46 protein-coding genes and 2 pseudogenes (1 of these 48 running past the window's edge) are annotated in these 57,671 nt (G+C 38.4%); 33 read left to right on the top strand and 15 right to left on the bottom strand.

Going from position 1 to position 57,671, the window contains the following annotated elements; genetic code table 11:
• The 4 genes from A3GM_RS0109150 to lpxA all read left to right on the top strand — a co-directional run.
• A protein-coding gene (locus tag A3GM_RS0109150) for an efflux RND transporter periplasmic adaptor subunit (RefSeq protein ID WP_018363070.1) crosses the window boundary here: on the top strand, positions 1-598 show its final stretch. The gene continues 599 nt to the left of window position 1, outside the view; the window shows 598 of its 1,197 coding nt (coding positions 600-1,197); the start codon falls outside the window, past its left edge; the stop codon is at positions 596-598.
• Between the two features lie 149 nt (positions 599-747).
• Positions 748-3,972, top strand: a complete 3,225-nt coding sequence (locus tag A3GM_RS0109145; protein ID WP_018363069.1) for an efflux RND transporter permease subunit — start codon at positions 748-750, stop codon at positions 3,970-3,972.
• A gap of 13 nt (positions 3,973-3,985) precedes the next feature.
• A complete protein-coding gene (locus A3GM_RS0109140; protein ID WP_025830148.1) occupies positions 3,986-5,374 on the top strand; it encodes an efflux transporter outer membrane subunit in 1,389 nt (462 codons plus the stop codon).
• A gap of 30 nt (positions 5,375-5,404) precedes the next feature.
• On the top strand, positions 5,405-6,187 hold the full coding sequence (gene lpxA, locus A3GM_RS0109135; RefSeq protein WP_018363067.1) for an acyl-ACP--UDP-N-acetylglucosamine O-acyltransferase: 783 nt from the start codon (positions 5,405-5,407) through the stop codon (positions 6,185-6,187).
• A 578-nt stretch (positions 6,188-6,765) separates the two neighbouring features.
• On the opposite strand, the gene A3GM_RS0109125 is transcribed toward lpxA, so the two are convergent.
• Entirely contained in the window at positions 6,766-7,230 is a 465-nt protein-coding gene (locus tag A3GM_RS0109125) for a hypothetical protein (RefSeq protein WP_018363065.1), read from the bottom strand.
• A 187-nt stretch (positions 7,231-7,417) separates the two neighbouring features.
• Here A3GM_RS0109125 and A3GM_RS0109120 point away from each other — a divergent pair, with 187 nt between their 5' ends.
• The 6 genes from A3GM_RS0109120 (at position 7,418) to folK (ending at position 12,182) form a co-directional block, all read left to right on the top strand.
• The gene (locus tag A3GM_RS0109120) at positions 7,418-8,296 is read left to right on the top strand and encodes a cell division protein FtsX (RefSeq protein WP_018363064.1); all 879 of its coding nucleotides are present in this window, start codon (positions 7,418-7,420) and stop codon (positions 8,294-8,296) included.
• Between the two features lie 139 nt (positions 8,297-8,435).
• Positions 8,436-8,669: a DUF3098 domain-containing protein gene (locus A3GM_RS0109115; RefSeq protein ID WP_018363063.1), complete on the top strand. Its 234-nt coding sequence runs from the start codon at positions 8,436-8,438 to the stop codon at positions 8,667-8,669.
• A 137-nt stretch (positions 8,670-8,806) separates the two neighbouring features.
• The gene (locus A3GM_RS0109110) at positions 8,807-9,673 is read left to right on the top strand and encodes an undecaprenyl-diphosphate phosphatase (RefSeq protein WP_018363062.1); all 867 of its coding nucleotides are present in this window, start codon (positions 8,807-8,809) and stop codon (positions 9,671-9,673) included.
• Positions 9,674-10,381 (top strand): tRNA pseudouridine(55) synthase TruB, encoded by a 708-nt coding sequence (truB, locus tag A3GM_RS0109105; protein ID WP_018363061.1) that lies wholly within the window; start codon positions 9,674-9,676, stop codon positions 10,379-10,381.
• A gap of 164 nt (positions 10,382-10,545) precedes the next feature.
• Complete coding sequence (gene queA / locus A3GM_RS0109100; RefSeq protein ID WP_018363060.1) at positions 10,546-11,712, top strand: tRNA preQ1(34) S-adenosylmethionine ribosyltransferase-isomerase QueA; 1,167 nt, start codon at positions 10,546-10,548, stop codon at positions 11,710-11,712.
• Positions 11,712-12,182 (top strand): 2-amino-4-hydroxy-6-hydroxymethyldihydropteridine diphosphokinase, encoded by a 471-nt coding sequence (gene folK / locus A3GM_RS0109095; protein WP_018363059.1) that lies wholly within the window; start codon positions 11,712-11,714, stop codon positions 12,180-12,182. The genes queA and folK overlap by 1 nt, the downstream gene beginning before the upstream one ends.
• Positions 12,183-12,196: 14 nt before the next feature.
• On the opposite strand, the gene A3GM_RS0109090 is transcribed toward folK, so the two are convergent.
• On the bottom strand, positions 12,197-13,306 hold the full coding sequence (locus A3GM_RS0109090; RefSeq protein WP_018363058.1) for a 4Fe-4S binding protein: 1,110 nt from the start codon (positions 13,304-13,306) through the stop codon (positions 12,197-12,199).
• Positions 13,307-13,821: 515 nt separating this feature from the next.
• On the opposite strand from A3GM_RS0109090, the gene A3GM_RS0109085 reads away from it, so the two are divergent.
• The 4 genes from A3GM_RS0109085 (at position 13,822) to bcp (ending at position 21,967) form a co-directional block, all read left to right on the top strand.
• On the top strand, positions 13,822-19,407 hold the full coding sequence (locus A3GM_RS0109085) for an alpha-2-macroglobulin family protein (protein WP_018363057.1): 5,586 nt from the start codon (positions 13,822-13,824) through the stop codon (positions 19,405-19,407).
• A gap of 72 nt (positions 19,408-19,479) precedes the next feature.
• On the top strand, positions 19,480-20,544 hold the full coding sequence (locus A3GM_RS0109080) for a DUF1573 domain-containing protein (protein ID WP_018363056.1): 1,065 nt from the start codon (positions 19,480-19,482) through the stop codon (positions 20,542-20,544).
• Positions 20,541-21,422, top strand: coding sequence for a 4-hydroxy-3-methylbut-2-enyl diphosphate reductase (locus tag A3GM_RS0109075; protein WP_018363055.1), 882 nt, complete (start codon positions 20,541-20,543; stop codon positions 21,420-21,422). The genes A3GM_RS0109080 and A3GM_RS0109075 overlap by 4 nt, the downstream gene beginning before the upstream one ends.
• Positions 21,423-21,508: 86 nt before the next feature.
• A complete protein-coding gene (gene bcp, locus A3GM_RS0109070) occupies positions 21,509-21,967 on the top strand; it encodes a thioredoxin-dependent thiol peroxidase (RefSeq protein WP_018363054.1) in 459 nt (152 codons plus the stop codon).
• Positions 21,968-22,216: 249 nt separating this feature from the next.
• Here the strand turns inward: bcp and dnaA are convergent, their stop codons facing one another.
• The 5 genes and pseudogenes from dnaA to A3GM_RS11795 all read right to left on the bottom strand — a co-directional run.
• The gene (gene dnaA, locus A3GM_RS0109065) at positions 22,217-23,632 is read right to left on the bottom strand and encodes a chromosomal replication initiator protein DnaA (RefSeq protein WP_025830151.1); all 1,416 of its coding nucleotides are present in this window, start codon (positions 23,630-23,632) and stop codon (positions 22,217-22,219) included.
• Between the two features lie 201 nt (positions 23,633-23,833).
• The gene (locus A3GM_RS0109060) at positions 23,834-24,736 is read right to left on the bottom strand and encodes an MlaD family protein (protein ID WP_018363052.1); all 903 of its coding nucleotides are present in this window, start codon (positions 24,734-24,736) and stop codon (positions 23,834-23,836) included.
• A gap of 15 nt (positions 24,737-24,751) precedes the next feature.
• Positions 24,752-25,978 (bottom strand): N-acetylmuramoyl-L-alanine amidase family protein, encoded by a 1,227-nt coding sequence (locus tag A3GM_RS0109055; protein WP_018363051.1) that lies wholly within the window; start codon positions 25,976-25,978, stop codon positions 24,752-24,754.
• Between the two features lie 59 nt (positions 25,979-26,037).
• Positions 26,038-26,415, bottom strand: coding sequence for a dihydroneopterin aldolase (folB, locus tag A3GM_RS0109050; RefSeq protein ID WP_018363050.1), 378 nt, complete (start codon positions 26,413-26,415; stop codon positions 26,038-26,040).
• 24 nt (positions 26,416-26,439) lie between these two features.
• Positions 26,440-26,985 (bottom strand): annotated as a pseudogene (locus A3GM_RS11795) (ribonucleoside-diphosphate reductase); the annotation flags it as partial.
• 1,191 nt (positions 26,986-28,176) lie between these two features.
• On the opposite strand from A3GM_RS11795, the gene A3GM_RS0109040 reads away from it, so the two are divergent.
• Complete coding sequence (locus tag A3GM_RS0109040; RefSeq protein WP_018363048.1) at positions 28,177-28,941, top strand: nitroreductase family protein; 765 nt, start codon at positions 28,177-28,179, stop codon at positions 28,939-28,941.
• A gap of 15 nt (positions 28,942-28,956) precedes the next feature.
• Positions 28,957-29,640: a 5'-methylthioadenosine/adenosylhomocysteine nucleosidase gene (locus tag A3GM_RS0109035; RefSeq protein ID WP_018363047.1), complete on the top strand. Its 684-nt coding sequence runs from the start codon at positions 28,957-28,959 to the stop codon at positions 29,638-29,640.
• Between the two features lie 162 nt (positions 29,641-29,802).
• On the opposite strand, the gene A3GM_RS0109030 is transcribed toward A3GM_RS0109035, so the two are convergent.
• The 3 genes from A3GM_RS0109030 to clpB all read right to left on the bottom strand — a co-directional run bounded on the left by A3GM_RS0109030 (position 29,803) and on the right by clpB (position 35,530).
• Positions 29,803-31,278 carry an MBOAT family O-acyltransferase gene (locus A3GM_RS0109030; protein WP_018363046.1) on the bottom strand — a complete coding sequence of 492 codons (1,476 nt, stop codon included), beginning with the start codon at positions 31,276-31,278 and terminating at the stop codon, positions 29,803-29,805.
• Positions 31,275-32,666, bottom strand: coding sequence for an SGNH/GDSL hydrolase family protein (locus A3GM_RS0109025; RefSeq protein WP_018363045.1), 1,392 nt, complete (start codon positions 32,664-32,666; stop codon positions 31,275-31,277). The genes A3GM_RS0109030 and A3GM_RS0109025 overlap by 4 nt, the downstream gene beginning before the upstream one ends.
• 272 nt (positions 32,667-32,938) lie before the next feature.
• Positions 32,939-35,530: an ATP-dependent chaperone ClpB gene (gene clpB, locus A3GM_RS0109020; protein ID WP_018363044.1), complete on the bottom strand. Its 2,592-nt coding sequence runs from the start codon at positions 35,528-35,530 to the stop codon at positions 32,939-32,941.
• A gap of 533 nt (positions 35,531-36,063) precedes the next feature.
• Between clpB and A3GM_RS11690 the strand changes: the two genes are divergently transcribed.
• From A3GM_RS11690 to A3GM_RS0108955, 13 genes are all read left to right on the top strand, one after another.
• Positions 36,064-36,222 (top strand): hypothetical protein, encoded by a 159-nt coding sequence (locus tag A3GM_RS11690; protein ID WP_018363043.1) that lies wholly within the window; start codon positions 36,064-36,066, stop codon positions 36,220-36,222.
• Positions 36,223-36,323: 101 nt separating this feature from the next.
• Complete coding sequence (locus tag A3GM_RS0109010; protein ID WP_018363042.1) at positions 36,324-37,190, top strand: hypothetical protein; 867 nt, start codon at positions 36,324-36,326, stop codon at positions 37,188-37,190.
• 114 nt (positions 37,191-37,304) lie between these two features.
• Positions 37,305-37,655 carry an NADH-quinone oxidoreductase subunit A gene (locus A3GM_RS0109005; protein ID WP_009228711.1) on the top strand — a complete coding sequence of 117 codons (351 nt, stop codon included), beginning with the start codon at positions 37,305-37,307 and terminating at the stop codon, positions 37,653-37,655.
• Positions 37,646-38,278 carry an NADH-quinone oxidoreductase subunit B gene (locus A3GM_RS0109000; RefSeq protein WP_018363041.1) on the top strand — a complete coding sequence of 211 codons (633 nt, stop codon included), beginning with the start codon at positions 37,646-37,648 and terminating at the stop codon, positions 38,276-38,278. Before A3GM_RS0109005 ends, A3GM_RS0109000 begins: the two co-directional genes overlap by 10 nt.
• Positions 38,279-38,298: 20 nt before the next feature.
• On the top strand, positions 38,299-39,867 hold the full coding sequence (locus tag A3GM_RS0108995; protein ID WP_018363040.1) for an NADH-quinone oxidoreductase subunit D-related protein: 1,569 nt from the start codon (positions 38,299-38,301) through the stop codon (positions 39,865-39,867).
• A 2-nt stretch (positions 39,868-39,869) separates the two neighbouring features.
• A complete protein-coding gene (gene nuoH / locus A3GM_RS0108990) occupies positions 39,870-40,952 on the top strand; it encodes an NADH-quinone oxidoreductase subunit NuoH (protein ID WP_018363039.1) in 1,083 nt (360 codons plus the stop codon).
• Positions 40,953-40,964: 12 nt separating this feature from the next.
• Positions 40,965-41,576, top strand: a complete 612-nt coding sequence (locus tag A3GM_RS0108985; RefSeq protein ID WP_018363038.1) for a 4Fe-4S dicluster domain-containing protein — start codon at positions 40,965-40,967, stop codon at positions 41,574-41,576.
• A gap of 3 nt (positions 41,577-41,579) precedes the next feature.
• The gene (locus tag A3GM_RS0108980) at positions 41,580-42,104 is read left to right on the top strand and encodes an NADH-quinone oxidoreductase subunit J family protein (protein WP_018363037.1); all 525 of its coding nucleotides are present in this window, start codon (positions 41,580-41,582) and stop codon (positions 42,102-42,104) included.
• Positions 42,101-42,409, top strand: a complete 309-nt coding sequence (gene nuoK / locus A3GM_RS0108975) for an NADH-quinone oxidoreductase subunit NuoK (RefSeq protein WP_009228717.1) — start codon at positions 42,101-42,103, stop codon at positions 42,407-42,409. The genes A3GM_RS0108980 and nuoK overlap by 4 nt, the downstream gene beginning before the upstream one ends.
• A gap of 8 nt (positions 42,410-42,417) precedes the next feature.
• The gene (locus tag A3GM_RS0108970) at positions 42,418-44,379 is read left to right on the top strand and encodes an NADH-quinone oxidoreductase subunit 5 family protein (RefSeq protein ID WP_018363036.1); all 1,962 of its coding nucleotides are present in this window, start codon (positions 42,418-42,420) and stop codon (positions 44,377-44,379) included.
• A gap of 1 nt (position 44,380) precedes the next feature.
• Positions 44,381-45,886, top strand: a complete 1,506-nt coding sequence (locus tag A3GM_RS0108965; RefSeq protein WP_026216173.1) for a complex I subunit 4 family protein — start codon at positions 44,381-44,383, stop codon at positions 45,884-45,886.
• Between the two features lie 34 nt (positions 45,887-45,920).
• Positions 45,921-47,351, top strand: coding sequence for an NADH-quinone oxidoreductase subunit N (locus A3GM_RS0108960; protein ID WP_018363034.1), 1,431 nt, complete (start codon positions 45,921-45,923; stop codon positions 47,349-47,351).
• Between the two features lie 273 nt (positions 47,352-47,624).
• On the top strand, positions 47,625-48,512 hold the full coding sequence (locus A3GM_RS0108955; protein WP_018363033.1) for an RluA family pseudouridine synthase: 888 nt from the start codon (positions 47,625-47,627) through the stop codon (positions 48,510-48,512).
• Between the two features lie 367 nt (positions 48,513-48,879).
• On the opposite strand, the gene A3GM_RS0108950 is transcribed toward A3GM_RS0108955, so the two are convergent.
• From A3GM_RS0108950 to porQ, 4 genes are all read right to left on the bottom strand, one after another.
• Positions 48,880-50,223 carry a nucleobase:cation symporter-2 family protein gene (locus A3GM_RS0108950; protein ID WP_018363032.1) on the bottom strand — a complete coding sequence of 448 codons (1,344 nt, stop codon included), beginning with the start codon at positions 50,221-50,223 and terminating at the stop codon, positions 48,880-48,882.
• Positions 50,223-50,789 carry a xanthine phosphoribosyltransferase gene (gene xpt / locus A3GM_RS0108945; RefSeq protein ID WP_018363031.1) on the bottom strand — a complete coding sequence of 189 codons (567 nt, stop codon included), beginning with the start codon at positions 50,787-50,789 and terminating at the stop codon, positions 50,223-50,225. Before xpt ends, A3GM_RS0108950 begins: the two co-directional genes overlap by 1 nt.
• A 250-nt stretch (positions 50,790-51,039) precedes the next feature.
• Positions 51,040-51,732, bottom strand: coding sequence for a (d)CMP kinase (gene cmk, locus A3GM_RS0108940; protein WP_018363030.1), 693 nt, complete (start codon positions 51,730-51,732; stop codon positions 51,040-51,042).
• A 49-nt stretch (positions 51,733-51,781) separates the two neighbouring features.
• Positions 51,782-52,726, bottom strand: a complete 945-nt coding sequence (porQ, locus tag A3GM_RS0108935) for a type IX secretion system protein PorQ (protein WP_018363029.1) — start codon at positions 52,724-52,726, stop codon at positions 51,782-51,784.
• Positions 52,727-52,904: 178 nt separating this feature from the next.
• On the opposite strand from porQ, the gene A3GM_RS0108930 reads away from it, so the two are divergent.
• The 4 genes from A3GM_RS0108930 to A3GM_RS11185 all read left to right on the top strand — a co-directional run bounded on the left by A3GM_RS0108930 (position 52,905) and on the right by A3GM_RS11185 (position 57,434).
• Positions 52,905-53,621, top strand: a complete 717-nt coding sequence (locus A3GM_RS0108930; RefSeq protein WP_052310841.1) for an energy transducer TonB — start codon at positions 52,905-52,907, stop codon at positions 53,619-53,621.
• Between the two features lie 12 nt (positions 53,622-53,633).
• Positions 53,634-54,611 (top strand): polyprenyl synthetase family protein, encoded by a 978-nt coding sequence (locus A3GM_RS0108925; RefSeq protein WP_025830157.1) that lies wholly within the window; start codon positions 53,634-53,636, stop codon positions 54,609-54,611.
• A 125-nt stretch (positions 54,612-54,736) separates the two neighbouring features.
• Positions 54,737-55,522 carry a TatD family hydrolase gene (locus tag A3GM_RS0108920; protein WP_044124492.1) on the top strand — a complete coding sequence of 262 codons (786 nt, stop codon included), beginning with the start codon at positions 54,737-54,739 and terminating at the stop codon, positions 55,520-55,522.
• Between the two features lie 478 nt (positions 55,523-56,000).
• On the top strand, positions 56,001-57,434 hold the full coding sequence (locus A3GM_RS11185) for a glycosyl hydrolase family 28-related protein (protein WP_018363025.1): 1,434 nt from the start codon (positions 56,001-56,003) through the stop codon (positions 57,432-57,434).
• A gap of 84 nt (positions 57,435-57,518) precedes the next feature.
• Here A3GM_RS11185 and A3GM_RS11635 read toward each other — a convergent pair.
• Positions 57,519-57,671, bottom strand: a pseudogene (locus tag A3GM_RS11635) (IS4 family transposase); the annotation flags it as partial.

Genomic DNA, 57,671 nt, shown 5'->3' with positions numbered 1-57,671 from the left:
AGACAATAACACCATGGAAGTGTTCTTCTCTATGACAGAAAAAGATGTGTTAGACATGGCAAGAAACGCAGGAGGCGTTAAAGAATCGCTTTCAACTTATCCTACTGTTAAATTGAAATTAGCAGACGGAACAATTTATTCTCAACCTGGAAAAGTAACCAAAATGAGCGGTGTTATCGATAGTTCAACTGGTTCTGTATCTATGGTTGCACACTTCTCAAATCCCGATCACATTCTTCGTAGTGGCGGAAGTGGTTCTATCGTTGTTCCAAAAGTTACATCAAACGCTATCGTTGTTCCACAAGATGCAGTGGCACAGGTGCAAGATCGCTACTTTGTTTATATCTTAGGCAAAAACAATAAGGTAAAATATACAGAAATAAAGATTAGTCCAGACAACGATGGACAAACCTATGTTGTTACAAGTGGTTTGAAAGTTGGAGACCGAATTGTGCTTAAAGGCATCACAGCTCTTACTGATGGAGCAGAGATTAAGGGATTAACTGAAGCTGAATATGAAGCAAAGCTAAAGAAAACAGCAGAGCTCGGTTCTTCTCAAAACGATTTAAGTAAGCTTAAAGAGGCCTTTGGTAAATAATCAATAAAGAGAATAAGAAATTTTACAAGGATAACTCTTTTCACCCAATTACTTCGACTTCAGTTTTGAAGTGTAGGCAGTTTTAAAGCCTATATATATAATAAGGTGAAATGATATTATGCAAATTCTCTTTTAAAAAGAAATAAACAATGAGATTAGATACATTTATTCATCGCCCAGTGCTGTCGACTGTGATTTCAATTATCATAGTTATTCTGGGAGTAATTGGTCTTATTGCTCTTCCAACAGAGCAGTATCCAAACATTGCTCCACCAACAGTTATGGTGCAAGCTGCATATCCTGGAGCGAATGCTCAAACGGTATTGAATTCGGTTATCACACCACTTGAAGAGTCTATCAATGGTGTTGAGAACATGACTTATATGACTTCTTCTGCTACAAACGATGGTGGTGCTGCCATTACCGTTTACTTTAAAGAAGGAAGTGATGCCGATATGGCTCAGGTTAACGTGCAAAACCGTGTTACACAAGCCAGTGCTTTGTTGCCAGCAGAAGTAACTCAGTCGGGTGTGCAGGTTGCAAAACGACAGAACTCTCAGGTGCTTATCTTGTCATTAGCAGGAGATAAGACTAAATATGACGAGCAATTCTTAACTAACTATGCAGATATTAACGTCGTTCCCGCTATCAAGCGTGTGAAAGGTGTGGGTAACTGTCAAAGCTTTGGTTCGAAAACTTATACCATAAGAATGTGGCTTGATCCCGCAAAGATGAAGCAACACAATCTAATTCCATCAGACTTGGTGGGCATTTTGGCGCAACAGAACATCGAAGCGGCTCCTGGTTCACTTGGAGAACAAACAAATAATATGTATGAGTACACCATTCGATACAAAGGAAGATTGCAAAAGCCAGAAGAGTTTGCTGATATGATTATCTCAACTGATGAGAGTGGGCAGACACTTCGTGTGAAAGACGTTGCTAAAGTTGAAATGGGTGGGCTTTCATATGGTATGGAAATGAGTTCAAATGGTGATCCTTCTGTGGTTATGATGATTACACAAAGTGCGGGTTCGAATGCTACTCAGATTGCAAATGATGTGAAGAAGGTTCTTGAAGAACAGCAAAAAATCATGCCGCCAGGTATGGAATTCCGTATCATATCAGACGTTACAGAGTTCTTGGACGCATCAATTCACCACTTGGTACAGACACTTATCGAGGCATTTATACTCGTGTTTATCGTGGTTTACATCTTCTTGCAAGATTTCCGCTCAACACTTGTACCGCTTGTTGCTGTACCTGTGTCGCTGATTGGTACATTCTTCTTCTTAAATGTATTCGGATTCACTCTTAACTTGCTAACTCTTTCTGCGTTAGTGCTTGCTATTGCGATCGTAGTAGACGACGCCATAGTCGTAGTTGAGGCAGTTCACGCTAAATTAGACTTAGGATATAAGTCTACAAAGAGTGCAACTGTCGATGCAATGAATGAAATTTCAGGTGCGATTATATCAATTACGCTCGTAATGGCATCGGTATTCGTGCCCGTTTCGTTTATGGGTGGTACCTCAGGAACATTCTATCGTGAGTTCGGTGTAACCATGGCGATATCTATTGTCATATCAGCTGTGAACGCTTTAACGCTTTCTCCTGCTCTTTGTGCAGTGTTATTGAAACCTCATAACGAAGATGGTACAGAGAGAAAGATGACTAGAATGGAGCGATTCCATGCTTCTTTCAATGCATCATATGATAAAGTTCTTGATAGATATAAAAAGATTGTAACCGTATTTGTTAAGAAACCAGCTCTTGCAGTTATCTCTTTGGTTATAGGTATCGTTGTTTTTGGTGTCACTGCAATGAACACAAAGAGCAGTTTGGTGCCCAATGAAGATACAGGTAACTTATTTATTAACATACAAACTCCTCCAGGAACAGGTCTAGAAGAGACCAAGAAGATTGTTAAACAGGTTGATGCAATGTTGGCAACTAACCCTGCTATTGCACAAAGAACAATCTTAACAGGATATGGTTTGCTTGGAGGTGCAGGCTCAAATAACGCTACTATCTTCGTGAAACTAAAGAGTTTTGAAGAGAGAAGTAAAGATGAAACCCTCTTAAAGTACATTGGTGTGCACAATGAAGGTAGCATGATGGTGCTAGGAATGATCTATAAGCAGACCGCAGCCATTAAAGGTGCACAGATACTTGCATTCCCTCCACCTATGGTTCAGGGTTATTCGATGACCGGTGGTTTAACTTTCTCAGTGCAAGACCGTACTGGTGGCGATATAGATAAGTTCTTTAACGTAACCAAAAACTTTATAGCTGAGTTGAATAAGCGTCCTGAAATTACCAATGCGATGACCACTTTCGATACCAAGTATCCACAATATATGCTTGATGTAGACGTCGCTCGCTGTAAACAAAGCGGTATTTCACCAAAAGATATCTTAACAACAATGCAGGGATACTTTAGTGGAATGTACGCATCTAACTTCAATGCGTATGGTAAGTTGTATCGTGTTTACATTCAGGCAGCACCTAACTTCCGTGCAGATGTAAAGAGCTTGAATAGCATTTACGTAAGAACCAATAAGGGAATGTCGCCTATTAACGAGTTTGTTAACTTGAAACAGACATTCGGTCCTCAATCAGTTGAGCGTTTTAACCTATACACTGCGATCAATGTTAATGCGCAAGTGTCAGATGGTTATTCATCAGGTGAAGCACTAAAAGCGTTGAATGAAGTGGCAAAGACAAGTCTTCCACAAGGTTATTCATTTGACTATTCAGGTTTAACACGTGCAGAACAAGAGTCAAGTAACTCAACATTCATGATTTTCGGTTTGTGTTTGTTATTCGTTTATTTGATTCTTAGTGCTCAATACGAAAGCTATTTATTGCCATTATCGGTGATCTTGTCTATACCTTTCGGTCTTGCAGGAGCTTTCTTGTTCACACTTCTCTTCAAGAACAATAACGATATCTACATGCAAATTGCGCTAATTATGTTGATTGGACTATTGGCTAAGAACGCAATCCTTATCGTTGAGTTCGCATTAGAGCGTCGAAGAACAGGTATGGCGATATCTTGGTCGGCCATATTAGGTGCTGGTGCCCGTCTACGTCCTATCCTAATGACCTCGTTAGCGATGATTATTGGTTTGCTTCCATTGATTATTCCTAATGGAGTTGGATATAATGGTAACATGACTTTGGGTGCTGCTGCAGTTGGAGGTATGCTTATTGGAACACTATGTCAGGTGATTGTTGTACCTGGATTGTTCTATATTTTCCAATCATTGCAAGAAAAGTTGAGCCCAATTAAGTTCGAAGACGAAGTGAATAGCGAAGTTTCTTACGACTTAAAGAAATACGCTAAGCGTCGTTATGGAAATAAAAAGTAAAACAGAAATGAAGATGAAACATCTAAATATCATAATAATGGCATTTGCAGTAGTAGCTTTTACTAGCTGCAAAAGCCTTTATGGAAAGTATGAAAGACCAGAAGTTAACACTAAAGGTCTTGTTCGTGATGTTGTGAGTAATACCGACACGCTTGCTATTACTGATACAACCAACTTCGGAAATATGCCTTGGCGTAGTGTATTTACAGACCCACAGCTTCAGACACTCATTGAGATGGGATTGCAACACAATACCGACTTGCTCAATGCTGCATTGAATGTAAAAGCAGTAGAAGCACAACTTATGGCGGCAAAACTATCTTTCTTGCCTTCATTTACATTCACTCCACAAGGAACCATCGCTTCTTGGGACGGCAACAAGGCAACAAAGACCTATCAATTGCCTATTAGTGCAAGTTGGGACGTTGATTTATTTGGAAAGCTTTTAAGTCAAAAAAGAAGTGCACAAATGGCTCTTCTTGCTACAAAAGACTATCAAGTAGTAGTGAAAACCAATGTAATTAGCGGTATTGCCAATATGTATTATACCTTATTGATGCTCGATAAACAGCTAGATATCGTGAATAACATGGAGAAACTTACCAAAGAAACACTCGACTTGATGGTTATTCAAAAAGACTTAGGTAGAGTCCGTTCAACAGGTGTGCAGAGTGCAGAGGCAAACTACTATTCGGTTCAAACACAAAAGACCGATATCATACGCCAAATACGTGAAACTGAGAATGCACTTTCATTGCTTTTGGGGCAAACAGCACAAACCATTCAACGTGGAAAAATTGATAATCAATCACTTCCTACGAATCTTTCAACAGGTATTGCCATAAGTATGCTCAACAATCGTGCCGACGTTCACGCTGCAGAAATGGACCTTGCGCAATGCTTCTACAATGTTCAAACAGCAAGAAGTCGTTTCTATCCAAGTATAAGTATCACAGGATCGGGGACCTTTACCAATAGTAGTGGTATGGGAATCGTTAACCCTGGCAAATGGCTTTTATCGGCTGTAGGCTCTTTAGTGCAACCTATTTTCGCTAAAGGACAGCTCATTGCAGGCCTAAAAGTGGCTCAAGTGAAATACGAACAAGCTCTTAATACATGGCAAAATAAAGTATTAAACGCAGGAAATGAAGTAAGTAACGCTCTTGTTAAGTACAATTCGGCAGCAGCAAAGTCTGAACTTGAAACCAAACGAATTGCTACTTTAACAAAGAATGTAGAAGATACAAAACTCTTATTGCAACAAAGTAATAGCTCATACCTTGAAGTTATCACAGCACAACAAACCTTGTTGAATGCAGAACTCTCAAAGGTTACAGAAGATTTTACAAAGATGCAGTCTATAGTTAGTCTTTATCAAGCTCTTGGTGGAGGCGCAAAATAAACTCTATTTCATAACTTAAAAGAAAGAATTATGGCAAGTGAAATTAGTAATAGGGCAGAAATAGACCCAAGAGCAAAGATAGGAAACAACTGTAAAATATATCCTTTTGCTTATATAGAGGGTGATGTTGTGATAGGAGATGATTGTGTTATCTATCCATTTGTAAGTATTATGAATGGAACCCGCATGGGAAATGGAAACACAATATATCAGAATACAGTGATTGGAGCAACTCCTCAGGATTTCGATTTCGAAGGAGCTGCAACAGAAACAATTATTGGAAACAACAATAATATTCGTGAAAATGTGGTTATTAACCGTGCAACCAATGCTGGAGGACAAACAGTTATAGGCAATGAGAACTTCCTTTTAGAAGGTGCTCACGTGTCGCACGACACCAAGATTGCCGACAAGTGCGTTCTAGGTTATGGCACAAAGATAGCAGGCGATTGTGAGATTGGTTCGAATGTAGTGTTCTCTGCCAATGTAATTGTCAACGCAAAGGCTCGTGTAGGTAATGCTGCTTTCATCAAACCAGGTACAAATTTCCGCAAAGATGTACCGCCATTTGTTGTGGCAGGCGGCACTCCAGTGGGCTATAACGGCTTGAATAACGTGATATTAGATGCTCTTGGCATTACAGAAAAGGCGCAAAAGCACATAGCCAACGCCTATCGTTTGCTCTTCCATGGGCAAACAAGTGTGGAAGATGGTATTTATCAGATCAAACAACAGGTGCCTCCAGGAGAAGAAATCGATAAAATAATCGAATTCTTAGGCGGTACAAAGAATGGATTGATGACCAAGTTATAATACACTTGTTGGGTAAACCATTTGTGTATAAGTATTGAGCAGTGTAGTGTTAGAAAGGGGTTCGGGTGTTTTTATTCTTGATTTTCACCTGCTTCAACAACTTTTTGCTTTTTGTTTCGTGTGCCACTGCACTGCTCCCTTTTTAGATTTTAGATGATATGGGTTGACTTCTTCTCTGTAAAAAGAGAATAGTCGGCCTTTTCTTTTTCTCTTTTTCTTCAATAAAAGAGGTGATTTTCAGAAAATGAATAGCTCTTTGGGGAAGCATCTCCACGAGGTTTCGTTCCCATTCATTTACTTATTGTCTTTCTAACTCAATGCTTTTGCATCTTAAAAGCATTCATATTGCAAGGTAAAAGCATTGTTATTGCAATGCAAAGTCATAGCTTTTATAAAATAAACTCAGAAAGGTCGATAAATAAAGGGATAGAGAAAGGGAAGAAGAAGCAAAAGAATAGAGATAGAAAAGGAGAGGGAAAAGAGCGAGATAAAATAAAAGTGTCTTGCCTTTTCGTGAAGAAATAAGCAAGACACTCGTCTTTTTAATCTTTTTATTTTTTTAGCTAATATGTTGCAAATTATTTGCGAGCCTTGTGCACTTTGTAGTTCTTAAAGCGTTTGTTTACGATAACAACTCTACTTGGTTGAATGGTAAAGCTGCGCACTGCGCCTACCTTTACTCCATAGTTAAGAGTTAAGTCTGGAGTTTTTGCATACATGTTTTGAAGCAAAATCTTAGTGTCTCTATTGGTTTCAGGCAATACCACTGGTATAACGAAGTGAGTTTTGAAGTTGATTTCTGTAGCTTCTCCACCTTTACCCATAGTAGTTGCAGGGCTAAAATATTTGTCGAACATACGTTGAGAAGTAATTTTCTCGGGCACTTTCTTAGGTGCATTGGTGTTGAAGAAATAATTTAGACCTTCCATGTAATCAACTCTTCCATTGTAAGTGTCGGCTTGACTAATTGAATTACATGATGCAAAAGCAACTGCAACGATAGCCATTGCAATGCCAGTCAATAGTTTTCTTACTTTTTTCATAGTTATTTTATTTATATGTTTAATGATAATTCTAATGAATAAGGGCCTTATTAGCACCTCAAAACCGTCACAAAGGTAATCAAATTGATAGCTTTTGTGTCGTTAATTGTCGTTAATCAGTTGTTATTTAGGTATTTTTTTCGTTACTTTGCAGTAATTATAGCTATAATATCACCTTAAAGATAAGATGGGAAAGAAACGTAAGAAAACCCGTAATCGTTCAGGATTTCAGGGTTTTACATTGTGTATAAGTACTGCTTTGGTGCTTATTTTGTTAGGAATGGTAGTATTTTCAGTACTAACATCACGCAACTTGTCTAACTATTTCAAAGAAAATATGGTAGTTACGATGATGCTTGATGCCGAAACAACAAACTCAGAAGCCTTGCAATTGTGTCGTTCTATTGCTAAGAAACCATATATTGCACACTTAGATTACATCAGTAAGGAGCAAACTCTAAGAGAACAATCAAAGGCTTTGGGCTCAAATCCAGTAGAGTTTGTAGGCCATAACCCCTTTCTTTCATCAATAGAAGTGCGTCCAAAGGCAGATTATGCCAATAGTGATTCGCTTATTTGGATTAAAGCAGACTTGAAAAAGATGGCAAGAGTGGGCGAGATTACCTATCAAAAGAACTTGATGGATAGCGTAAACAAGAATCTTCGCAAAATAAATATCGTGTTATTGATATTGGCAACCTTGTTAATCTTCGTGTCATTCTCGCTTATTAACAACACTGTTCGATTGGGTGTATATGCTCAACGCTTCTCTATTCACACCATGAAGCTTGTTGGTGCGTCGTGGGGATTTATCAAACGACCATTCTTAAAACGTGCTATTGGCGTGGGATTGCTTGCTGCTTTACTTGCAAACCTTGTGCTTTGCGGTGGTGCATGGGCTCTATATAACTATGAACCAGGTGTTTTCCGCATCATGACATGGGACGTATGGGCTATTACAGCGGGTGCAGTTGTGTTGTTAGGAGTGCTCATTACACTTGTATGTTCAAACATATCTGTGAATAAATTCTTGAGAATGTCAGCAGGAGAACTATACAAAATCTAAGTCATTCGCACTTAGTTCTCTTTTTGATAGATATCTTTTTAAAAACAACTCCATCGCTTATTTAAAGCAGTTTGTGGCGAGATGCGCCCCAAAGGCATTGCCCAAATAAAACAGAAACAATATAATTTCGATCGATTATATGAATAGAGAAAACTTTGCTTTCGGTAAAATTAATTTCATTTTACTAGCAGTTGGCGTCTTAGTGATTATCTTAGGATTTATATTAATGAGTGGTTCTTCTTCAACCGAAACCACTTTTAATCCTGAAATATTTAGTGCAACCCGCATAAAAGTGGCACCTATTGTGTGTGTTATCGGCTTCGTTTCAATTATATTCGGTATAATGAAGAAGCCAAACAGCACAAAAGAATAATAGAAGTGTAAAATAATTATCCGTGCGAAGGTATTTAGTTATATTTCCGCACAATAACTATTGTTCGTAAAATCACATCAAAAGCATAGCGAAAATAGCATTGGTTATGCTTTCAAATCATTTTTAATACAACATTAATGACACTCTTAGAAACCCTAATATTGGCGATAGTAGAAGGATTAACCGAGTTTCTTCCAATCTCATCTACAGGCCATATGATTATAGCTCAAAACCTTTTGGGAATAGAGAGCACACCATTTGTAAAGGCATTCACCATCATTATTCAGTTTGGTGCAATCCTTTCAGTACTTTGTTTGTATTTCCAACGTTTCTTTAAGTTGAACAATACGCCCGTAGATCCTAATCTTTCACTTTTTAAAAGATTACTACATAAGTTCGATTTCTATGTAAAATTGCTCGTAGCTTTCATTCCTGCAGCCGTAATAGGATTGCTTGGAAAGAAGAGTGGCATAATAGATAGATTCTTAGAGCATGTAGAAGTGGTTGCAATTATGCTTGTTGTAGGTGGTGTCTTTATGCTCTTTTGCGACAAATTGTTCGAAAAGAAGAGTAGTGAAGAAACCCCATTAACCAATAAAAGAGCTTTTTTTATCGGCTGTTTCCAATGTCTTGCGATGATACCAGGTGTGTCTCGATCAATGGCAACCATTGTTGGTGGAATGTCACAGCGTCTTACTCGTCGTGCAGCAGCAGAGTTTTCGTTCTTCTTAGCCATACCAACTATGGCTGGAGCAACGGTCTTAGACGTTTATGAAGTGCTTTTTAAAGATCCTAATTCGGTATCTTGGGCAACAGGAGATAATATCAAAATGTTGCTAATAGGATGCGTAGTAGCCTTTGTTGTGGCGCTTCTTGCCATGAAATGGTTTGTTAACTTCCTTGCAAAATACGGTTTTAAAGCATTTGGTTACTATCGTATTGTCGTAGGATTGTTTATTCTTGTGTGGTTAATGCTTGGTTATAATTTATCAATGGTAGACTAAATGAATTTTAAAGCAGGCGAGATTATACACATAGATAAACCCTATGGAATCACAAGTTTTGGCGCATTAGCACATATAAGATACCTTCTTTCACGCAAATTAGGGGTTAAACGACTTAAAGTTGGACACGCAGGAACACTCGATCCGTTAGCAACTGGGGTCTTAACTCTATGCACAGGGAAGGCAACAAAGCTAATAGAACAATTGCAAGGGCATACAAAAGAGTATGTAGCAACAATGCAATTAGGGGCAACAACACCCAGTTATGACATGGAACACCCAGTTAATGAGACCTTTGAAACAGAGCATATTCATCGTGAAAGCATCGATGCTGTATTGCCAATGTTTATTGGTGACATTCAACAAGTACCCCCTTCGTATAGTGCTTGCAAAGTAAATGGAGCACGAGCATACGACTTAAAGCGTGCAGGAGAGCATGTTGAGCTGTCTGCAAAGCAAATAAGAATAGACGAAATAGAGGTTCTTCGCTTTGATGAAGAAACCAAACTGCTCACTATTAGAGTTGTATGTGGAAAAGGAACCTATATCCGTTCGCTTGCAAGAGACCTTGGAAGAGCCCTCAATAGTGGTGCTTATCTCACAGAATTGCGCAGAACAAAGGTTGGAGATGTAGCCGTAGAGAATTGCATTAACTATGATTCTTTTGGCGAATGGTTGAACCAACAAACGATAGAAGATATCGAATAACACCATAAAAAGCCTATTCATATTAGGCAAAACAAAGATAATGACAGGACAAGAGCAACTTATTTCACTTTAGAATAGGCTGTGTTTTGATGATCATCTGAAAACCATTGTCTTGCGATAAATAAATAATTGATACATAAAAACAAAAAGATACTATATTAAATATGAAGCTATCTCAATTTAAATTCAAGTTACCTGCTGAACAGGTGGCATTGTATCCTCATTATTTTGAAAGAGAATACACTGATAAAGATGGTAAAAAAGAAACCTTTAGAATTACTCGTCAAGATGAAAGTCGATTGATGGTGTTGCATAAGAAATCAGGAACGATCGACTTATTTCAAAAAGATGAGAATGGAAATCCTATCGAAGGCAAGTATATTGAGTTTAGAAATATAGTTGAATATTTTGACGAAGGCGATACATTTATATTCAATGACACAAAGGTTTTCCCTGCTCGTTTATACGGAACAAAAGAGAAAACAGATGCAAAGATAGAGGTATTCCTTCTAAGAGAGCTTAATCAAGAGATGCGTTTATGGGACGTTTTGGTTGAGCCTGCACGTAAAATAAGAATCGGAAACAAGCTATTCTTCGACGAAAGTGGCTCTATGGTTGCAGAAGTTATCGACAATACAACAAGTAGAGGTAGAACTTTACGCTTCTTATACGATTGCCCTCACGAAGAATTTAAAAAGGAATTATATGCTTTAGGCGAGTCTCCTTTACCACGATATATCATCGATAATCGTGAAGAAACCCATGCAACAAAAGAAGACTTAGAGAACTTCCAATGTATATTTGCTAAGAATGAGGGAGCTGTTACTGCCCCTGCTACGGGCTTACACTTTAGTAGAGAGCTATTAAAGAGAATGGAGATCAAAGGCATAAATAATGCTTTTATCACCCTACATTGCGGTTTAGGCAGCTTTAATGACATCGAAGTAGAAGACCTAACCAAGCATAAAATGGACTCAGAGCAGATGGTTATCAATGCAGAAGCATGCAAGATCGTAAACGACACCAAACGTAATAGAAAGAAAGTGTGTGCTGTTGGTACCAGTGTTGTTAAGGCAACAGAGACCGCAGTGGGCACAGATGGAATGTTAAAGGAATTCGATGGCTGGACCAACAAATTCATATTCCCTCCTTACGACTTTGGACTTTCGAATACAATGGTAACCAATTTCTATCATCCTTATTCTACATTACTTATGGAAACCGCTGCTTTTGGAGGTTATGAGTTAGTGATGGAGGCTTATGATCTTGCCGTTAAGCATGGTTATATGTTTGGATGTTTCGGCGATTCGCTATTGATTCTTAACGATTAATGCCACATATTGTATATTTAGGGCTTGGCTCTAACATTGGTGCAAGACACGAAATGATAGAGAAAGCCATTGAACTTATAGCAGAGCAGGTTGGAGATATAGTGCTCCAGTCTGCTCTTTACGAAACCGAACCATGGGGTTTTAGCTCAGAAAACCTCTTCATTAATGGGGCAGTTGCATGCCAAACTACTTTAACCCCATTAGAAGTGCTTCAGAAAACACAGACCATTGAAAAACAATTAGGTAGAACACATAAAACAAAGAATGGTGAATATGAAGACAGAGTGATAGATATCGACATCTTGCTTTACGACGATTTGCATCTCAATCATTCGCAATTGGTCATTCCACATCCTCATATTGCCAAGCGACCATTTGTTTATCAGCCTTTATGTGATATACTTTCAAAAAGCACTTTAGAACGAATTATAGGACAAGAGATACCTTATAACAAAAAAGAAGCTCAGTAGTTGAGCTTCTTTTTTTATTTCTTTTTACTTGGAATTTTAAATACTTTTCCGCTTTGAGCAATCTTAAACAATGTTCCAGTGGGGCAAACAAACCTACAATAGGGGCGTGGAACAAAGAAAGAGAGAAGTAGAAAAACAATCGCAATGGCAAGAACTACCCACGAAGCAGTGGTGATTAAGAAGGCCGAAAATACCTCATAGTCCATCCATTGGAATGCAGTTCCAACCAACATCAGCATCATTAGTATCGTCCAAAGAATCTCTCTGAATAGCTCTAAGCGTTTAGTTGTCTCCTTAGACATCTTCCATTTCTTTTTAGTTGCACTGCTTGCAAGCTCTTGAATGGAGCCATAAGGACATATATTGTTACAATAATAGTTCTTTTTGCCGAACAAAGGGTAGATGAAAGCTGTGATAAGCATAATTAAAGGCACTGCACTTATTGCCCAATTGGTGCCATGCGACAAGAAACTAACTATTAAAGAATAAGATATAAACGTACCGCACCATAAGCCAAGAACTACAATATTCAATACAAACTGAATTCTTCTCATCCACTTGTTCTTGTAGAATAGTGGAATAATGGCTCCCATAAGTACCACAATTAGGCCCGCAATATATTGCCAAGTCCATTCAAAAGTGTTGTTATTAGGTTGCTCTTGCTTTGTTTGAACTGCATATTGAGCTGCAGCACGCACATTAGCGATAATGGCTTTCGATGAAAATGTAGCTCCACTAACGGCATCTACCTTTGCAGTTACAGCTTTTTCGGTTTCAAGCTCTTGCCACTTAGTAAACAAAGCCGATGCTTCTTCGAAGAAGTCGGGAGTCTCTTTGTTAGGAAGTGCAACAATTTTAGTAATCTTATTGTCTTTAATATACACCTCTAAGGGCACTTCTCCAGCATAACCAGTGATGCCTTTTCCCAAAGTAGTTGTGTTAATAATTCGTGTTCCGTCTTCCGTTGTTCGGTCAATCATCACCTTTTTAGTCACAGCAACCGTGTCGGTGTCTTTTTTTATCTTGTGTCCTAGCACCGTTCCGTCACGATTTACGGCCACAACCATCATCACTAAGCAGCATGTTAAGAGAGCTAATAATCGTTGTATATTATCTTTTTTCATTCTTTTTACTTCCAGTTTGTAATCTCGTTCGCTGTTAATTCTATAAATCAAAATATAGAATGGGCGACAAAGGTACGATAAAAAAACGAGAAAACTTAAGCACTTATTTCCTTTTTTGAAGCTCTTGCAATAGCCTCTCTTTATAGTTGGTGGCTAAAAGCATTCATATTGCATTGCAAAAGCATTGATATTGCCTTCTAAAAGCATTGACTTTACGATGTAAAAGCATTGCTTTTATTTTTTAATCAAAATCGCATTAAAATGTATTCTTTCACTGCGTTAAATAAGATTATCAAGCCTAAAAACTGCAAATTAATAATTATCTTTGCATAAGGTGGGGTAGAAGACTGTCTAAAAAGAGAGTGACTTAATGAACAACCCATATAAAATGAGATTAAAAATGAGCTATATCCAATTATAAACGATGCCTAAATCCGTTGTAAAGGGAATATTGAGAGTATCGCAAAAAGCAACATTCTGCTCTAAAATATTTAGGTTTTAAAACAGTAGAGAATATGAAAAAGATATTACATTTATTGAGTTTGATGCTTTTGGTGCCTGTTTTTTGTGGCGCACAAACCTACACTTCGCTTTGGAAAAAGGTGCAAACTGCCGAGTATAGAGATCAACCAAGAACCCAAATACGTCTACTTAATGAGATTATAACTAAGGCAACAGCTGAGAAAAAATATGGACAACTGCTTAAAGCCGAGGTAGATAGAGTAAGAGTTAGATATGAAATAGATCCAGATTCGATTGTTGGAGATATCAAAAACCTAACCGCTCAAATGCAAAAGGTAGAGAAATCAAATCCTGCTTTGCATGCTGTTTATTGCGTTGTGTTATCAAAGTTCTATCGAAATTATTACAAGTTAGGTGACCATCGCAACGACTCTGTTTTGAAATATCAACGTCTTGCTGTGGCAAATCCCGAACTTTTGGCAAAGAACTCGGCAGACGATTATCAGCCATTGGCAAGTAAAGGCATTGATAGTGGTATCTTTAATAACGACTTGTTGCATGCTGTTGCAATCGATACCCGCAATTTTAGCCTCTTACACAAATACTATTCAACTCATAATAATCGTCCTGCAGCTTGCATTAGCGCAGCTTTATTGCTTGAAAATACTCCTAATAGTAAAGAAGTTAATTCAAAAAAGTCGAAGCATTTGCAACGAATCGACTCGCTCATAAACGAATATAAAGACCTTTTAGAGGCTGGTGAGTTGGCAATAACACGCTATCAATATATCCAAAACCTTGAAGATGTAGAGGTAGAAGATAAAATTCAGTATATTGATTATGCTCTTTCTCGTTGGGGAGGCTGGCGAAATATGAATACTTTGCGCAACTATCGTAAAGAATTGACATTACCTTCGTTCCAAGTTTCGATAGGAAAAGAGGTGCTTCGAGCTAACACTCCGCTCACATTTCCTGTTCTATCGCTTTGCAACATTCCTTCTCTCACTATGAAAGTATGGCGCACGAGTTTGAAAGGAGATAATGAATTGGATCCAACAGTAGATAAAGAATATGCTAAAATAAAGGCTCTTACTGAAAAAACACCATGTTATAGCGAAACAAAGAGATATATAGGACTACCTGACTACAAGGTTATTCGAGACACTTTCAGTGTTTCTGGATTAGAACCAGGTGTGTATTTGGTGGAATATTCTACCGAAGTAAAAGGAGTTTCAACTGAAAGAGCTTTGTTATATGTAAGCGATATTTATCTACTTCAACAAGAGTTGGATAGATTTAGAAGACGTCTTGTGGTGCTAAATGCTACAAGTGGCGAGCCAATATCAGGAGCAAATGTTAGAGTTAGAATTCAAAAGTATAACGAGAATGCGGATATTATTAAAGAATATACTTGCGACAACAAAGGGGAAGTGATTATTCAAGATAATAAAGACGGTGTATATACATACTATATCACCACTCCTACAGATAAATCTTGCACAGTATTTGGTTCTTCTGGCAATACAACGATAGGCAATAAAGGTAGAACAAAGGCTGAATATGCTATCTTTACCGATCGAAGTGTGTATCGACCAGGGCAAACTTTGAATGTTTCTGTGTTGGCATATCTCAACATAAAGGATGAAAATATAGAAGTATTACCCAAAGAGAAAATTACCATTTCACTTTGGAACACAAGTGGAAAGAAGATTGAAGAAAAGCAATTGGTGACAAATGAATATGGAGATGCCTCTACAACCTTTACTATTCCTACTGTAACTTTAAACGGAACATTCTTCATTAAGGCAAATGAGGGCTACCAAAGTGTACAAGTGAGTGAATATAAACGTCCTACTTTTACACTTCATTTTGATGAGATTACACAGAAATATGTAGAAGGTGATACCATAAAAGTGCATGGAAAAGCAATGAGTTTTGCAGGCGTTGCTCTGCAAAAAGCACAAGTTCGCTACACAATCAAACGTCGTCCACGTTTCTTTGGCTGGTCTACTATGTGGTCAGCACAAACCTCTGTGGTGGCAAAAGATACCATACAAACGAACGAAAATGGTGAGTTCACTATTCCTGTGCACCTCCTTTTACCTTTAAAGAAGCGTGAAAAAGAATCTCGTTATTATTCATTCGACATCGAAACTCAGGTTACTAGCTTGGCAGGAGAAACGCAAGAAGGATCTTTTTCTGTTCCTTTGAGCGAGCATCCAACGGTATTTTATACCACAGTTCCAGAGAAAATAGAGAAAAAAGATTCTCTTTTGCTCACTTTAAACTATCAAAATAATGCAGGAAAGGCTATTGATGGCGTGGCAAAAGTGCAACTTGGAGCTGGAAAAGCATGGCAAACATGTGCCGTAAACAAGGCTATTGCTTTCTCTTTATCGGCTCTTTCAACAGGAAGACAGCAACTTGTGGCTATCTGTGGCAATGATACTATCAGAGAATCGTTCTTGGTTTATGATGTAAATGCTACCAAAGTGCCTGTTGATACCTTAGATTGGTTCAACCAAAGAGATTTCATTTTCGATGCAGATCATCAGCAAGCACGAATTCAAATAGGTACATCTGCACCACAACAACACATTGTTTATACCATAGCAACAAACGATAGTGTTATGGAACAGGGTGCTTTTGATATTAAAAATGAGGTATTTACTCATGTTGTAAACTATAAACCAGAATATAAAAATGGTATTCTTATTACTTATGCGTGGGTTAAAAACGATGTATGTTACACTCATTCGGCTTCAATAGTGCGTCCATTGCCTGATAAAAAGTTAGATGTTGCATGGAAAACGTTTAGAAATAGACTTACACCTGGGCAGAAAGAAGAATGGACTTTAACTGTTTCGAAAGATAAAAAGAAGATTGCAAGAGCTCAAATTCTTGCAAGTATGTACGATAAATCGCTTGATCAAATCGTAGGACATCAATTCTATTTCAATCCAGGATTGGGCTATACGCTTCCTTTTATGTCTTGGTTTGGAACAACTTATAATAGTAGTACGTTATATGGAGAGCAGCCTTTAAAACCTTTAAGTGCACCTGATTTAGTCTTTACTACATTTAATGTAGATAGAGAAGTTGCTGTTTCAGGTTATAGCAACGTAAAGATTAGAGGTCGCTATAAACTTTATTACGAAGAAACAAAGGAAATAATGCCAGGTGCAACACGTGTTATGAGTGCTAAAGATATGGCTAGACCAGAGATGATGGCTGTTGTATTAGAAGGCTCTGTTGCAGGAATTCAGGTGAATAAAAATAGTGCTTCGGAAGAAGATAATGCCACTTCAGATGCCAATAACAATAAGGTTGGTAACAACAAGGAGGCAAATGCGATGAATAATGCACTTGAAACACGTCGCAATTTTGCTGAAACAGCCTTCTTCTATCCTAACATTCAGACTAATGAAGAAGGCGAAGCAAGTTTCACTTTCACTCTTCCTGAAAGCGTAACAACATGGAAGTTCATGGCTTTTGCACACGATAAAGATATGAATTATGGTTTCTTGACCGACGAAGCAGTGGCTCAAAAGACCGTAATGATGCAGCCTAATATGCCTCGTTTCTTGCGAATTGGAGACAAGGGTGTGCTTAGTTCGCAACTATCGAACTTGTCTTTGAAGGCTATTAAGGGTGTGGCTACACTCGAAGTGATAGACCCTGAGACTCAAAAGGTGCTCTATTCGCAAAATAAGAAATATGCTCTTGGAGCCCAATCAGCACAAGGTTTAGACTTTAATTTCGACACTTCGAAATGGCCTTCGTTAGTAATTATCCGCTGTGTAGCATCGGGTAAGGGCTTTAGTGATGGTGAACAACACTACGTTCCCGTTCTTTCTGATTCTGAATGGGTAACTAATAGCACCACATTTACATTGACTAAGCCACAGACAAAGACGATCAATACTGCCTCATTGTTTGCATCTGACGCTCAAAAGAAGCAACTAACGATTGAATATACACAAAATCCTGCATGGTTATCTATACTTTCTTTGCCTTCAATAGCAGAGCCCAAAGATAAAAATGCTATTGATATTGTTGCGGCATTGTATGCTAATATCACCGCAAGAGCTATTCTAAATGCTTCTCCAAACATTAAAAATGTGTTGGAAATATGGCGCAATAATCCAACAAAAGAATCGCCTTTAACCAGTGCTCTTGAACAAAATGCAGAGCTAAAGAGCCTTGTTCTTGCCGAAACTCCATGGGTATTAGAGGCGGATAAGGAAACAATGCAAAGACAACAGCTCATCAATTACTTTGATGAATCACAGATAGACTATCGCTTAAAAAAGCAAACTGATGCGCTAAAAGACCTTCAAACGTTTCAAGGAGGATTCGCTTGGTATCCCGATATGAGGTCAAATGGATATGTAACAATGGTTGTTTCTGAACTATTAGGACGCTTAAATCAGCGTAATCTTATCGATAATGACCTCAAAATAGTATTTGATAAGGGTTTAAGATATATCGAAAGAGACTTAACAAATAGACTTAAAGAGCTTGAAGAGCTTGAAAATAGTGTTGTTGGTAAGTATAATACCTACTATTTGCATGAAACAATAGCGCATTATCTATATGTTCATGCATTGGGTGATAGTCAAAAACAATCGTCTAAGGTTGTAAGTGATGATTATTTGTTTACCAAAATATTGCCTCGAAGCAAGGAACTAACAATATATGGCAAGGCAAAGGTGGCTTATGCGCTTTATAAAAGACGTGCTAACAATGCTCAATATCTAACCAAAGCGAAGGAACTTCTTAATAGTATAAAAGAGTATTCGGTGTATAATGAAGAGAAAGGACGCTTCTTTAATACTTATAAAGCACCTTATTCTTGGCTCGATGGACGTGTTCCTACACAGGTTGCAGCTATCGAATTGCTTCAAACAATGGCGCAAGAAGATGAGCAGACCATTGCTCAAATGCAACAATGGCTGGTTCAAACTTATAGAAGTTTGCGCAAACAAAGTGCTTTAAACGCAGTGGATGTGGCGTATGTGCTTGTTGGTAAAATGCAGTTAGATAACTTAACACAAGCTCCTGTTATCAAAATCAATAATAACAAGGTTGAAACAGCAAAAGCTTCTGCAGGCTTAGGATATGTAAAAGTATCTCAATTGGTGAACAATCCACCTGTGGTAACAATCGAAAAGAACGATAATACCACTTCTTGGGGAGCCGTTTATGCGCAGTTTGAGCAGAAAATAACAGACGTATCTGCTGCAACTTCGGACTTATCTATCCGCCGAGATATATTCTTTAATGGCAAAGAAGCAAACAATGTTTCTTTCAAAAAAGGTGATAAAATAACGATAAAGATAACCATTAATGCCGATAAAGATTATAACTTTGTAGAAGTAAGTGATAAACGTGCAGCTTGTTTAGAGCCTACTTTGCAGCTAAGTGGTTATCAACAAGGAGCTTATTGTTCGATGAAAGACAATGCAACTCATTATTTCTTCGATCGCTTAAGAAAAGGAACTCACGAGTTAACTGCAACATATTACGTTGATAAAGAAGGTACTTTCCAAAGCGGAACATGTGTTGTTCAATGTTTATATGCACCTGAATTTATTGCAAGAGATGCCGCAAAGGTGTTTAAGGTGGTAGCCAACTAACTTGAAAAGACCTTTTAGTAGGTAAGATAAAACGATATTTATAAACATAGAAAATAATAAAATAGAACATAAATGAATAGAATGTGGATGATGGCAGTGGCGCTCTGCTCGTGCATGACGATGGCCAATGCACAAGAGTTAACCATTGCTAATGAAGTGACAGATATAGGACAAACAAGCTATAGAATACCAGTTGTTGCCGATTATGAGGTGACTAACACGGGAAACAACCCCTTAGTGATCAATAATGTTGAGGTAAGTTGTGGCTGTGTAAAGGTAGATTATCCCAAACAACCAATACTACAAGGTGGTAAAGCTCATATTCGTGCCACTTTCGATGCGGCTCAATTGGGTCATTTCACAAAGCAATTACTTGTTTACAGCAATGCCGATCCACGTCCTGCACTCCTTATTTATAAAGGTGTTGTAGTGTCTTCGGTACAAGATTTCAAAGGAACTTATGCTTCAAAGATTGGCAGTTTAGAGGCAGATCGCAACGATATAGAGTTCGATGATGTGCAGACTGGCGAATATCCACAGCAAAAAATCTTTATAAAGAATAACACAAAGAAGACAATTCAGCCCATAGCGATGCATCTACCCAATTATTTGAAGGTCGATATATCACCAAGTAAGCTTGCACCAGGACAGAGTGGAGTGGTTGCAATCAGCTTAGATTCAAAACTGTTAAATACCTTTGGATTGACACAAACATCGATATTCTTAGGTATGTTTGCAGGCGATAAGGTGTCAAGTGATAAAGAAATTAGCGTAAGTGCAGTGCTTTTGCCTTCGTTTGATAAGCTTTCTGAGGCAGAACTACAACAAAGTGCGAAGTTAGAGCTATCTAATGAAGTGTTAGAACTTGGCTCTTTTGATGGTAAAAAGAAGAAAAAAGGAGAGATTGAGATAAAGAATGTTGGTCAATCGGTATTAGACATACGTTCTATTCAAATGTTTACAGCTGGTTTGCGTGTTGATTTGAGCAAGACAAAGCTTAGACCTGGCGAGGCAACAACAATGAAGATCACCGCAGATGCACAGCTATTGAAGAGTGTTAAGGCAAAACCAAGGGTTTTAATGATTACAAACGACCCCTCAAAGCCTAAAGTTATTATTACAATTAACGTAAAATGATTAATATAGAGATAGATAATGGCAGTGGATTTTGCTTTGGAGTGACCACTGCAATACGTAAAGCTGAAGAAGAACTTGCATCTGGTGAGGCGATGTACTCATTGGGAGACATTGTTCATAACGGCATGGAAGTGAACCGACTTGCTAAGAGTGGGCTCACAACTATCGATCATGAGAAGCTTAAAGAGCTTAAAAATGCAAAGGTTTTGTTGCGTGCTCATGGCGAGCCCCCCAGTACTTACGAGCTAGCAAAGCAGAATAATATAGAGATTATAGATGCAACTTGCCCAGTTGTGTTGCAACTTCAAAAGCGAATTAGAAAGCAATTCGAGGAGAATCCCGATGCTCAAATTGTGATATTCGGTAAGAATGGACATGCAGAAGTGTTGGGCTTAGTTGGTCAAACAGCCAATAGAGCCATTGTGATAGAGAATTTTGAAGATGCAAAAAAACTCGATTTCAATCGTGATATCTATTTTTATTCGCAAACAACAAAGAGCTTAGAAGAGTTTTTACGCATCATAAAGTATATCAAAGAGCATATTTCGAGCTCGGCAAAGTTCGATAGTTTCGACACGATATGTCGACAAGTGGCAAACAGAATGCCTAACATTGCGCTCTTTGCAGCTAAACACGACCTTATATTATTTGTGAGTGGACGCAAGAGTAGTAATGGAAAGGTGCTTTATAATCAATGTAAAAACATCAACCCCAATAGCTATCACATCGAGAACGCAGAGGAAATAGACCTTAAGTGGTTTGAAAATGTGAACTCGGTGGGTATCTGTGGCGCAACAAGTACGCCTAAATGGCTAATGGAAGAGTGTAGAGATTATATCAAAAAGCATTTAGAGGACCAGCAAGAAAGTAACGAATAGACGTCTATTGGCAATGCAAAAGACTTGCAAATAGTGCGCTTCTATCTAATTATAAATTATTTATTGACACATAAAAAACAGATATTATGGAAATAGGAGATAAGATTCCAGAGATTTTAGGACGTGATGCTAATGGTAAAGAGATAAAGTCGAGCGATTATCTTGGTAAGAAATTTGCGCTTTATTTTTATCCAAAAGATAACACACCAGGCTGTACCAGTCAGGCATGTAGCTTGAAAGAGGGTTATAACGACTTGCAAAGTGCAGGCTTAGAAGTGATTGGGGTGAGTGTAGATGATGAGAAATCGCATCAAAAATTCATTACAAAATATGAACTTCCTTTCCCACTTATTGCCGATACAGATAAAAAGTTGGTTGAGGCTTTTGGTGTTTGGGGTGAGAAAAAGATGTATGGTAGAACCTATTTTGGTACCTATCGCACCACATTTATTATAGATGAAGAGGGTAAGGTAGAGCATATCATTACTCCAAAGAGCATTAAAGTGAAAGAGCATGCAGCTCAATTGCTTAAATTAGTGAAGTAATATTTTTTAGATATGCTTTGTGGTTGATTGACGGCTACAAAGATATGGATTTGTAAAAGCATTGTTTTTGAAGATCAAAAGCAATGCTTTTTGCATGTAATAGTATTGCTTTTACCTCTTAATAGCAATGCAATTATATTTAGACAGAAATACAATTAAAAAGAAAGAGTGATGTTGTTAGATGCTAAAACCAATAAAGCCTCCATTAAAAGTGGAGGCTTTATTGGTATAATAATATGTGAATATGAATTATTTCTCTTGTTTTTTATCGAATATTTGTTCGAGTGTTTTGACCGAAGAAGCAAAGTCTTTGTCTGTTTTAATTCTCTTTTCAACTTGGTTACAGCTGTGAATTACAGTTGCATGGTCACGTCCTCCGATAAGTCTTCCTATTCTTGATACCGACATATTGGTGTATTTTTGAGCTAAATACATTGCCACTTGTCGTGCAACAACAAAGTCGTGCTTTCTACTTCTACTACCAATTGCTGCAGATGAAACATCAAATTGTTTGCAAACGGCATCGATAATCTCTTCCGTAGTGATTGCCTTATCGTCTATCTTTACCAGTTTTTTGATTCTTTCTTCAGCGAAAGCGATGTCTATTTCACGTCCAAGATTGATACTAAAAGCATATAGTGTGTTGATAACTCCTTCGAGATAGCGTACGCTTCCGTTTGCTCTTTCTGCGATATAACGTATCACATCTTCAGGAATATTTAAGCCATCACGTATCACTTTGCTTTTCAAAATGTCAATACACAATTGAATATTAGGCTTTCCAAGCTCTTCAACAACACCCCAAACGAATCGAGTTAAGAGGCGTTCTTCCATTCCTTCCAGCTCAGCAGGCGGTCTATCGCACGCAAGTATGATACGTTTTCCGTTTCTAAAAAGGTGATTGAATATATAGAAGAAGGTTTCTAAGGTCTTCTTTTTGCCTGCCCATGATTGAATGTCGTCAACAATTAGCACATCAATACTTTGATAGAAGTGCATAAAGTCGTTGATCTTATTGGTGTATTGGGCGCTGGTGTATTGCACTTCAAAGTCCTTTGCACTTACATACAGCACCTTTTTGTTCTCGTATAGCTTTGCTATTCTTAAGCCAATGGCGTTGATTAAGTGGGTTTTTCCGCAGCCCGAAGGACCGAAAAGGAACATTGGATTGAACTGACGGCGTGTGGGATGCTCGGCAATAGATAATGACACAGAGAGTGCCACTGCATTACTTTCACCTCGGATGAAGCTATCAAAGGTATAATGGTTATCTAAATAATTGCGCCAAGGCTCTTTCTTAGAACCCTCTTGAGTGCTACCTGAATTTTGATAGCTGCTGTTTCCTGCATTAGTACCATCGTTATAAAATTGCTCTCCAGCTTGGTTGTTGGCAGCAAGAGGCTGTCTTTCCATAGAAATGCTATATTTTAGCTTCACGCTAGAACCAAAAATGTCTCGCAATGCATTCGCAAGAAGATGCATATAATGCTCTTCTATATAGTCACGAGCCATTTCGCTGGGCACTTGAAGAATAACACAATTCTGCTGTTCTACATACGAATGTAGTTGAATTGTGCTGAACCAAGTGTTGTATTGCTTCTCTGGCAAGTGAACACGAATCTGCTTAAGACATTCTTCCCATAATGAATTGGGGGATGGTTTCATTTTTCTTTGATTTCTATCGATGGTTAAATAGGACCCAATGAGGTTGTTCTTTGGGAATGCAAAATTACGCATTTTATTTATAACCCACAATGTTTTTATATAGTTATTATTCTTAATCAAGAGTATAAATGAAAAAGGACAACTCATAAACTGTGTTGTTTTATGAAGTTGTCCCTAACTATTTTGCTTGTGATAGTTTGTCTATTTGTCTTTTCTTCCAAAGATACTGAAGTGAACATAACGCTTAGGATGCTTGCGAAGGTCGATCATTAACGAGTCGGCATTTTGCATTGTTGCGTTTAAGTTGTTGTATAAACTTTGGTCGTTCATTAGTAATCCGAGTGAACCATTGTTGCTATTGAGCTTGTTGGTGAACTCTTGTAGGCTTGCAATGGTATTGTCTACCTTCGACATTGTTGAAGTTATATCAATCGAAGCCATGTTGCTTGTAAGCGTATTCACATTATCTAATGTCTTATTAGCTTTACTAATTGTTCCAGGAACTTGTCTGTTGAGAGTCGCCAACAATGAGTTGAGCTCTTTAGTAGATGTTGTTAAGTTGGCAGTAATGCCCTCAACGTTTTGTAAAGAGTTGTTGATTGCAGGGTTGGCAAGTAGGGTATTGATGCTTGCCATAATCGAATCGAGCTTAGGAAGCATCTTTTCTATGGTTGGAATCATTGCTGACATCTTGCCCATAGCACCGTTGTTGAGGCTACCTTCAATGACTCCGTCATGTGGAAGCACCTTTGTTATGTCTTTAGCAAGTACTAAGTTCACCTTAACATTGCCCAACATGTCGCTCTCAATCTCTGCGGTTGTACCCTCAGGAACAGGCATGTCGTTGTTCAACTCAATCTTTACACGTGGCTTGCGTTGTGCTGTATAGTCATAATCGATACCTGTTACAACTCCAACTTTAAAGCCATTGGCATAAATAGGACTTGAAGCTGACACGCCACTAAGGTCATCGAACTCTATATAATAAGTATTATTGTTTCCAAAGAAAGATAATCCTTTTAAGAAACTCATACCGAAAAATAAGGCAACCACACCTATAATTGCTACTAAAGCAATCTTTATTTCTTTTGTTATTAAGCTCATTCTGTTGTTATTCCTTTATTTATTGTTATTATTAAACTCTGTTATTGCTTCGTTAATGTTCATTCTTTTATTGTTTTTGAATGCGATAATGAAAGCCTGTGGAAATCTATTTGACAAACTTTTGCGCAACTCATAGATCTCATTATAATTGGTTGAAGCACCATAGGTGTATTTATATAAATTGTCTTCCTGATACGTATCGTATCCAGAAAGACCTTTAAAATGACCATCTTGCATGCGAAGTGGTTTGCTACTTGCCAGTATTTGTACCTTAAAAACGGGTCGAGTGTCGGCTGGGTCGTCTGCTCTTACCATTGAAGAGTCGGGTAGAATCTCGTCACTTCGTGGTGTATTCACAGGAATAGTGACCGTTGCCATATCGCTACCGCTATTCTTTATTGGTGTATATTCTTGCGGGAAAGCACTCGGAACGGGTATTTCTTCAGCCTTATCTTTCTTATATGGCACCACAATCTTTTTGTCATACTTATTCTTATAAGCTAAAAATGCTTTGTATAAGCCATTCGCAATGTTGTCAACTGTGGTAGAAGAGTTGAGCGATTGCTCTTCATCTGGAGTCGTGATGAAGCCCAATTCCACCAAACAGCTAGGCATTGAGGTCTCTCTTAACACAAGGAAGCCAGCTTGATGCACTCCTTTATCAACTCGATTTGCGGTAGTACACACATTACGTTGAATGAGTTTAGCCAGCTCTACGCTCTTTGTCATGTTCTGTCCTTGTATCAATTCGAACATAATATAGCTTTCTGACGAGCGAGGATCAAAGCCTTGGTAAGTTTGTTTATAGTCTTTTTCAACCAAAATAACCGAGTTTTCTCTCTTAGCCACATCCAAATTATCAGATGCTCTGTGCATTCCTAGGGTGTAAGTCTCGAATCCTCGTACTATTCTTCCAGCAGGAAGAGCATTCGTATGCACTGAAATAAAGAGGTCAGCCTTATTCCTATTGGCTATATTGGCACGTTCAATAAGAGAAATGAACACGTCGGTTTTACGAGTATAGATGACCTTTACCTCGGGACAATTGCGTTCAACATACTTTCCGAAGGCCAAAGCTACGGTCAAGTTGATGTCCTTCTCCTTTGAAAAAGCACCTGCGGCACCTGTATCTTTGCCTCCATGTCCAGGGTCAATAACAAGTGTAAAGGCCTTGTTTGCAGCCATCATAGAAACCGCAAATAATGATGTTATAATGAAAAAGAAAAATCTTTTCTTCAGCATATTTATCTTCTTTATCCTACAAAATTAACGAAAAACCCTATAATTCAAATGGTTTTCTATTACATTTTATCATTTATTAAGTGCAATTCTACACTTGCTCCACTACAATCTGCACCCATAGGAGGGTTTAGTTTGGTGATAGATATTTTCAAATCATTGATATTTTCAAACGCTTTGAATAGCTCTTTAGCGATATTTCCTGCCACCTTTTCAATTAAATCGCATTTTACTTGCATCGTTTTTTTGACGATATCAAACACCTCAGCATAGCTAATTGTGTCGTTTAAGTTATCGCTTTCGATGGCTTTCGATAAGTCGATAGCAATTGAAAGGTTGATGATATAATCGTTTCCCACGACCTTTTCTTGAGGAAGTACGCCGTGATAGCCTTTTAAGCGAATATCTTTTAAATGAATGAAACTTTGTAGAAGCTGCATTATTATTGATTATAAAGGGTAAACTTATTGTTCTTCAGTGTTCAAGATAGTACCACATTGCTTACAAACAAGGTGATTATCCTCATATATAAAATTGTGTTCTCCACATTCACTACATGTCTGTTCGGGTTCAACAGCACCATTAGAGATGTATTTCTTCAGTGCTCTTTCAACACCATTCGTCCATGTATTGATACTTTCGTCTTTGAGTTGAAGCGATCCAACCAACTTAATTACATGCTCAATAGGCATTCTATAACGCAAAACACCAGAGATAAGCTTAGCATAATTCCAGTATTCTGGGTTGAATTTTTCGCTCAATCCTTCCACAGTCGTTTTGTAACCACGTTTGTTTTCAAATTGAAAATCGTAGCGACTGGGGGCATTTGTAAACGAATGTTTGATGATTTTGCCTTTTAAAACACTCTTAGGTAGAACAATTCCCTCATCATCATCTTGCAAACCAGTAAAGATTTCGTAGGGATATCCGTTCAATAATCCAACGAAAGCCACCCATTTTTCTTTGTTATTTTGAAAGCGAACCACATCGCATTCCAATTCTTTTGGACGATTAGGAATCACTTGTGCCATGAAAATGGTAGACGAGTCGCCGTTCAAATCCTTTCCACTTTGTGTGTCCTTGCTCTTGTCTTTGTCGAAAAGAACAGTCGTCCCGTTAGCCGAAAGATGTTGAAGAATTTTCTCATAGCTGTTGTGTTGCTCTCCGAAATACGCCTTTTTTAGAATGATGTTCAAACTACTTGGTGAATCATTCCATTGAGTGATAACATCAGCAATAGCGAGTTCTTCCTTCAGTTGAGTTCCACTTGCCGACAAACAAGGTACAACAGAAATGATACTTGCATTGCGCAAGCTAAATACATTCTTAGTTGTAGCATTGCAGTCGTTGCTCAATTCCAAATCTTTTAAGATGTTACATTGACGTTCAATGTTAGCTTCGAGCAGTTGGGCAGAGCCTCTTTCTTGAGCCATTTGCAAGTTGTTGACATACAGCGAACCAGCAAACGCCTTTAAAACGCTGAGTGTTGCCGCTCTAAGTTCTTCGATATTGTTTCCGTGGTAAAGCATTTTCACCACCTCATTATAATCTTGAAGGTTTAGAGCTACGCCTCTATAAGTCTTTAAATTCAAAAGACGTGTTTCAAAGAAAGAGCGTTCTTCAGACGATAAGCTATCGTTCTGAAGATACAATTCTATTGCCTCAATGGCACAGTCAACCATGTTATCGAGTAGATGAAGAACCTTTAAAGTCTTTTCTTTCAATCTGTTTGTGTCAATTCCAGCCATTCCATCGTCATCAATAGCAATACATTCGTTTATTTTGATCGAAGCTTTGATGGTGAAGAGTGGGGCCGAAACGTTACAATGAGGTTGATATTGTAGCTCGCCCGACAAAAGTTTAGTCAGTTCAGTGCTTAATATCAAGGCGTTATCTCCATCGATTAGCTCTTCAAAAGCATTTCTTTCGATGCTTTGCGAATAGCCCTTTTCAATGTTCATTAAACGTTCTGTAAGTCCTTTAACATGTGAAATATATTGTGCCATAAACGCTTTCTATTGAACAAGTCTTTGCTTGTATGTTGTTTAATCAATGCAAATCTACTATATTTTTTTCACAAATCGTTCTATTTAGGCTATTCTTTGTGTATATCAAGTATTCACTTCAACTTTAAATTCAAAGCTTTTGGTGTTGTTTTGATAATTATCGTTATCTTTGTAGAAGATTAAAAACACTGAGAGATGACAAGTTTAAATAATAGAAAAACCATTCGAAAATATCAAGATAAAGAGGTTCCGAGCGACCTTTTGAATTATCTTTTGAGCGTTTCAGAATGCACTCAAACAATGGGAAACCTGCAGTTGTATAGCGTTGTGTCAACAACCAATGCCGAAAACAAGGCTCGTTTGGCTCCAGCTCACTTCAATCAGCCAATGGTTACACAAGCTCCTGTGGTGCTAACGTTTTGTGCAGACTTCAATAGAACAACGCAATGGGCACTTCATCGCAAAGGAAATCCAGGATACAATAATTTCCTTTCGTTCCTCAATGCAGTGTCCGACACTTTGCTCTATTGCCAAACCTTTTGCAATATGGCAGAGGCTCAAGGCTTAGGCTGTTGCTATTTGGGTACAACACTCTACAATCCCGAGCCAATTATCGACGTTTTAAATCTACCCGCTTTGGTAATGCCCGTTGCAACCATCACACTTGGTTGGCCCGATGAATGTCCAGAGTTGTCAGATCGATTGCCATTGAAGAGTATTTTGCACGAAGAAACCTATCAACAATACACTCCAGAGGCGATAGACGAATATTATTGTCCAAAAGAAGATCTCGAAGTGAATAAGAACTTTGTAGAGATCAATAAGAAAGAGACCCTCGCTCAGGTGTTTACCGATGTGAGATACACCAAAGAAGGTAACGAAGTGTTCTCCAAAAACTTGTTGAATGCCTTAGTGCGACAAAAGTTTTTAAGCGAGAAAGAATTGAAAGAATTATTTTAAATCGATATAGAAAAGATGAAGATAGGTATTATTGTTGCGATGGATAAAGAGTTTGCGCAACTTAAAACGCTGTTAACCGACAGCAAAGAAGAGCAACATGGCAACAAAACATTTGTGTTAGGACAACTCGGATCACACCAATTAATATTACAACAATGTGGCATTGGAAAAGTAAATAGTGCAATAGGAACAGTTGAAATGATTCATGCTTACAACCCAGAACTCATTATTTCTACAGGAGTTGCAGGTGGAGCAGATGTCAATTTAAATGTAACCGAAGTGGTGGTGAGCACCGCTTGTTGTTATCATGATGTGTATTGTGGTAGCGAGTGTGCGCCAGGTCAGGTTTTAGGACAGCCACAGCGTTTCGACACTCCAAGCTCTTTGTATCAAAAAGCCACAGGAATGAAGCCTGAAACACCAGTTCATAGCGGTCTAATTGTTACAGGCGATTGGTTTGTAGACAGCAAAGAAAAGATGCAAAGTATCTTGAACCAATTCCCCGAAGCAAAGGCCGTGGATATGGAAAGCGCATCAATAGCTCACACATGCCATGCTTATAACATTCCATTTGTGTCGTTCCGAATTATCAGCGACATACCTTTAAAAGACACAGACGCATCTCAATACTTCGATTTTTGGGAACGTTTGGCCAATGGCTCATTCGAAGTTACCAAGCAATTCTTATTGAGCTTATAACTTGCAGAGGCTTTCATGCTTCTCAAACGATATTTACAAGAAACCAAAAAAGCAATGCCTTAAATCATTAAGGCATTGCTTTTTCTATATCCTCATATCCTTTAAACTTCTTAACGGACACGCACAGTCAAACGAATATCTGTTTGTCGAATTCTTTTCCCTTTAGAATTGGAAATAAATAAATGGCTGAATGTCGCTACTCTTGATTTGAATAACCATATAGATCACCGACACAATGAGCAGAGCTTGTATCACAACGTTAGTCTTTCCAATTGCGGTTATGCAGCCTTCTTGCCACTTGTTGGGCACAAAGTGCGTAACATAGCCAAAGAGCATCAATGCAAATACATATTTATAGCCTTCGAATATTTGTGGAAGAAGCTCAATGTGGAACGATGTAAAGATTCTGTTGAGCATCAATAAACTGGCGTCAAATGATGTGTTTCTAAAGAACAACCAAGCAAAGCACACAAAATTAAAGGTCACAAAGATAGCCCCTAAACGTTTCAATCCAGTGCTCTTATATTTCGCATCGTGGTGCAACACTTCACTTCTATAATACTTATGAATAGCAAGAGCCACACCATGCAATCCTCCCCACACCACAAAATTCATACTTGCGCCATGCCATAAACCACCAAGAAGCATGGTGATAATAAGGTTTACATATTGTCTAACCTTTCCTTTTCTATTTCCTCCGAACGAAATATAGATGTAATCACGAATCCAAGTCGATAAACTGATGTGCCAACGACGCCAAAAGTCGGTGATACTAACGCTCGAGTAGGGGGCATTAAAGTTCATAGGGAAGTGGAAACCCAATAAAAGTGCAATACCAATAGCCATATCCGAGTAGCCAGAGAAGTCGCAATAAATCTGCATTGCATAGCCATAAATACCTAAAAGGTTTTCAAGTCCGCTGTAAAGACTGGGATTCTCAAAAATACGCTCAACAAAGTTCACGCTAATATAATCGCTGATCACCGCCTTTTTAAATAGACCTATCATGATAAAATACACACCTCTTGCAAACATTTCGTTCGTAATGGTGAGCGGTTGGCGTATTTGTGGAGCAAAGTCAGATGCCCTAACGATAGGACCCGCAACGAGTTGAGGGAAGAACGACACGTAGAAAGCGTAGTCTAAGATACTTGGAAGTGGCTTCAAGTCACCACGATAAACATCAATAGTGTAGCTCAAACTTTGGAAAGTAAAGAAGCTTATGCCCACAGGAAGAAAGATATCCCATGGCTGAAAGTTGTTTCCAATGATGCTACTTAGCATACTTCCAAAGAAATTTGCATATTTAAAGTAGCCCAAAAGTCCCAAGTCCACCACCAAACTCAAAGTCACAAGCAGCTTACCCAGCATCTTATTCTCTTTATAGCGATAGATAGTGTGGGCAATGAGGTAGTCGGTTAGGGTAACAAACGCCAACAAGCAGAAGTAAAAACCACTACTCTTATAGTAGAAATAGTAGCTAAATGCAGTTACAAAGAGCAAACGTGCGGTGAGCTTTCTTCGCAAACACATATAAACAAAGCTGAAACCCAAGAATAAAAACAGAAAAAGCCCACTCGAAAAAATCATGGGTTCTTTTGCATTATAGCTCAGAACATGTAATAAATCTTTTATCATTGTCTTTCTAAGGCTTTACGTTTGTTATAATTCTTCAATCCCTCTTGGAACGAAGGGAAAATCTTTTTAGCCACCACTTTACCACCTCCGAAGCTGATATGTGTATAATCTTTGTTTGCCATGTTGCGTTCCACCAATTCACTAACACTGCCTTCGCCACCCATAGCCTCAAAGAAGTTGAGGAAACTCACCTTTGTGTCGGCAGCAAGTTGCTGTTGCAATCCAACAAGTTGTTTCACTTCAGGCAATGTTTTAATGCCTTCTGCGGTGCGTTGGTCACGATCAGGCACACTCATAACAAGTATAGCAGTGCGTGGAAACGCAGCCTTTAGGTGCTCAATCACCGTCTTCATGCGGTTGGTATAACCCTTCATCACCACCAGTTTGTTACCTTTCACGGCAATGTTCAAACCAAAGTGCAAAACAATAAGGTCGTAGGGGCGAACCGAGTTAAATTCTTTCAAGCGGTTAACAGGTATGTCTGCGATAGTAAGACCAGTCGAACCACGCATACTAAAGTTATCTAATATCACACCATTGTTGCTCTCAAGTGCCATACCAAAGATAGAAGTGCCCCCTCCAACATTGTTAAATGTATAAGAAACACTTTGCGTAGAGTCTTTCACTTCAAAGCTTTGTACACCACTCTTAGCTGTAAAAGCCTTGTTGCCGCTTTTGTTATTGCTCAAAGCATATTGAATATTTACACTCGAAGGAGTGTAGAAGAAGAGCGAAGTATTGGTCCATTTAGAGCTATGAGGATAGAATTTAGTTCCGTCAGTCTTTACTTTAGCTCCCGAAGAAGGAATAAAATAACGCTCACTTATGCCTTGTTGGTTCTTGTCGAAAGGCTTTTTAGCTGCAACATACTCTCTCATACCATTCGATTGTTGACGAATAGAACGACGAGAGCTGATAATTGCCGAGCCACAGTCAACCCAACCAACTCCGTTTCCGCCATAAGTAGATTGAAAAAGCTCACGCAAATCGCAGGTCATAATGTCACCTTCGATATACGAGTCGCCATAATAAGCAATACGAACAGGGCGTTTCAGCTTCTTCACATTAGCCAGTTGTTCATAGAAAAAGTCCATACTTCCAGTGTTCCCTTCGGCATAATCCACGATAGGTTGAACGCCTTTCGACCATGTTTCCTTAAATTGTATGGTCTTTCCGCTATTGGTTTTAGCGATAACAGGTTTGGGAGCTTTCGTCGTTGGAATAACTTCAATGTTGTTTTCTTCAGGCTCTGAAATCACAGAACTTAAGATTTGAACAGGTCGAAGTTGAATGTTTCCAATCGAAAGAATAGGGAGTTGATACATCATCAATAACACAAAGACGATGATTCCCATCAATACAAAAGTGCGAGTAGGACTATTGTTCATATTATTCTTCAATCTTTTTCTTCTTCTTAAATATTCTTTTGCAACCCACTTTCTATATTGTTTCAATCAAGTGTTGCACTATATAAATAAGGTAGGTACCAAAATTGTAGGCGCAAAGGTAGCATAAAAAGAACAAAAGTACCAAGCCTTAGAAGGTATTTTTTAGATAGTTAAGGTATAAAGAAATAAAAAGAAATGCATATCTTGCCGTTAATCAAGGATTAAACAAACAAGACATGCACTTCAACTACTAACTAATTAACCAAAAATTACTATTTATTCGAGAAAATCAACTCATCTTCATTGGCGTCAATCAATATAGGTTTATCTCTTAACACCGCTTCAGATAGAATCTTTTTAGATAAGTCATTCAACACATAACGTTGTATTGCACGTTTTACAGGGCGTGCTCCAAACTCAGGGTCGTAGCCCACTTCAGTTAAGAAGTCAACAGCTTTACTTGTCCATTGCAAGTCAAATCCTTGAGCAGTAAGCATTTTCTTCACCGAGTTAAGTTGTAATTCAACCACTTGTGCAATCTCTTCCTTATTCAAAGGCAAGAACATTATGGTTTCATCAATACGATTTAAGAATTCAGGACGAATAGTCTTTTTCAACATCTCCATCACTTCATATTTCGTATCAACAATCACTTCCTCTCTGTTTTCATCGTTAATGGTAGCCATCTTTTGTTGAATAAGATTGCTTCCCATGTTAGATGTCATAATGATGATAGTGTTTTTGAAGTTCACAGTGCGTCCTTTGTTGTCGGTAAGTCTACCATCATCTAACACTTGTAGTAAGATGTTAAACACATCAGGATGCGCCTTTTCAATCTCATCGAATAGCACCACGCTGTAAGGTTTGCGTCTAACAGCTTCAGTAAGCTGTCCACCTTCATCATAACCCACATATCCTGGGGGCGCACCGATAAGTCTTGACACACTAAACTTCTCTTGATACTCACTCATGTCGATACGAGTTAGCATCGTTTCATCATTAAATAGATATTCAGCAAGAGCCTTTGCCAACTCAGTTTTACCCACACCAGTGGTTCCTAAGAAGATAAATGAGGCAATAGGACGCTTTGGATCTTGCATACCTGCACGACTTCTGCGCACAGCATCACTAACAGCAGTGATTGCTTCCTCTTGACCTATTACACGATGGTGAAGCTCTTCTTCCAAATGCAATAGCTTTTCACGTTCACTTTGAAGCATCTTTGTAACAGGAATGCCTGTCCAACGGCTCACAACCTCAGCAATATCGTCGGCTGTAACCTCTTCTCTCACCATTCCTTCGGCTCCTTGTGTGTCGCTAAGCTGTTGCTTAATGGTTTCAATCTCTTGTTGAAGCGTTTTAATCTTGCCATATCTAATTTCAGCAACACGTTCGTATTTGCCTTCACGTTCAGCTCTGTCAGCTTCAAATTTAAGCTGTTCAATCTCTTGTTTCAATTGTTGAATCTTATTAACAAGAGCCTTTTCGCCTTCCCACTTAGCTCTAAACGAATGTTCTTGCTCACGAAGATCGGCAATTTCCTTATCTAATAGAGCGATTTTTGGCTCGTCGTTTTCACGCTTAATAGCCTCTCTTTCAATCTCTAATTGTTTTAATCTACGAGAAATCTCATCGAGTTCTTCGGGCACAGAGTCACGTTCCATACGCAATTTAGCCGCTGCTTCGTCCATAAGGTCGATAGCTTTGTCGGGTAAGAAACGATCAGATATATAGCGTTCGCTCAATTTCACGGCAGCAATACATGCGTCGTCTTGTATTCTTACCTTGTGATGGTTCTCGTATCTCTCTTTAATACCACGCAAAATAGATATTGCATCCATCTCATCGGGCTCTTCTACCAACACAGTTTGGAATCTTCTTTCAAGTGCTTTGTCCTTTTCAAAGTACTTTTGATATTCGTTCAGTGTTGTAGCACCAATGGCTCTCAATTCTCCACGAGCAAGAGCTGGCTTCAAAATGTTGGCTGCATCCATTGCACCTTCACCGCCTCCAGCACCCACAAGAGTGTGAATTTCGTCGATAAACAATATAATGTCGCCGTTAGAGTTGGTTACTTCTTTCACAACTCCCTTCAAACGCTCTTCAAACTCACCCTTATATTTGGCACCAGCCACAAGAGCTCCCATGTCAAGAGAGTACACTTGCTTGTTTTTTAGGTTCTCAGGAACGTCTCCACGCACAATTCTTTCAGCCAAACCCTCGATAATTGCGGTCTTACCAGTACCTGGTTCACCAATTAATATAGGGTTGTTCTTGGTTCTACGAGATAGAATTTGAAGCACTCTTCTTATCTCTTCGTCACGTCCAATCACTGGGTCGAGCTTACCATTGCGAGCATCTTCCACCAAGTTTTTAGCATATTTGCTTAGTGCTTGGTAGTTTTCGTCGCCGCTTTGACTTTGCACCTTTTCGCCTTTTCTTAGCTCTAAGATAGCCGCTTTCAAGTCTTTCTCGGTAATACCAGCATCTTTCAAAATTCTACTTGCTGAGCTTTGTACAGCTAAAAGAGCCAATAATAAAGGCTCAACAGCCACGAACTCATCGCCCAACTCTTTGGCAATATCTTCTGCTTTTAATAGAATTTGATTGCAAGAAGTGCTTAAGTAAGGATCACCTCCTTGCACCTTAGGTTGATGTTGTAATTCTGCATCTGTCAAATTGACAATATGAGCAGTGTTTACACCTAATTTTTGAAATACAAAGTTGGTGATGTCGCCAGCTTTTTCAATAATTGCTTTGAGCAAATGAATTGGCTCAATACTTTGTTGTGCGTTTCTTTGAGCAATGTTAACTGCTTCTTGTATAACGCCTTGAGCTTTGATTGTATATTTCTCTAATGTCATATTTATTTCCTTTCTTTTATCGTTTTCTACGCATAATTATACAAGTTTTGTACCAATGAGATAAATATGACAAAATGACAGACGCGTTTTAGCGTTTTATAAACATTGGTATTGCGTTGCACCCTCATAGCGGTTGAAAGTGGGTGCATGGTGGTTGGCATCAACATGCAGTGCTTTGTTATATTAATAAGGTGTAAATTATGTAATTACAATGCTTTTTTGTAACTTTGTCCACTAAAGAATTGAAATGTAAGATATGAACGAACAACAGCAACAACAATCGCTTTTTGTGTTAAATATAGCTCTTGAGAGGTGGTTTTCTCACTATATTTGAAAACAGCAGATGGTTATTCTTATAGTAAAAGCATAGTAAATTCATTTTAAAAGCATTGACATTATGTCCTAAAAGGAATGTTATTGCATACTGAAAGCATTGCTTTTACATCGTGTGAGGAAAGTGGATCGAAGAAGCACTGTATGTCTTACAAGATACATAGCATTAAAGATATATCTTAAATAATAAATAGAAATAAATGGGTTCAGATTTTAGTTTATACATCATAGCACTTATTGCATTGGTAATTGGTGTTGTGGTGGTGAAGAAAATAACAGGCTGTTTAATTAAATCGGTGTTGTTATTGGGAATAATAGGTTTGTTGCTTTATTTGTATTTCATGGTTTATCAGCATTGATAAGCATTTGAAATATATTATAATGTATGCGTACCTTATATTAAATATCACCTTGAAAGAGACGTATAAAAAAGAAAACGTAAAACAAAAGATTGCGAACTATGATTTTAATTGCCGACAGTGGAAGCACAAAAACAACTTGGGTGGGTGTTGAACACGCTAAAGAGGTTTTTAGAAAGGATAGGGGAGGACTGAATCCTGTTATTCAATCGCACGACGAAATAGAACGAGAAGTGGAGCAACTGGCTATGAATGTGGCTTGCGAAGGATGCGTTGTAGAGGCTATTTACTTTTATGGCGCAGGCTGTAATGCTATGTTTGTGGGCGTGATGGAAGAGCTGTTGAAACGCTACTTTGATGAGAACGTGAAACTGGAGGTGAACAGTGACCTACTGGGAGCAGCTCGGGCGGTATGCGGAAACACTGATGGTGTGGCGTGTATATTAGGCACTGGCTCGAATTCTTGTTTGTTTTTGAATGGCGAGATCGTTCAAAATACTCCTGCTTTAGGCTTTATTCTTGGTGATGAAGGTAGCGGAGCAGACTTAGGAAAACGCTTTTTAAATGGTATTTTAAAAGGTAGTTTGCCCCAAAGCATAAGAGATGAGTTCTTTGAAGAATACGAATTGAGCGTTGCAACGATCATTAGTAAGGTGTATAAAGAGGCGATGCCGAATAGATTTTTGGCGTCATTCGCTCCTTTTATCAAGTTGCATCTACACGAAAAGGCGGTGCGTGAGCTGGTGGTTGAGGCCTTTGTGCAATATCTTCAACGAAACATAACTCCTTATAAACGAGCTGATTTGGGCTTAGGAGTGGTGGGTAGCATTGGCTATCACTTTCAAAATGAATTGAAAGAGGCAGCGGATAGATTGCAATTGAAGATTGCTAAAATAATCAAAGCGCCGATAGAAGAACTCGTTAATTATCATATAGAAACGCAAAAACAACACTTTTGTAATATATAAGTGGCAATTTTTGTCGTATAAAATGAAATCTTTTTAAAATAATTGTTACCTTTGCAGGATAACAAGCAATATGAATGCGAATTTTCGTGCGAAATAATTATACTATATATCTTTATGAATTTTATCTTATTTATTACCGTTTTAATTACGGCTGTCTTCCTTGTAGTGGCTGCATACGCCATTGCTAAGTTGATAGGACCACGTTCTTACAATGCGGTAAAGGGTGAACCATTCGAATGTGGTATACCAACAAGGGGATCATCTTGGATTCCTGTTCATGTAGGTTACTACTTGTTTGCCATCCTTTTCTTGATGTTTGATGTAGAAACAGTGTTCTTATATCCTTGGGCAGTTGTTGTTAAAGAAATAGGAACAACTGCTTTAGCGAGCATTGGATTCTTTCTTTTGGTACTAGTATTTGGTCTTGCTTATGCTTGGCGGAAAGGAGCTTTGGAATGGAAGTAAAGAAACCGCACATTAAGAGTATTCCTTACGAGGAATTTAAAGACAATGAAACCCTTGAACAAATAGCACAAGAACTACACGAAGGTGGAGTGAATGTGGTTACAGGTTCATTAGATCAACTAATAAACTGGGGACGTTCAAATTCTTTATGGAGTTTAACTTTTGCCACAAGTTGCTGTGGTATTGAGTTTATGAGTGTGGGTTGCGCCCGTTATGACTTTGCTCGTTTTGGCTTTGAAGTAACACGTAACTCTCCAAGACAAGCCGATTTGATTATGTGTGCTGGAACTATTACAAACAAGATGGCACCCGTATTTAAACGACTTTATGATGAAATGGCAGAACCTAAATATATTATTGCCATTGGAGGTTGCGCTATTAGCGGTGGACCTTTTAAAGCATCGTATCATGTTGTGCGTGGTATTAATGAGATTGTGCCTGTTGATGTTTATGTTCCAGGCTGTCCTCCACGTCCAGAAGCTATTCTTTATGGAATGATGCAGTTGCAACGTAAGATAAAGATAGAAAAATTCTTTGGCGGAGCTAACAAGAAAGAGAAAACTCCAATCATTGTGAATGGTGTTCCTGAAGACTTCGACCCTAAGAAAGGTATTGATGATTAATTGTAATAAGGAAGACTAAAATGAAACTGAATAATATACAATTCGATTTGAATAGTTTTGCTACTGAAATGGCAAAGCTAAAGAATGACCAACATTTTGATTTCCTTGTTACTATTGTTGGTGAAGATTTCGGAGAAGAAGGACTCGGCTGTATCTATATTTTAGAAAACACCTTAACACACGAAAGAATGTCGGTTAAGGCGGTAAATGCAAACCGTAATGAGGCTTATATCCCTTCGGTGAGTCATTTATGGAAAGCAGCAGAGATTCTTGAACGTGAAGTTTATGATTTCTTTGGTATCATCTTTACTGGTAACCCTGATATGCGTCGCATCTTCTTGCGTAGCGACTTCGTGGGATACCCAATGCGTAAAGACTATGATATGGATCCTGAAAAGAACAAATATCATCTTTTCGACGATCCAGAACCTGATTATACACTTCAATATTCGCTTGATAAAGAAGGCAAACTTGTTGCTCAACGCAAACCATTATTTCACGATGATGACTTCGTTGTGAATATTGGTCCTCAGCATCCAGCAACACATGGTGTGCTAAGACTTCAAACAATCCTTGATGGTGAGACCATTAAGAAAATCTATCCCCACTGCGGTTATATCCACAGAGGTATCGAAAAGATTTCTGAAGGCTTCGTTTATCCGCAAACATTAGGCTTCGCAGACCGTTTGGACTACTTGAGTGCGATGCAAACTCGTCATGCTTTAGTAGGCGTAGTAGAGGAAGCTTTGGGTGTGGAACTTAGCGATCGCATTAAGTATATTCGTACTATTATGGACGAATTGCAACGTATCGACTCTCACTTATTGTTCTATAGCTGCTGCGGTCAGGATCTTGGTGCATTGACAGCGTTTATCTATGGCATGAGAGATCGTGAGGAAGTGCTTAATGTTATGGAAGAAACAACTGGTGGACGACTTATTCAAAACTATTATAGAATAGGTGGATGCCAAGAAGATATCGACGTAAACTTAGTTGAAAACGTTAAAAAGCTTTGCAAATACCTTAAACCTAAGTTCAAAGAATATCATGATATTCTATCAAGCAACCGTATCTTTATGAACCGCTTCAAAGGTGTTGGAGTGCTAAGTAAAGAAGATGCGATAAGCTATGGTTGTACTGGTGGTACTGGTAGAGCAACTGGTTGGGCTAATGATGTGCGCAAACATCATCCTTATGCGATGTATGATAAGGTGGAATTCGATGAAATCACCTTCACACATGGCGATAGCTATGACCGCTATCTTGTGCGTATGGCAGAACTTGAACAAAGTGTTCGCATCCTTGAACAATTGATAGATAATATTCCAGAAGGTGACTTCTATATCAAACAAAAGGCTGTTATCCGTGTTCCTGAGGGACAATGGTATTTCTCTTGTGAAGGTAGTAGAGGTGAAATTGGAGTTTATCTTGATTCAAAGGGTGATAAAATGCCTTATCGTTTGAAATTCCGTCCAATGGGATTGCCACTTGTTTCTGCTCTAGATGAAATGTGTAGAGGTGAGAAAATTGCCGATCTTATTGCGGTTGGAGCATCTTTAGATTATGTAATACCAGATATAGATAGATAATTATGTTTGATTTTAAAGAAGTAACAACATGGTTCGACTTACTCCTAAGAAATACTCTTGGATTAGGAGATGGTATGTCGGTATTGATAGAATGTGTGATTGTGGCTCTCCTAATCTTATTAGGTTATGCCGTGTTGGCAATCATTCTTATTTTTATGGAACGTAAAGTATGTGCTTACTTCCAATGTCGTTTAGGTCCAATGCGTGTTGGTCTTTGGGGAGTTCTGCAGGTATTTGCAGACGTTATCAAGATGTTGATAAAGGAAATCTTCCCTGTTGACAAGGCTGATAAGCTACTTTATTATATGGCTCCCTTCTTAGTTCTCGTTGGATCGGTAGGTGCTTTCGCCTTCCTTCCATGGAATAAAGGAGCTTCGATCTTAGATTTTAATGTTGGAGTGTTCTTGATGAGCGCTATATCAAGTATTGGTGTAGTGGGCGTTTTCGTTGCAGGATGGAGCTCTAACAATAAGTTTAGTGTTATTTCTGCTATGCGTGGAGCTGTTCAGATGATTTCTTATGAAATGTCTTTGGGCTTATGTCTTATCACTGCTGTTGTGCTAACAGGAACGATGCAGCTAAGTGGTATAGTAGAATCTCAAGCAGATGGCTGGCTAATTTTTAAAGGACACGTTCCTGCTTTAATAGCATTCTTTGTGTTCTTAATCGCTGGTAACGCTGAAGCTAACCGTGGACCATTCGACTTAGCCGAAGCAGAAAGTGAGCTAACAGCAGGTTATCATACTGAATATTCAGGTATGGGATTCGGCTTTTTCTATCTAGCTGAGTACCTAAACTTGTTTATTGTAGCTGGAACAGCCGCTACTGTCTTCCTAGGAGGATGGATGCCACTTCATATTAATGGCCTTGATGGATTTAACCAAGTGATGGATTATATCCCAGGTATTGTGTGGTTCTTGGCTAAAGCCTTTATGCTCATTTGGTTGTTGCTATGGATTAAGTGGACTTTCCCACGTCTTCGTATCGACCAAATATTGAAACTCGAATGGAAATACTTAATGCCTTTGAGCCTTCTTAACTTAGTGTTAATGACCATTATGGTTGCTTTTGGCTGGCATTTTTAAATCTACGACGAAATGGAAGATAAAAAAACAACATATTTCGGAGGGATAAAAGAAACTGCAAAGAGTCTCCTTACAGGTATGGGTGTTACTTGGAAAGAGTATTTTACACCAAAGATCACTGAGCAGTATCCCGAGAATAGAAAAACAGTTCACATCTCTGCACGTCATCGTGGTACATTGATTATGCCCCATGATGAAGAAGGTAAGAATAAATGTGTGGCTTGTTTAATGTGTGAATCTGCATGCCCCAATGGCACAATACGCATAAAATGGGATAACGTTGTTACCCCTGATGGTAAGAAAAAGCGTCTATTGCAAGACTATGTGTATGACCTTGGTGACTGTATGTTTTGCCAATTGTGCGTGAATGCATGTAATTACGATGCTATTCATTTCTCTAATAGCTTCGAACACTCTGTATTTAACAGAAATGTTTTAGTGGAACATCTTAATAATCCACCAACAGAAGAGGAAATGAAGCAATATGCAGAGAACGCAAAGAAAGCAGAAGAAGCTAAGGCTGCAGTTGCAAAAGCAAAGGCAGAAGCTGATGCTGCGAAGGCTAAAGCAGAGGCAGAAGCTGCTAACAATGTAGAAACAACAAAAGCAGAGGAGGAAAAATAAACTATGGCAAACTTAATTATGTTTTGTATCTTAGCCGTAATTATCCTTGGATCGGCTATCGTTTGCGTTACAACAAAACGCATTATGCGTGCTGCAACCTTTCTCTTGTTTGTGTTGTTCGGCGTTGCTGGCATCTATTTCCTATTAGGTTACACCTTCTTAGGAGCCGCTCAGATATCTATTTACGCAGGTGGTATCACTATGGTATATATCTTTGCAATTCAACTCGTATCAAAAAGAACCCTACAAGGTTTGCAAGAATCATTCAGCTTGAAGAAGTCTTTGGGCGGAGTTCTTGTGGCTTTAGTGGGCTTAGTGATGTTCCTTGTGATCTTTGCAAAGAATGAATTCATTGGTAATGTCGTGGATTTAGGTCTAGCGAAAGAAGTTAGTATGCACGAAGTTGGTACGACTTTGATTGGAACAGAGAAAGGACAATATGCCCTTCCTTTTGAGTTTATCTCAGTGTTCCTATTGGCATGTATCATCGGAGGTGTAATGATTGCACGAAAGGAGGATAAAAAATGATTTCAGTATATGCTTTATTAGCGCTTAGTACGCTATTATTCTTTATAGGAGTATTTGGTTTTATCACACGAAGAAACCTAATAGCGATGCTCATTTCTATTGAGTTAGTATTGAACTCAGTGGATATTAACTTCGCAGTTTTTAATCGTATGCTTCACCCTAATAATGCAGAAGGATTCTTCTTTACATTATTCTCGATGGGAGTTGCAGCCGCAGAGACTGCTGTTGCCATTGCTATAATTATTAATGTGTACCATAATCTGAAGAATGATCAGGTGAACGGTATTGAAAACATGAAATTTTAAAAAGGATTATGGATTACAGTTTTGTCTTTTTAATACTTCTTTTACCTGCACTTTCTGCCATTGTTCTTGGTTTGGCAGGTATGAAGATGAGTCATAAAGTAGCTGGTCTAATAGGAACATTGGTGTTAGGAACACTTTTTTCATTATCTCTTTACACTGCAATTGAGTATTTCTTAATTCAAGGTAGAGGAGCTGATGGATTGTATCCAACCATCACTGCATTTAATATTAACTGGCTTCATTTCAATGAATTCTTAACTTTCAATATTGGTTTCCGCCTCACTCCAATTTCAGTTATGATGTTGGTGGTAATCACTACTGTTAGTTTTATGGTGCATATCTACTCATTTGGATACATGCATGGCGAGAAAGGCTTCCAACGTTACTATGCTTATCTCTCATTGTTTACAATGTCTATGCTCGGATTAGTTGTTGCAACTAATATTTTCCAAATGTATTTATTCTGGGAGTTAGTGGGAGTTAGCTCATACTTGCTAATCGGTTTCTACTATCCACAGCAAGCTGCGGTATCAGCTTCAAAGAAAGCGTTCATCGTTACACGCTTTGCTGACTTGTTCTTCCTTATTGGTATCCTTGTATATAGTTATTATGTAGGAACCTTTAACTATGATCTTACAGCAATGCCAGAGCTTGCTGGAAAGGCAGCAGCTGCTGCATCGATACTTCCTTGGGCTCTATTCTTGATGTTTATCGGTGGTGCTGGTAAGAGTGCAATGTTCCCATTGCATATCTGGTTGCCCGATGCTATGGAAGGACCAACACCAGTTTCTGCGCTAATTCACGCTGCAACGATGGTTGTTGCTGGTGTTTATTTAACCGCAAGTCTATTCCCCTTGTTCGTACAATATGCTCCAGAGCAACTTCATTGGATTGCTTATATCGCAGCATTCACCGCTTTTTATGCAGCAGCAGTTGCTTGTGTACAAAGCGATATCAAACGTGTTTTGGCGTTCTCAACCATCTCTCAGATTGGTTTTATGTTGGTTGCACTTGGTGTTTGCTTACCAGATGCAGCAACAAATGCCGTTGCGCACACAGAAGAATATGCTGATGTAGAAGGCTTAGGCTATATGGCTAGTATGTTCCATTTGTTTACTCACGCTATGTTTAAGGCATGTTTATTCCTTGGAGCAGGTTGTATTATTCACGCAGTACATTCAAACGAGAAAGCATATATGGGTGGCTTACGTAAGTATATGCCAATAACTCATATCACCTTCTTAATCTCTTGTCTTGCTATTTCAGGTATTCCACCTTTCAGTGGATTCTTCTCAAAAGATGAAATACTTGTTGCTTGTTACCACTTCAGCCCATTCATGGGAGCAATAATGAGTGGAATAGCAATGATGACAGCGTTCTATATGTTCCGTTTGTATTATGTAATCTTCTGGGGCAAGAGCTATTACGAAGCAAATATTGATAATGGAGCACACAAACCACATGAGGCGCCATTAACAATGACCTTCCCTTTGATATTCTTATCAATCATAACAGTTCTTTGTGGCTTTATTCCTTTCGGACAATATGTATCTGCTAACGGAATAGGTTTCACTACTCACATCCATTGGAACGTAGCTTTAACAAGTGTTGGTTTAGCAGTTGTTGCGATTATTGCAGCGACTATTATGTACAAAGGTGAAGAAACACCATTTGCAGACAAGCTTGCTAAAACATTCCCAACACTTCATAAGGCAGCATATCGTCGTTTCTACATGGACGAAGTATGGCAATTTGTTACTCATAAGATTATCTTCCGCTTTGTAAGTACACCTATCGCATGGTTCGATAAGCATGTTATCGATGGTACATTCGACTTCCTTGCATGGGGAGCAAATGAAGGTGCAGAGACAATTCGTCCATGGCAAAGTGGTGATGTACGTAAATATGCAGCATGGTTCTTAACTGGTGCCGTTGCATTAACATTAGTATTACTTAGTATATTGAACTAAAATGAGCATATTAACATTATTTGTAGTCATTCCCGTAATTATGTTGTTGGGTTTATGGTTAAGCCGAAATCTAGCACAAATACGTGGTGTAATGGTTGTTGGTGCAACTGCTTTGTTAGCATTGTCAGCTTGGTTAACCATTACTTTCATTCAGATGCGCAATGCAGGCAATACAGATCCAATGTTGTTCACCTACAGTGTGCCCTGGTTTAAGTCGTTGAATATCGCTTATAGTGTAGGCGTTGATGGCGTTTCTGTTGTGATGATCCTTTTATCTAGTATCATTGTGTTTACAGGAACCTTTGCTTCTTGGCAGTTAAAGCCCTTAACAAAAGAATACTTCCTTTGGTTTGTTCTTCTATCTATAGGTGTTTATGGATTCTTTATCTCGACAGATATGTTCACAATGTTCATGTTCTACGAGGTAGCGCTTATCCCAATGTACCTTCTTATTGGTGTATGGGGTAGTGGTAAGAAAGAATATGCAGCTATGAAGCTAACCCTTATGCTTATGGGAGGTTCGGCTTTACTTATCATTGGTATTCTTGGTATCTACTTCTTCAGTGGTGCAACAACCATGAATGTACAAGAGTTAGCTGCTCTTCACAATATTCCTAGTGGAGTTCAAAATGTTCTATTCCCATTTGTGTTTATTGGTTTTGGTGTTCTTGGAGCCCTTTTCCCATTCCACACATGGTCTCCTGATGGTCACGCATCAGCTCCTACAGCCGTTTCAATGCTCCATGCTGGTGTATTGATGAAGTTAGGAGGATATGGATGTTTCCGTATTGCGATGTATCTATTACCTAATGCAGCTCACGATTTGTCTTGGATATTCCTTATCCTCACAACCTGTTCAGTTGTATATGGTGCATTCTCAGCTTGTGTTCAAACCGACTTGAAATATATCAATGCTTATTCTTCAGTGTCACACTGTGGTTTAGTGCTTTTCGCTTTATTGATGATGACTCAAACATCATGCACAGGAGCAGTACTTCAGATGTTGTCTCACGGTTTGATGACAGCCTTGTTCTTCGCTCTAATCGGTATGATTTATGGTAGAACACATACAAGAGATATCCGTCAGTTAGGTGGTTTGATGAAGATTATGCCATTCCTTAGTGTTGGATATGTAGTTGCTGGTCTTGCAAACCTTGGTCTTCCAGGATTTAGTGGATTCGTTGCAGAGATGACAGTCTTTGTAGGTTCATTTGAAAATGGTGATACCTTCCACAGAGTTTGTACCATCATTGCTTGTACAAGTATTGTAACAACAGCAGTGTACATTCTAAGAACAGTAGGAAAGATCTTGTATGGAAAAGTTGCTGACCCACACTTTGAAGAATTGACAGATGCAACATGGGACGAACGTTTCTCAGTTATCTGTTTAATATTCTGTGTTGCAGCTCTTGGTATTGCACCATTCTGGGCAAGCGACATCATCAACAGCAGCTTAGGTCCATTGTTACACCACATTCACACATTTGGTGCAGTAGCAACAATGTAAGTATTATTCATCGCAATAAAAAATATTTTAGATAATGAATTACGGTCAATTTCTAACAATGCAGCCAGAGGTTAGTTTAATGGCACTATTGGTTATTACCTTTATTGCCGACTTTATCTCAGCTGGAAAAGAACGTCGTTGGTTCAATCCATTGGTGTGTGTGCTTATGTTGCTACATCTTGTGTTGAACTTTCAGCCATCAGTTGCCATGGAAGCCTTTGGTGGAATGTATCAAACCAACTCATCAATAAGTGTTATTAAAACAATACTTGCGTTGGGTACACTGCTAGTTTTCATTCAAAGTCGTACATGGTTACAACGTAACGACACATCTTTTAAAGAAGGAGAATTTTACCTTTTAATCATCTCAACATTGTTGGGTATGAACATGATGGTAAGTGCAGGACACTTCCTTTTATTCTTCTTAGGACTCGAAATGGCGTCAGTTCCAATGGCATGTCTAGTGGCATTCGACAAATATCGTCACAATTCAGCAGAAGCAGGTGCTAAGTTCATACTTACAGCAACCTTCTCAAGCGGTGTAATGTTGTTCGGTATTTCACTTATTTACGGAGCTGTAGGAACATTGTATTTCAACGATTGCGCATCACTTATCACAGCATCACCTCTAACCATCGCAGGTTTGGTGTTCTTTTTCAGTGGTTTAGCATTCAAAATATCATTGGTTCCATTCCACTTCTGGACAGCAGATACCTATCAAGGAGCGCCAACAACAGTTACAGGTTACTTGTCTGTAGTATCTAAGGGAGCTGCAACTTTTGCGTCACTAACCATTCTTATGAAAGTGTTTGTAAATATGGTTGAGCACTGGCAAATACTTCTTTACATCCTAATTGTATTGAGTATCACCATTGGAAACCTTTTTGCAATTCGCCAAACAGAGCTAAAACGCTTCATGGCATTTAGTTCAATATCACAAGCAGGTTATATTATGTTGGCAGTAGTTGCCGACAATGCAATGGGTATAGCAGCACTTTCATATTATGTGTTGATTTATGTTGTAGCCAACCTTGCAGTATTTGCAATTATTGGTGCTATTGAAGAGCGTAACAATGGAGTTACCGACATCGAGGCATATAATGGTTTATACACCACCAATCCAAAGCTTTCGTTCATCATGACCCTTGCTTTGTTCTCATTAGGTGGTATTCCTCCATTTGCAGGTATGTTCAGTAAGTTCTTCGTTTTTATGTCTGCAGTAGAGCAAGGCTCAACACTTTCTTATGTAATAGTGTTCATTGCCTTGATCAACACCGTTGTAAGTTTATACTATTATCTATTGATAGTAAAAGCAATGTATATCAACAAAAGTGAGAATCCTTTGCCAACATTCAAGTCAGATGTTAACACAAAGATCACACTTGCACTTTGCACCATAGGTGTATTGTTGTTCGGTGTATGCTCTTGTATCTTTGAATACATCGCAGCTAATGTGACAATATAAGATAGAACTATTCTCTGTTATTACAATAGAGTAGTATTATATTATTCATATCACCACCTACAGAATTTAATTTTGTAGGTGGTTTTTTCATATTTTCTGCTCACTTGCTTTGCTTAAAAAATGAAATAAGGTAATAAAGAAAAGCATTTAGCAAAGTATATTACGTTCTTATTCAAAAGAATATCACTAAATTTGCACTAGCAAAAGGATACAAAAACAATCTAAAAGCAGTTGTTATGCAGTATCCATTCAATCAATACATCTCAAAAAGTTATGATTCAAAAGATGCAAAAAGGCGATTACGACCATTATGTGGTTAAAGTTGAAGACACATTGCTTAACTGGCTTGTAACCAACGTCACCACAATGAGCCGTAATAAACTAAAAGATATATTAGCAGGACAAGGCATTAAGGTGAATGGAAAAATCACAACAAAGTATGATTATCCATTAACTCCAGGTATGAAGATTGCCATTAGTAAAACAAAACGCAACAATTTGTTTAGAAGCAAGTATGTTGATATTGTTTATGAAGACAATCATATCATTGTAGTGCATAAGAAAGCAGGAATCCTTTCTATGCCAGTAGGACGTGGATCGCTTAATGTTAAGGCCGTTCTCGACGACTATTTGATGCGTTCTAAGCAAAAATGTAATGCCCATGTGGTGCACCGTTTAGATAGAGAAACAAGTGGTTTGATGGTATATGCCAAAGATAAACGAGTGGAGCGACTATTCGAAGAAGACTGGCATAACATTGTTTACGATCGCCGTTATATGGCAGTTGTAAGTGGAGAAGTACACGAAAACGAAGGAACCATTGCCAATTGGTTGAAAGACAACAAAATGTTTGTTACCTATTCGTGTCCTTTTGATAACGGAGGAAAGTATGCAGTAACGCATTTTCACGTGATTAAACGCACCGCTTATCACACACTTGTAGAGTATAAGCTCGAAACAGGGCGTAAAAATCAAATTCGTGTGCATTCTGCCGACATGGGACATCCCGTGTGTGGAGATACAAAATATGGTAATGGTGATGACCCAATAGGACGCCTTTGTCTTCATGCTTATATCCTTGCGTTCTACCATCCAATTACACATAAGCCCCTTCAGTTCGAAACACCCATTCCTTCAGACTTCAAACGAATCGTGAAATAAACCTCATTAAGGTTTGTTCTCAGCTTAAAATAAAAGAGCCTATAGTATCTATATCGATGCTATAGGCTTTCTTGTTGATGCCTTTCTTTGCAAAAGGCAATGTCGCTTACTATCAAGTCCTTACAGAAATAGAAATAAAAGCACTGCTTTTGTGTTGCAATATCATTGCTTTTAGGGGCTTATATCCATCCTTTTACATTGTAAGTTGATAGCTTTTCTTTTAGAAAGTCAAACTCATTGATTTGTCAGTTCAAGGTGTCTTCTTTTAAAGTCATAAAGAAACGCACTAAAAAGTAAATTAGTTACACTCTCTCTTGTAACCGCCTACTTCTTAGTGCGTACTTATTTAAAATGCAAGAGACAATAATTAAGCCTCTTTGTTTTTAGTATCTTCCTTTATTCTGATAACAGCATTAGCAATGATAGCAGTTAAACCACCAGTGGTAATACCAGAAGCGAAGATGTTTTTAATAGTGTCTGGGAATTGATTTAGAATCTCTGGAACCATCTCAACGCTTAATCCAAGAGAGAAACTAAGTGCTAACACGAGTGTAGCCTTTCTGTCAATCTTTTGCGAAGCGATAATTCTTATACCTGCAGAAGCCACTGTTCCGAACATAAGTAGAGTAGCACCACCAAGCACTGGGTCTGGCATTATCGAGAAGATAAGACCTACTGCAGGGAACAAACCTAAGATAACAAGGAAAGCAGCAATGTAATAACCTACATAACGGCTTGCAACTCCAGTTAATTGGATCATTCCGTTGTTTTGAGCGAATATTGAATTAGGGAACGAGTTGAATACACCTGCAAGCATAGAGTTGAATCCATCTGCAAGAATACCACCTGAAGCACGTTTCATAAACACTTCTCCTTCAACTGGTTCGCCTGAAATAAGCGAGTTAGCTGTGATGTCTCCGTAAGCTTCAATAGCAGTAATCATGTAGATAATACCTAATGCAATGATTGAAGAAATAGGGAAGCTAACACCATATTTAAAAGGAATAGGAAGGTTAAAGCCACCATAAGAGCTAACAGCATCAAAGTGAACCTTACCCATGAAGTATGCAGCCACATAGCCAAAGATAAGTCCTATAACGATAGAACTCATTCTTAAATAGCGGTTATTGCTGCGGTTGAAGATAATAATCGATACAAGTACGAGGGCTGCAAGACCTAAGTTGTCGAAAGAACCAAAGGTTCCGTCTTGCATTGCTTGTACACCTCCACCACAAGCGTTGATACCTACCTTTATTAAACTCATACCAATGAGTGTAACAACGATACCAGAAACAAGTGGAGTAATAATCTTTCGTGTGTATTTCAATAAGCGACTTATTGCCATTTCCACTACAGATGCAGCCATACAAGCCCCAAAGATGGCAGGAAGTCCACCTGCTAAGCCCGCAGAAATGATAGGGCCTATAAATGAAAAGCTTGTTCCTTGAATGCAAAGAAGTCCTGTTCCAATTCCACCAATGCGTCTACATTGAATGAATGTTGAAATACCTGAAACAAAAAGTGCCATCGAAACGAGGAATCCAGTTGTGGAAACATCAAGTTTGAGGGCACTTGCAATGATTAAAGGAGGCGTAACTATTGCCACAAAAATGGCAAGAAGGTGTTGTAAGGCAGCAAAAAGAGCCTCACGAACTGGCGGTCTATCGTTTAGACCGTAAATGAGTTCTCGGGTTGTTTGTTCGTTTTTCATTATTTGAGTTTTATTTCACAGTTATCTAAAGATTCTACTATTGCAAGACTTTGCACGTCTATTCCTTTGTTACGAAGATAGGATCCGCCGTCTTGGAACGATTTTTCTATAATAAAGCCCATGCCTTTTATGGTCGCACCAGCTTGCTCGCAAAGTTCAATAATGCCTTTTGCTGCATTTCCATAAGCCAAGAAATCGTCGATAAACACAACGGTATCGCCTTCCTGAAGATATTCTTTACTGATGCAAATGTCGTATGAACGCTGTTTAGTAAAAGAAAAAACAGATGCTGAAAGCATATTAGACATGGTAGAAGGCTTTTTCTTTTTGGCAAATACAACAGGTAAATCGAGTAAGAAACCCATCATAATTGCAGGCGCAATGCCCGATGCTTCTACAGTTAAAATTTTGTTTACGCCCTTTAAGTCAAAACGTTTTGAAAACTCCACGGCAATGGATTTCATCAAATTAGGGTCCATTTGATGGTTAATAAAGCCGTCTACTTTAAGAATACCGCCAGGGAAACAACGTCCATCGCTAAGTATTCGGTCTTTTAATTGTTTCATTGCATTACTTTAAATAATGCATGCAAAAGTACTAAAAAAGGTACAAAAAACAAGCTATTGCTATACTTTTTTGTTGCATTTTTTTTATTCTTTTTATCCAATGGTGCACTTTCTCTTTTTTAGTACATTAAAAATAGTACCTCATAACTCACAATTGGGGTTATAAGGCACTATCCTTGGCTTGATAATTTATCTCCTAATGCTATATAATACTATGTTGCTTTATATATAATAAGGTGGAGTAGAGGTATTAATCTTTGGTCTTTTCGTTGAAAAGCGACATCAACCATTGCTTTTGTTCGTCAATAGTTAGGTTGCTATTGTCCAACTCAATTGCATCATCAGCCTTTCTTAAAGGACTCACTTCACGATGACTATCTATATAATCTCTTTCCTCTACGTTCTTTAAAATATCGTCGTAATTAGCTGGCATGCCCTTTTGTTGCAACTCATCATAACGTCGTTGCGCTCTAACAGCGGCCGAAGCGGTTACGTAAATCTTTAGTTCTGCATCGGGAAAAACCACTGTTCCAATGTCTCTTCCGTCCATAACAACGCCTTTTTCTTTGCCCATTTGCTGTTGTTGAGCCACAAGTGCAGTTCTAACAAAGTCGATAGTGGCAATAGGACTCACATGGTTTGACACCTCTAAAGAGCGTATCTCTTTTTCTACATTCTCATTATTGAGATAGGTTTCAGGGCGTCCTGTTTCTTCATTGATGATGAATGAAATATGAATGTTGGGCATTTCTGCTCTTAATTCCTCAATTTTGATAGAACCATCGCTATTGAAAAGGTTGTGACGAAGAGCGTATAAAGTAACCGAACGATACATTGCTCCAGTGTCAACATAAACATATCCCACCTCTTTTGCAAGGTCTTTTGCCATAGTACTCTTACCACATGACGACAAACCGTCGATGGCAATTGTTATCTTTTTCATATTATTGTGCTTTATATTTTTGTTCGTAATAGTTTTATTTGCATGCTTTTTATAGGCTATATCCTACGTTTATCAATAGAGAAGAACCCGAAACGTGGTATTTTCCATAAGCAAGATTCAACTTAAAACGCTCAAGATTTAAACCAGCACCTAGCGATAAGCCTGCTCCATGTGCTGAACTTGTGTCGTTAGTGAATAACTTCATTTGGTTAGCTCGCTTGAAGTTGTAGCCAGCTCCAACCCAAATGTTATCGCTTAGGATAACATCTAAGCCTGCATTAACATGTTGAATGAATTTATAATTCCAGTGATTGAGGTCGAAAAGCGTTAGAGATGCTCTGAAAGGAGTATTCGTAAATCGCTTAGTTACGCCTAATTGCACATCAAGAGGCATCTTTTCGTATTCGTCATCAAATGCTTTTAGCTGTCCACCTAAATTCTTTAAGGCAATAGACACCGACCAATCATAATCGGGTTCATAATAGTTTAAACCTAAATCAACACCCATTGCAATTGAATTATAATTGCCAATGTTAGTGGTAATGAATTTAACAGCGATACCACCAGCCACGTTTTTTGCCAAGATATACGAGAAATAACCAGCCACCGAGATATCTTTTGCACTGAAAGAGCCTGTTATATAGCCCGAAGGATCAGTCTGTTGCAGTGTTCCATAGTTAAGATATTGAGCCGAGAAAGCCACAGATGCCTTTTCTTTTATCGTTTTATTGAAAGCTGCCGACAACGAGTTGATGCCTTTCATGTAATTCATATAGTTTACATTGATGGTCTTATCGCTAACCGAAGACAATAGGGCAGGGTTGTGAAATATCAATGCTTCGTCGTCTTCTATTAGTGAAATATTCTCTCCACCCAATGCTGCAGCATGAGCAGAAACAGGCAATCGCAAGAAATTATATGCTGTTTTGCTTTCTTGTGCTTTAGCATTTAAGACTTGAAATATAAGGAAAAACGTTATGATGTATTTACTCATAGGGTTCTATTCAATGTGTGTTATTGGTTGAAAACCAAATGCAAAGATACTGATTTTAGTTTACTTACTACTCTTTTTTATGTTTTTGTAGCGAGTTAATAAAAAAAATAGCACTACCTTTGCATTGAGTCCGCATGATGTGGAATAGGTTTTCTCTACTTTATAAGCGAAGAATAGAATGGTAAATAAAATGCCAAATAATGATAGAAGAACAAGAGGTAATGAACGGGTAACACATTTTTTACTCGCATTAGTTCTTATATTCTCTTGTATTTATACCATTCTCGAATATTCACCAATGAGCAATGACGATTATGATGTAGACGAAGAAGTATTAAAAAAGCTACCTAAAGAGAGCGATTTAATACCTGCTCCAGTTCCACCAACAGTGCCTGCACCTCCTAAACCCACTACCAAAAAGTTGATAACCAACAACATTAAGTTGGTTAACGAGCACGTAGAACACACCACCAAACCGCCTTTAGAAAACAATACCTTGTTAGTTGGAGACGGAAAGGCTGAAATTCCTGATGCAAAGATCGATAAAGCAATTATTGAAAAGCCTGTTAATGACAATGAAGAGATTAACAAGCAGTTGCTAGAAGAATTGCCTGAGTTTCCCGGAGGTGTTATTGCTTTTATGAAATGGTTAACCAAGAACCTTCAATATCCTAAGCAAGCGCAGCAAGCAAAGATAGAAGGAAAGGTGTTAGTGTCGTTTCTTATCAATACAGATGGAAGTGTAACAGAACTCAAAATAGAAAAGAATGTGCACCCATTGCTCGATAATGAGGCGATGAGAGTGATGCGAACAATGCCTAAATGGCGACCTGGTATGGCGAAAGGAAAACCATGTCAGACCAAAATTTCAATTCCTGTAGTTTTTCAACTCTAATTTATTACCAACATGTTTACATCAAACGAACTTTTACAAACACTTAATCAATATATTGATAGTATTGTTTTCGACCGAAAACCAGTATCGCTTTACGAGCCAATTAAATACTCGTTATCGATGGGAGGAAAGAGAATTCGTCCTATGTTGATGTTGCTTACCTATCAGTTATATAAGAACGATCCACAAAGCATATTGCCAGTGGCATCTGCTTTGGAAACTTATCACAATTATACGCTACTTCATGACGATTTAATGGATAACGCTCTCTTGCGTAGAGGTCAGCCAACTGTGCATAAAAAGTGGAATGCGAACACTGCAATTCTATCGGGAGATTCGATGTTAGTGTTTGCTTATAAGTTGCTTGCAGAATGTAATGTAGATAAACTTAAAGAGGTTTTAGACCTGTTTACCATCACAGCTTTAGAGATTGGAGAGGGACAACAGTATGATATGGACTTCGAATTGCGTAACGATGTTGCAGAAAGCGAATATATAGAGATGATTCGTTTAAAGACAAGTGTGTTGCTGGCTTGTTCTATGAAGATTGGTGCTATCTTGGCAGGAGCACCTTCTGAAGATGCAAATAACCTCTATCGTTTTGGCGAATTGATTGGTTTAGCGTTCCAATTGCAAGACGATTACCTTGATGTTTATGGCGATTCAAAAGTATTTGGTAAAGCTATTGGAGGAGATATTGCATCGAATAAAAAGACCTTTATGTTGATTAATGCTTTAAGCAAGGCAAATGAAACACAACGAAAGGAACTCGAAATGTGGATAGCCAACACCAATGTTGAAGATGAACAAAAGAAAATTGAGGCAGTAACTGCTTTGTATAACGCCATTGGAATTGATGTGTTGGCGCAAAAAAAGATTAATTTTTATTTCGAAGAGAGTAAGAAATATCTTGCAGCAGTGCCTTTAAGCAACGAAATAAAGAAAGAATTAACAGATTATGTGGCACGAATGATGAAGAGAAACTATTAAGTTTTATTCTTCGTCTTGTTACTTATTGTTCCCATAAATAAAAAAATGGTGCTGTTGCACTCTGAAAACAGACTATTGATATTGTTTTCAAAGGTGGAATGGCACAAGAATATAATATAAAAAGAATGATTTCATTAGTAGATACACACGCTCATTTAGATGTCGAAGACTTTTCTGACGACCTTCAGCAGGTGGTTCAACGTGCAAAAGAGGCTGGGGTAGGTCGTATGTTCTTACCTGCTATCGACCAATCGTCGGTTCAAAGCATCTTAACTCTTTGCAAACAATATCCCAATGTGCTTTATCCTATGCTTGGATTACATCCTGAAGGTGTTGATGCGAACTATAAAGAGGTGTTGAAAGACATGAAATCTTACTTAAATAGTGAGTCTAATTTTATCGCAATAGGCGAGGTGGGGTTAGATTTTTATTGGTCTCGTGAGTTCGAAAAAGAGCAGTTAGAGGCTTTCGAAGAACAACTAAAATGGTCGATAGAGACAGGTCTTCCGTTGATGATTCATTGTCGAAAGGCTCAAAACGAGATGGTAAAACTGATGAAACCCTATGCAAAAGAGCTTCCTGGAGGAGTGTTTCACTGTTTCACTGGTAATGAATTAGAGGCTGAAAGCTTTTTGCAATTCTCTAATTTTAGCTTGGGAATAGGTGGAGTTCTAACCTTTAAGAAGAGTCACTTGCCCGAAGTTTTGCCTAAAGCAGTGCCTCTTAATCGCATCGTTTTAGAGACAGATAGTCCTTATATGGCTCCTGTTCCACATCGAGGAAAACGCAACGAGAGTGCATTTGTAGTGGAAGTGGCACAAAAACTTGCTGAAAGCTATGGCGTTTCTATCGACGAAATAGCACGACAAACAAATGAAAATGTAGAAAGAATTTTTAATATTAAAGTATAGTTGATATCACGGTAGAATAGAAAATTTGTTCTCTTCTTTTTCAAGCACAAACCATCTGTTTAAAAAGAATAAAAAGATATTGTTATAAAAGCATTGTTATTGCATGTCAATAGCAATGCTTTTGTTGTTGAATAGCATTGCTTTTACACTTTAAAAGCAATGCTTTTTATAGTATTCACCAAGTTGTTATATTTAATATTGTTTTCATTTTGAATGAGTTAAGATGTCTTTTGAAGTGTGAGGGTAGTGTAAAAACTTAATGAGATATTTAAGGTTTAAGACTAGTGATATTTATTGTTAAAAGAATTATTGTTTCAAAGCATAATCAAACACTATTTAGTAAATTTGTAAAGTCAGTTTTATTCGTCTCAGAAACATACCTTTTGTAACATTTATATAATTAGAACATAGAACGGAAAGACTGGCAATGGAGATATTTTAAATAAAAAACTTATGTGTAATTAAACATTTATCAAACATGATGAAAAACATTTCTTATTGGTGTCAATCGCTTGCATTTATAGCGGTTGCAATGGTTCCATGTATCAGTATGGAAGCATCAGTAGCAGATGACTATCCAATCGACGTGGCAAAGGTCGATGGAAGAGTGGGAGCAAGTATGCCTTATACTCGCTATGATTCAGAAGAAGCGCAGTTAATAGGTGGTGCTCAATTGTTAAGTTCGCCCAAATGGGAACGCAGAAACCTTGCTTCTCAGGCGTCGAGACAATCGTATGTAAGCTTGCCTTCTAATGGTTCGGCTCTCGAATGGACACTAAACACAAAAGCAAAAGGTGTTACTGTTCGCTTTACCATGCCCGATTCGCCCAACGGAAAAGGGCTCGATGGAACCTTAGATGTGTATGTTGATGGAAAATACAACCAAACAATCAACGTAAGTTCAAGGTATTCTTATCAGTATTTCACCATCGGTGCTCCTTCGGACGAACCTAATGGTGGCGTTCCTGCATTTGCTTTTGATGAAGTTCACTTTAAGTTGAAGAAAGAATTACAACCAGGGCAAAGAATACAAATACGCTCTACTGGTGCGGGAGGATTGAAATATGGAGTAGACTTTATTGAAACAGAACAAATTCCTGATCCTATTGTTCCTAATAAAAAAGGTAACTTTATCGATGTAACGGATAAAGAATATGGTGCAATTCCTGATGATGGAAAAGACGATTTACCTGCTTTTGAGAAAGCTGTTGCAGATGCTCGAAAGCAGAATAAAAACATATATATTCCTGAAGGTACATTCCATTTATCTAACGTTTGGCGAGTTAATGTTGAAAACATAACCATCACAGGTGCTGGTATGTGGTATACTAATCTACAATTCACAGAAGATGCCATTGAACGAGGCGGTATTTCAGGTGGTTGGACAGGTTATTCGGAAAGAAATGGCCAGAGAGTACCAGCGGAATTAGATGGTGTTTGTAGCAATATCGAGTTTAGTAATATGTATATTAACTCGGGTTTACATTCACGATACAGCGAAGGTGCTATCTATAAGTGCTTTATGGACGTATGGGGAACAGGTACAGTGTTCCGCAATATATGGGAAGAGCACTTTGAGTGTGGTTTCTGGTTTGGCGATTACAATGGCAAAATAGACTATTCTAAGAATGTAAAGGTGATAGACTGCCGTATAAGAAACAACTATGCTGATGGTGTTAACTTCTGTATAGGTACTTCCAATTCTGCAGTTTATAACTGTTCTATCCGTAATAATGGTGATGATGGGTTGGCAGTGTGGCCTGATGACAGTAAAGGACCAAAGTCGGCAGACAATAATATTTTTGCCTATAACACCATAGAGCTTGGCTGGCGTGCTGGAGGTGTAGCAATATATGGAGGAGATGGCCATAAGATATATAATAATTATATACTAAAGTTTCCCACCCCTTAAAACACTAACTTTTCTCATTTTCCTTTGTCTGTCTTCCCCCATATCCATTGACTGTTAACACATGCCTAACAGAAGTTATGCAGACTATCCACATACTTCGTCCCATTTTTCCAACGCTTCAGCCATTACAAGGATTTTGCTCATCTCTTTGTCGTTTCCGCTGATTGTAGCCATAAGGTATTGGGGCGTCATTCCAAGTATTTCTCCTAAAATGCGAAGAATGCGTTCGATGCAGGT

The sequence above is a fragment of the Hoylesella nanceiensis DSM 19126 = JCM 15639 genome (genome assembly GCF_000379965.1).
Lineage (GTDB): Bacteria > Bacteroidota > Bacteroidia > Bacteroidales > Bacteroidaceae > Prevotella > Prevotella nanceiensis.
Note: the sequence above shows the minus strand (reverse complement) of the source record. Positions and strands in the feature narration are given on the sequence as shown.

Bases quoted from the DNA above. Each gene is read 5' to 3' on its own strand.
- A3GM_RS11690 (WP_018363043.1), top strand. From the start codon at position 36,064: ATGGGTTCAGATTTTAGTTTATACATCATAGCACTTATTGCATTGGTA.
- A3GM_RS0109140 (WP_025830148.1), top strand. From the start codon at position 3,986: ATGAAACATCTAAATATCATAATAATGGCATTTGCAGTAGTAGCTTTT.
- A3GM_RS0108925 (WP_025830157.1), top strand. From the start codon at position 53,634: ATGTTTACATCAAACGAACTTTTACAAACACTTAATCAATATATTGAT.
- A3GM_RS0109000 (WP_018363041.1), top strand. From the start codon at position 37,646: ATGGAAGTAAAGAAACCGCACATTAAGAGTATTCCTTACGAGGAATTT.
- bcp (WP_018363054.1), top strand. From the start codon at position 21,509: ATGGAAATAGGAGATAAGATTCCAGAGATTTTAGGACGTGATGCTAAT.
- A3GM_RS0108950 (WP_018363032.1), bottom strand. From the start codon at position 50,223: ATGAAAAACGAACAAACAACCCGAGAACTCATTTACGGTCTAAACGAT.
- A3GM_RS0109110 (WP_018363062.1), top strand. From the start codon at position 8,807: ATGACACTCTTAGAAACCCTAATATTGGCGATAGTAGAAGGATTAACC.
- A3GM_RS0108960 (WP_018363034.1), top strand. From the start codon at position 45,921: ATGAATTACGGTCAATTTCTAACAATGCAGCCAGAGGTTAGTTTAATG.
- nuoH (WP_018363039.1), top strand. From the start codon at position 39,870: ATGTTTGATTTTAAAGAAGTAACAACATGGTTCGACTTACTCCTAAGA.
- A3GM_RS0108970 (WP_018363036.1), top strand. From the start codon at position 42,418: ATGGATTACAGTTTTGTCTTTTTAATACTTCTTTTACCTGCACTTTCT.
- A3GM_RS0109115 (WP_018363063.1), top strand. From the start codon at position 8,436: ATGAATAGAGAAAACTTTGCTTTCGGTAAAATTAATTTCATTTTACTA.
- A3GM_RS0108920 (WP_044124492.1), top strand. From the start codon at position 54,737: ATGATTTCATTAGTAGATACACACGCTCATTTAGATGTCGAAGACTTT.
- A3GM_RS0109080 (WP_018363056.1), top strand. From the start codon at position 19,480: ATGAATAGAATGTGGATGATGGCAGTGGCGCTCTGCTCGTGCATGACG.
- clpB (WP_018363044.1), bottom strand. From the start codon at position 35,530: ATGACATTAGAGAAATATACAATCAAAGCTCAAGGCGTTATACAAGAA.
- A3GM_RS0108995 (WP_018363040.1), top strand. From the start codon at position 38,299: ATGAAACTGAATAATATACAATTCGATTTGAATAGTTTTGCTACTGAA.
- A3GM_RS0109035 (WP_018363047.1), top strand. From the start codon at position 28,957: ATGAAGATAGGTATTATTGTTGCGATGGATAAAGAGTTTGCGCAACTT.
- A3GM_RS0109040 (WP_018363048.1), top strand. From the start codon at position 28,177: ATGACAAGTTTAAATAATAGAAAAACCATTCGAAAATATCAAGATAAA.
- A3GM_RS0109055 (WP_018363051.1), bottom strand. From the start codon at position 25,978: ATGCTGAAGAAAAGATTTTTCTTTTTCATTATAACATCATTATTTGCG.
- A3GM_RS11185 (WP_018363025.1), top strand. From the start codon at position 56,001: ATGATGAAAAACATTTCTTATTGGTGTCAATCGCTTGCATTTATAGCG.
- queA (WP_018363060.1), top strand. From the start codon at position 10,546: ATGAAGCTATCTCAATTTAAATTCAAGTTACCTGCTGAACAGGTGGCA.
- A3GM_RS0108930 (WP_052310841.1), top strand. From the start codon at position 52,905: ATGGTAAATAAAATGCCAAATAATGATAGAAGAACAAGAGGTAATGAA.
- A3GM_RS0109010 (WP_018363042.1), top strand. From the start codon at position 36,324: ATGATTTTAATTGCCGACAGTGGAAGCACAAAAACAACTTGGGTGGGT.
- A3GM_RS0108985 (WP_018363038.1), top strand. From the start codon at position 40,965: ATGGAAGATAAAAAAACAACATATTTCGGAGGGATAAAAGAAACTGCA.
- lpxA (WP_018363067.1), top strand. From the start codon at position 5,405: ATGGCAAGTGAAATTAGTAATAGGGCAGAAATAGACCCAAGAGCAAAG.
- cmk (WP_018363030.1), bottom strand. From the start codon at position 51,732: ATGAAAAAGATAACAATTGCCATCGACGGTTTGTCGTCATGTGGTAAG.
- truB (WP_018363061.1), top strand. From the start codon at position 9,674: ATGAATTTTAAAGCAGGCGAGATTATACACATAGATAAACCCTATGGA.
- A3GM_RS0109085 (WP_018363057.1), top strand. From the start codon at position 13,822: ATGAAAAAGATATTACATTTATTGAGTTTGATGCTTTTGGTGCCTGTT.
- dnaA (WP_025830151.1), bottom strand. From the start codon at position 23,632: ATGAAACCATCCCCCAATTCATTATGGGAAGAATGTCTTAAGCAGATT.
- nuoK (WP_009228717.1), top strand. From the start codon at position 42,101: ATGATTTCAGTATATGCTTTATTAGCGCTTAGTACGCTATTATTCTTT.
- xpt (WP_018363031.1), bottom strand. From the start codon at position 50,789: ATGAAACAATTAAAAGACCGAATACTTAGCGATGGACGTTGTTTCCCT.
- A3GM_RS0109120 (WP_018363064.1), top strand. From the start codon at position 7,418: ATGGGAAAGAAACGTAAGAAAACCCGTAATCGTTCAGGATTTCAGGGT.
- A3GM_RS0109060 (WP_018363052.1), bottom strand. From the start codon at position 24,736: ATGAGCTTAATAACAAAAGAAATAAAGATTGCTTTAGTAGCAATTATA.
- A3GM_RS0109005 (WP_009228711.1), top strand. From the start codon at position 37,305: ATGAATTTTATCTTATTTATTACCGTTTTAATTACGGCTGTCTTCCTT.
- A3GM_RS0109025 (WP_018363045.1), bottom strand. From the start codon at position 32,666: ATGAACAATAGTCCTACTCGCACTTTTGTATTGATGGGAATCATCGTC.
- folK (WP_018363059.1), top strand. From the start codon at position 11,712: ATGCCACATATTGTATATTTAGGGCTTGGCTCTAACATTGGTGCAAGA.
- A3GM_RS0109075 (WP_018363055.1), top strand. From the start codon at position 20,541: ATGATTAATATAGAGATAGATAATGGCAGTGGATTTTGCTTTGGAGTG.
- A3GM_RS0109090 (WP_018363058.1), bottom strand. From the start codon at position 13,306: ATGAAAAAAGATAATATACAACGATTATTAGCTCTCTTAACATGCTGC.
- porQ (WP_018363029.1), bottom strand. From the start codon at position 52,726: ATGAGTAAATACATCATAACGTTTTTCCTTATATTTCAAGTCTTAAAT.
- A3GM_RS0109125 (WP_018363065.1), bottom strand. From the start codon at position 7,230: ATGAAAAAAGTAAGAAAACTATTGACTGGCATTGCAATGGCTATCGTT.
- A3GM_RS0109145 (WP_018363069.1), top strand. From the start codon at position 748: ATGAGATTAGATACATTTATTCATCGCCCAGTGCTGTCGACTGTGATT.
- A3GM_RS0108965 (WP_026216173.1), top strand. From the start codon at position 44,381: ATGAGCATATTAACATTATTTGTAGTCATTCCCGTAATTATGTTGTTG.
- folB (WP_018363050.1), bottom strand. From the start codon at position 26,415: ATGCAGCTTCTACAAAGTTTCATTCATTTAAAAGATATTCGCTTAAAA.
- A3GM_RS0108955 (WP_018363033.1), top strand. From the start codon at position 47,625: ATGATTCAAAAGATGCAAAAAGGCGATTACGACCATTATGTGGTTAAA.
- A3GM_RS0109030 (WP_018363046.1), bottom strand. From the start codon at position 31,278: ATGATAAAAGATTTATTACATGTTCTGAGCTATAATGCAAAAGAACCC.
- A3GM_RS0108980 (WP_018363037.1), top strand. From the start codon at position 41,580: ATGGCAAACTTAATTATGTTTTGTATCTTAGCCGTAATTATCCTTGGA.